This window comes from Sphingopyxis sp. CR5 (genome assembly GCF_059693785.1).
Window position 1 is genome coordinate 223166 of sequence record NZ_JCATIE010000004.1, and the last position, 53411, is coordinate 276576.

The window sequence follows — 53411 nt, forward strand, 5'->3', positions numbered from 1 at the left end:
GCCACGTCGGCGGGCACGCGCAGCGACACGCGCCGCTCGCCGACCTCGGGATAGACCGCGATACCGCGCGCGACGAGCAAGGGTTCGGCCACTCCCGGGCGCGTCACCTCGATATCGCCATAGACCGACCGGTTGCCGCTGCGCGACAGGTCGAATTCGAACGCCGGTCCGTCGCGGGTGTCGGCGACGCGGGCCTCGCCGATCGTCGCCTCCGCACCCAGATCGCCGATACGCACGATCACCGGAATGGTGATGCCATAGATCGGGGTCAGCGCAATCGAGACGCCGGTGCCCCCGCCTTGCTTCGGCGCAGTCGCTGGCACGGCGTCGGGCACGGCGCGGAACAGCATGTGCGCGCGATACTCGCCCGGCGGCGTCCCCTCCGGGACGCGCACCCCGACGCGGATCACCTGCGGCTGGTTGGGCGGCAGCGTGACGCGGCGCGGGCTGAACGCGATCATGCCAAGCGCCGCCTTTTCCTGCGGCGTCGCGTCGGCCTCGTCGACTTCGACCAGCCCGCCCTCGGCGGTCATCCGCTTGATCTCCAGGCTGATGCGATAGGTCGCCGGCTCGGCGCCGATATTGTTGAGCACCACCTCGGTCCCGCGCGACCCGTCGAGGACGAGACGCGTCGGCGCGACGAGGAGGTCGCCGCCGGCAGCCGCCGCCGGTGCCGCCGAAAGGACTGTAAAGACAAGTGAAATCAGGCCCGCGGCCTTGAGCATGCGCAACATCGAACGATCCCCACAATCGTTGCCGGCCGGACGCCCCCGCCCGTTCGGCATAATATCGGAGCGACTGGTCCGCTCCGTTGGTCGTCCGCCGGACTGCCCGAAGATGGTTGATATTTTGCTAACCATGCAGGCCCCGGGACGCCGCGCACACGAAAAAGGGCCGCCGGCTCCGCGCCGACGGCCCTTTTCAATCGGCGGGCGCTGCGGCCCGCCGCCCCTCGCCCGTCTTACTGGTAGTTGGCGGTGACGTTGAACGTCCCCGAATAGTCGCCGGCCGCCTGGTTGGCGCCCACGCTCAGCGTGCCGCCGACCTGAAAGCTGCCGCCCGTCGCGCCAAGCGTGACGGTCGAGGCCGAATAGGTCAGCGACGAAGCCATCGTGCCGCCGAGCGAGCCGGTCAGCGTGACGCTCGAATCGCCGCTCACATCGACGACGGCGCCATCGGTGCCCGCGATGTTGAAGTTGGCGGCGGTCGTCGTGCCGGTGCAGGTCAGCCCCGACCCACAGGTCACCGCACCCGCGGTCGAAACCTGGACGGTCGACGCGGTCGCGCCGCTGATGACGGTCGCATATTGCAGGTCGCTGGTGTTGGTCAGCGTGATCTGGCGCAGGATCTTGGCCTTGGCCGTGCCCGTCGCCGTCGCCGCCTGAGCCGCCGAAGCGTTCATGGCGAGGGCAGCAATCGCGGCGCCCACGAGGGCGCGCTTCATTCCAATGGTGCGCATATGATTTGGTCCCTTGATCAATCGAAAGTCGAATGGAAATCCCACCCCATTCGCCGGACCGTTTAGCGCGCCACCCGTTCAACCTTTGCCAGCAATCATGGTTAATGGCGCGTTAGGGAAATCGGGCCGCCTCGATAAATAATCGTTTATTTTCAGAGACTTATGTCATTTTTTCGCACGATAGTTTCCGGACGCCCGCGCCCGATCGCCCCGGCGTGACACAGATTTTCCGTCGCGAATCGGCGATTCGCGTGCCGCGTCAGATCCCTTCGCCCGACAGTCGCTGGCAGATCATGTCGAGCTGGTCGAGCGATGCGAACTTCAGGGTCAGCGCTCCCTTGCCGCCCCCGCCATAGTGAATCGCGACGGCGATCCCGAGCAGTTCGGACAGATACCGCTCGACCGCCATGATATCGGGGTCGCGCGCGCCGTCCATGCTCTTATACTCGAGCGGCGCCTTGCGCCCGCCGCCCTTTTCGGCGCGCACCAGCGCTTCGACCGCGCGCACCGACAGCCCGTCCTTGACCACCTTGCGCGCGATCGCCTCGGCGTCCTCGGCCCCGATCAGCGCGCGCGCATGCCCCATCGCGAGACTGCCGTCGCCGACGAGCTCCTGCACCTCGCGCGGCAGGTCGAGCAGCCGCATCAGGTTCGCGACATGACTGCGCGATTTGCCCACCAGCTTTGCCAGCGCGTCCTGGCTGTGTCCGAAATCCTCGATCAGCTTGCGATAGGCGCTCGCCTCCTCGATCGCGTTCAAGTCCTGACGCTGGATATTCTCGACGAGCGCGATCTCGTAGGTCGCGGCGTCGTCGAGGTCGCGGACCAGTGCCGGGATCTGGTGCAGCCCCGCGCGCTGCGCCGCGCGCCAGCGCCGTTCGCCCGCGACGAGCTGGTAGCCGTCGCCGCCGGGCGCGCGGCGGACGATGATCGGCTGGAGCAGGCCGCGCGCGCCGATCGATTCGGCGAGTTCGGCGATCGCATCCTCGTCGAAATGCCGCCGCGGCTGACCGGGAAGCGGACGGATCGTCCCGACCGCGATGTGCTGCACCGAATCGCCGACTGCCGCGGGGGCGGCCGGCCGCGCCGCGCCGGGGCTCGCCAGCACCGGCGATTCGACCGCCGCATCGCCGAACAGCGCATTGAGCCCGCGCCCCAGTCCCGAAGGCCGCTTGCGCGCCGGGGATTGTGTCGTTTCCTCTTTCTTTTCCGCCATTTAAGCCGCCTTGCTGATAGTGGGCAGGCGATCGATCAGCTCGCGCGCCAGCGCGATATAGGCCGCCGATCCGGGACAGCGATGGTCATAGATCAACGCCGGCAGCCCGTGGCTTGGCGCCTCCGACAGCCGCACATTGCGCGGGATGACCGTTTCGAACACCACCGGCCCCAGGCATTCGCGTACATCGTCCGACACCTGATCGGTCAGCCGGTTGCGCCGGTCGAACATCGTCAGCGCGACGCCAAGGATGAAGAGCTGGGGATTGAAACGCCCGCGCACCCGCTCGACCGTGGTGAGCAGCTGGCTCAGCCCCTCGAGCGCAAAAAATTCGCACTGCAACGGCACGATCAGCGATTCGGCGGCGATCAGCGCGTTGAGCGTCAGCATCCCGAGCGACGGCGGGCAGTCGATCAGGCAGATATCCCACTGCCCGGCCTCGGCGCTCGCCAGCGCCTTTTGCAAGCGGTGGAGCCGATCCTCATATTCGACCAGCTCGATCTCGGCGCCCGACAGGTCGACCGTCGCGGGCACGATGTCGAGCCGCGGCACCGCAGTGGCGATCGCGCATTCGGCGAGCGTAGCGTCGGCGCGCAACAGGTCGTAGCTCGAAAATTCGCGCTGCGCCTGGCTGATGCCGAGCCCGGTCGACGCATTGCCCTGCGGATCGAGATCGATGATCAGCGTGCGCCAGCCCGTCGCCGCGAGCGCCGTCGCCAGGTTGATCGCGGTCGTCGTCTTGCCAACCCCGCCCTTCTGGTTCGCCACGGCGATACGGATCATGCTTTTCCTCGCTTTTTCGGCACAATGCGCCCTTGCCCGACCAATATGCGGCTGTCGGCATCGGTTCGGCTATGTTCCACGTGGAACAGACTCTGCCACGCTCGCGGGAGCAATGCCAGTTCCTTAACCGCATTTCGTCCCTTTGGCAGCAGCCAGCGCGTCGATTCGGTGGAAAAACGCGCAGATAAGTCGATCAGCCGGTCGAGCGGCGCAAAGGCGCGCGCGCTGAGGGTGCCGGCCGGCCGCGTATCGACGGCTTCGAGCCGGGCCTCGGCCACCGCGACATGGCGCAGGTTCAGCTCGGCCGCGACGTCGCGCAGAAAGTCGCACCGGCGCTTGCGCGATTCGACGAGCAGTATCGGCCGCTCCGACAGAATCGCCACGACCAGACCGGGCAGCCCGGGCCCGCTCCCCAGATCGACCCAAAGCCCCGCGCCGTCACGGTCGAGGTCCAACAATTGCACGCTATCGGCGATATGCCGCACCCACAGGCTCGGCACCGTCGACGCCGCGATCAAATTCTGCCGATCATTCTCGGCCACCAGCATCGCCGCAAACCGCTCGAGCCGCGTCCATTGCTCGGCCGTCGGCGCGAACGCATCGGCAATCCAGGCCCGCACCTCCGCCTCGCTCGCCAGAATCCCATTGTCGTGCGAACCCGCCAAGCCGTCCATCCTTCTGTTTCATCCCGCCCGCGAAGCCGAAACTTGCGCGCTCATCGCGCCTTTGCGCCTTTGCGGCGGATTTTGAAAGCCTTGCGCAAAGGCAAAGGCCCTTTGGGTCCGGATTCCGGCGCGAACCCGTCCAGCAGAGACAGGCGAAAGCGTGGCCCTCCCGATTCCCAACGGCACGAACCGGCTGAAAACGACCGACTGCGACATTCAATCCTCCCTGTGGCGCAGCCATGGGGAGGTGGCAGCGCGAAGCGCTGACAGAGGGGCTAATGGCGCGAGGTCGCGGCCCCTACTACACCGCTCGCTGCGCGAGCGCCCCCCCCCCCATCGCTACGCGACAGGAGCATTGGCGCGATGCGACCGGAGGCCGCTCTAATGATCCTCGTCACCCCGGGCTTGATCCGGGGTCCATAAGTCACCCCGGGCTTGATCCGGGGTCCATAACTTCGGCGCTGCTATGGATCCCGGATCAAGCCTGTCCTGAGCTTGTCGAAGGGTCCGGGATGACGAATATCAGTGAACGGGCATTAGCGTTCTTAAGCCCCTCCTCTCCAGAGGACGGGTTTGGGGTGGTTGGGCACCGTTGAAGGCGCACCCGCCCCGCTGCCGCTAGCGAGCTTGGGAGCCCTCACTTCGACTCGCCCAGCCAACATCGCGCGGCTACCCGCCTATCCGACCGCTGCGTTACGCCGATCAGCAATTCTCGGCACCGACCTCAGCCGAGCGGCATCACCGTAGGAAGCGGCGAGGCACGCCGGCCCTTGAATCGACTACGCCGATACTGGCTTTGATACTCGCGCCGCTGCTTCGTCACTTCGTACAGCACAATCCCCGAACTCGTGCCAAGATTCAGGCTCTCGATCATGCCGAACATCGGTATCGCGATGCACATCTCGCTTCTCGCGACCGCCAGATCGCTAATACCCCGCTTTTCGTTCCCGAACCAAACCGCAAGCTTCGTGTGCTGCTTGTAATCGCCTTCGTGCAAATAGACACTCGCCTTGCCCTTGACATGAGGCGAGGTCACGATCGACACGAACCCTTGCTTTTCGAGATGGTCGAGACATGCGTCGCTACTGTCAAACCGCTTGACGAACGTCCATTTCACCGCCGACACCGATGTCTGGGAAAGCGATTTGCGCGAGCGCATGTCCTGCCAGTCCTCCGGCAGATCCCCACGGGGATCGACGATATACACCTTTTCGACTCCGAGCGCGTTCGCATTGCGTATGACCGTCCCGATATTGCGGATGTCGGATGGGCTTTCGATAACAGCAATCAGATTCTTACAGCGGAAAGACCGAATAGCATCGGCCCGATCGCGAACCGAGGATTTCGACTTCACGTTTTCGTCCGGCTTGTCTGTTTCGCTCGTCGGCATGCCACATATCTAGCAGTAACGCGACTCGAAGCAACTGGGGCTATCTTTGGCCTTCAAGCCGCGCGCCGCCGGCTGTGCACCATGATCGCGGTCAGCGCCGCCGGGGTCACGCCGTCGATACGCGCCGCCTGCCCCAGCGTTTCGGGGCGCGCCTTCGACAGCCGTTCGACCATCTCGCGCGACAGGCCGCCGATCGCCGCATAATCGAGCGCGGGGTCGAGCGCGATCGCCTCGTTCGCCGCGAGCGCGCGGAGTTCGGCGTCCTGGCGCGCGATATAGGGGGCGTAATGCGCATCCTCGGCGAGTTCGGCGAGGATCGCGGGGTCGATCGCCGCCAGTTCGGGTGCGAGCGCCCCCAGCGTCGCCATCGTCACCCCGGCGTAGCGGAGCAGGTCGACGCGCCGACGCGCCACTCCATCGCCGGGGAGCGCCAGCCCGATCGCAGCATAATCGCCGCTCGCCACCGGCGCATCGAGCAGCGCGGCCGCCCGCGCGCGCTCGGCCATCCGCGCCTCGAACCGCGCCGCGGTCGCCTGGCGAACGAGCCCGATGGCAATGCCGCGCGGGGTCAGCCGCGTCGCGGCATTGTCGGCGCGCAGTCGCAGCCGGTATTCGGCGCGCGCGGTCAGCATCCGGTACGGCTCGCTGACCCCCTGCAGCACCAGGTCGTCGACCATCACCCCGATGTAGGATTCGGATCGATCGAGGATCAGCGGGTCGCGCCCCTGCACCGACAGCGCGGCGTTCGCCCCCGCGACCAGCCCCTGCGCCGCCGCCTCTTCATAGCCGGTGGTGCCATTGATCTGGCCCGCGCACCATAGCCCGGCCATGCTGCGCACCTGCAACGTCCGGTGGAGCGCGCGCGGGTCGATATGGTCATATTCAACCGCATAGCCCGGCACGACCATCTCGACCGCCTCCAGCCCCTCCATCGTGCGCAGCATCGCGAGCTGGACGTCGGCGGGAAGCGAGGTCGAAATGCCGTTCGGATAGACGAGGGTGCTGTCGAGCCCCTCGGGTTCGAGGAACACCTGGTGCCCGTCGCGGTCGGCGAAGCGGTGGATCTTGTCCTCGATTGAGGGACAATAGCGCGGGCCCACCGCGCCGATCGCGCCGGTGAACAAGGGCGAGCGGTCGAGATTCGCGGCGATGATCGCGTGGCTCTCGGCGTTGGTGCGGGTGATCGCACAGAAAATCTGCGGGACCGCGCGGGCGCTGTTCCACGTGGAACAGGTCCAGCTCGCCCCCTCGGCGCTGTCCGACGGTTGCTCGGCGAGCCGCGCCCAGTCGATCGTCCGCGCGTCGAGCCGCGGCGGCGTGCCCGTCTTGAGCCGCGCCATCGGCAGCTTTGCCGCGCGCAGCTGCTCGGCGAGCCGATGTGCCCCCGCCTCGCCGATGCGGCCGCCCGCCATCCGCTCCTCGCCGCGGAACAGCCGGCCGCCAAGGAAGGTGCCCGTCGCGAGCACCACCGCGCGTGCTTCGAGGCGCCGACCATCGCCGAGTTCGAGCCCTTCGATACAGGCGCCATCGTCCGACAGGATCAGCGCCGCCGCTTCGCCCGCGACGACGTCTATCCCCTCCTCCGCCGCGAGCAGCGACTGGATCGCCTCGCGATAGAGTTTGCGGTCGGCCTGGATGCGCGGCCCCTGCACCGCCGCCCCTTTCGACGCGTTGAGCATCCGGTAATGGATCGCGGCGGCATCGGCCGCGCGCGCCATCCACCCGTCGAGCGCGTCGACCTCGCGCATCAGATGCCCTTTGCCGAGTCCCCCGATCGCGGGGTTGCACGACATCGTCCCGATCAGCGCCGGGTCGAAACTGACCAGCGCGACGCGCGCGCCGAGACGTGCCGCGGCAGCGGCGGCCTCGGTCCCGGCGTGTCCCCCGCCGACGACGAGGACATCGAAAGATGCGCAATTCTGCATGATGGCGGCGCCCTTAGCTCAAAGCCGAGTGCGAATCCACCGCTCTGCCACGGGTACCGCGTTTCACGTGGAACATCATTTCCCAATGCAGAAGCGGCCAAACAGCGCGTCGAGCATCTCCTCGACCCCGGCACGCCCGGCGATCCGGTCGAGCGCGCTCGCGGCGAGCCGCAATCGCTCGGCCAGCAGGATCAGGTCGCCCGCCTCGCGCGAGCCTGCCTCGACAGCGAGCCAGGCTTTCGCATCGGCGAGTGCGGCGCGCTGGCGCTGGCGTAGCACCGCCTCGCCCTCGCGCGGGAGCACGGTGCGCGCCGCGGCGACGATCGCGCGGTGGAGCGCGTCCATCCCCTCCCCGCTCGCCGCCGAGAGGGTCAGATCGCTCCGCGCCGCGTCGGCCTCGGCTTGCCGATCGCCGCGCCAGCGGTCGGCCTGCGCCGCGATGCGCAGGCAGCGGGGATGCGCGGGCGCTTCGTCGGGCGGGCCGAGCCACAGCACGATGTCGGCCGCGGCGACCGCCGCCTTGGCCCGGTCGATCCCGATCGCCTCGATCGCATCGGCACTTTCACCGCGCATCCCGGCGGTGTCCGAAAAGCGCATCGCGATGCCGTCGAGCGCGAGCGGCGTCTCGATCACGTCGCGCGTCGTCCCCGCTACCGGCGACACGATCGCCAGTTCTCTTTTAGCTAAAGCATTGATAAGTGTCGATTTTCCTGCGTTCGGCGGGCCCGCGATCACCACCGACAGTCCCTCGGCGATCACCTCCGCCGCCGGCCGCGCCAACCAGTCTCCGAGCTCGCCCGCCAGCGCCCCCATCCCGCCGGCAACGCGATATGCGCAATCATCGGCAAGTTCGACATCCTCCTCGTCGGAAAAATTGAGCTCCGCCTCCACCTGCGCCATCAACGAGAGCAGCCGCTCCTGCCACGCCGCGACCGCCCGCGAAACATGCCCGCTCGCCATGCCCAGCGCCTGCACCCGCTGGCTCTCGGTCTCCGCCGCCAGCAAGTCGGCAAGGCCCTCGGCCTCGGCAAGGTCGATCCGCCCGTTCAGAAAGGCGCGCCGCGTGAACTCCCCCGCTTCGGCGCGGCGCAGGCCCGGCATCGCGGCGAGCGCCGCCTCGACCGCTGCCACCACCGCGCGACTGCCATGCAGGTGAAGCTCGGCCAGATCCTCCCCGGTCGCCGTCGTGGGCCCCGGAAACCACAACATCAGCGCGCGATCGAGGGGTGCTCCGCCGGCGTCCTTCAGGTCGGCGAGCGACGCGCGGCGCGGCGCGGGCATCCGCCCGGCAAGCGCCAGCAACGCGTCGGCCGCATGCGCGCCGCTGATCCGCACGACGCCGATCGCCGCCGGCGGCATCCCGCTCGACAGCGCGAAGATCGTGTCGCGCGCGCCGTCGCTCGTCAGCTCTTGCGCCCCCGCGTCGGCTTTGCGTCATCGGTGCTGCCGCCGCTCGCCCCTCCCATCATCCCGCCACCGAACTGGCCGAGCAGCGACTGGATCAACCCGAGCCCCGATTCGCCCATCGGCACCCAGCTCTTGACCATCGTCTGCACCATGTCGGGGGTGATGCCCTTGGCCATCAGCTCCTTGACGCGGCTCAGATAGATATCGTGCAACGGCTCGAGGTCGGGCAGGCCGACGAGCCGCCGCGCCTCTTCGGGCGTGCAATCGATCTCGATATTGAATTTCATCGCCCAGTCTCCTGCCGCACCGCCGGCCTTCGCGCTTGAGCCCCATGCTCCGGCCCGCTAACTTCGCCCTTTAAGTATCAATTATCAAGAGCGAGGAGAGCCCCTTCATGTCCGCGACCCCGACCAATACGACCATTCCCGCGCTCGACGGCGAAGGCGACATTCCGGCCTATGTCGCGCGCCCCGATGCCGACAGCACGCGGGCGATCGTCGTCATTCCCGAAATCTTCGGGATCAACGCCGGTATCCGCAAGAAATGCGACGATTGGGCCGCTCTGGGCTATCTGGCCATCGCACCCGACATTTTCTGGCGCTTCGCTCCCGGCATCGAACTCAGCCCCGATGTCGAAGCCGAAATGAACGAGGCACTTGGCTATTTCGGCCAGGTCGACCCCGACAAGGGCGTCAAGGATGTCGAGGCGGCGATCCGCTGGCTGCGCAGTGCGGGGGCGGACAAGATCGGATGCGTCGGATTCTGCCTCGGCGGCCGCCTGGCTTACATGGCGGCGGCGCGGACCGACGTCGATGCGTCGGTCGGCTATTATGGGGTGATGATCGACACGATGCTGAACGAAGCGCACGCGATCTCGAACCCGCTGATGCTCCATATCCCGACGGAAGATCATTTCGTCGACCATGCGGCGCAGAAAAAGGTGCACGAGGCCCTCGATACCCATCCCAAGGTGACGCTGCACGACTATCCGGGTCTCGATCACGGATTCGCGTCGACGAGCGGTAATCGCCGCGACGAGGACGGCGCGCGACTTGCCGATGGGCGCACGCGCGATTTCTTCGCAGAGCATCTCGCATGAGCACCGGCAGCCCCGCCCGGCGGGGCCTTGCCGCCTGGCATGCCTATATGTCTGGGGGCGGCGATCCGCAGGCGCTGAAGGCGCTGCTTGCCGAGGATGCCGTGTTTCATTCGCCTGTGGTCCATACCCCGCAAGAGGGGCGCGACAAGGTGTTCGCCTATCTGCACGCCGCAAGCCACGTTCTCGGCGGCGACGATTTCCGCTATCTGCGCGAAATCGTCGACGGCGATCAGGCCTGCCTGGAATTCGCCACCGAACTCGACGGAATCCATATCAACGGCGTCGATATCATTCGCTGGAATGATGACGGAAAGATTATAGATTTCAAGGTCATGGTTCGACCGCTCAAGGCGATCAACAAGGTGTGGGAGAAAATGGCGGCAATGCTTGCAGCGCAGGCCGGTTGAATCGTCCATGCGCCGCTGGCTCGTCTTTCCCCTTCTCGTCTTGCTCGCTGCCCTTGGCTGGTGGTGGGCTCCTGCCCGCTGGACGCTGCTGTTCTGGCTGCCGTTGCTGGCGGTCGCGATCTACGATGCCGTGCAGCGGCGGCACACGCTCTGGCGCAATTATCCCCTGATCGCGCGCATTCGCTGGCTGTTCGAGGCGCTACGGCCCTTTCTTTATGCCTATGTCGTGGAAAGCCCGCTCGATGGCCGCCCCTACGCCCGCAACGAACGCGCGCTTGTCTATGCCCGCGCCAAGGGCCAGCTCGACGCGCATCCCTTCGGCACCGAGCTCGACGTTTATTCCGACGAATATGAATGGATGAGCCACAGCATCGCGCCGGTCGAAAAGCACGACAGGACGCAGCGCGCCCGGGTCGGCACGGCGCAATGCACGCGCCCCTATGACGCCGCGCTCCTGAATATTTCCGCAATGAGTTTCGGCTCGCTCGGCGCGCGGGCGATCGAGGCGCTCAATCTGGGCGCCAAGTCGGGCGGCTTCTATCACGACACCGGCGAGGGCGGGTACAGCCCCTATCATCGCACGCACGGCGGCGACATCGTCTGGGAACTCGGTAGCGGCTATTTCGGCTGCCGGGACGAAGCGGGCCGGTTCGACCCCGTGCGCTTCGGCGACGCCGCGCAGGCGGACCAGGTCAAGATGGTCGAGATCAAGTTGAGCCAGGGGGCAAAGCCCGGCCACGGCGGCGTCCTCCCGGGGCCGAAGGTCAGCGCCGAAATCGCGGCGACGCGCGGGGTTCCCGAAGGCGAAGACTGCATCTCGCCCGCCGCGCATTCAGCCTTTTCCACGCCTATCGAGATGGTCGAGTGGGCCGCAAAACTGCGCGATCTGTCGGGAGGCAAGCCGGTCGGCATCAAGCTCTGCGTCGGCCAGCCACACGAAGTCTATGCCGTGATGAAAGCGATGCTCGAGACGGAAATCCGTCTCGATTACATCGTGGTCGACGGAGCCGAGGGCGGGACCGGCGCCGCGCCGGTGGAATTTTCCAACCGCGTCGGCATGCCGCTTCGCGAAGGCTTGATCTTCGTTCGCAACGCGCTCGTCGGTTGCGGGCTCAAGGACGAGATCCGCCTTGCCGCATCGGGGAAAGTGCATTCGGGCGCCGGGCTGGCGGTCAATTGCGCACTCGGCGCCGACTGGTCGAACGCCGCGCGGGCCTTCATGTTCAGCCTCGGCTGCGTCCAGTCGCTGCGTTGTCACACCGACGAATGCCCGACCGGAGTAGCAACCCAGGACCCGACACGCCAACGCGGTCTCGTCGTCGAAGACAAGGCAGAGCGCGTGCACCGCTTCCAAGCGGCCACCGTCTCGGCGCTATGGGACATCACGAGTGCGATGGGGCTCAAGAGCCCGTGGGATATTCGCCCCCATCACCTGCACGAGCGCCAGAATGCCGCACGCTCGGACTCGATCGACCGTATCTACAGCTTCTATCGTCGCGGGGTTCTGCTCGACGACCCAGATTCGGTCGCCAGCGCGCGCTATTGGGCGATGGCCCGCGCCGACAGCTTCCGCGCGGCGGTCGAAGGCACGCCAGGCTGAACCGCCAAGGTCAGGGCTGTAGGGTCCTGACCCTAGATCAGGCTGAGTTCGGCCAGCTCGCGGTACAGGTGCGGCGGCAGCGTTGCGATGCCACTTTCGTCATCGAGACCGTCGGGCGCGTCGGCCTCTGCCAGATAGCGCCAACCCTGGTGCGCCCGCTTCGGTTGCGGGTGAACACGCTCGAGTTTCGAGCGGCAAACGATATCGATCCGGCCATCTTCGCGATCCTCGAACCGCAGGATTTCGACGCGCGCAATCAAGCTATGCTTGACGATGAAATGCAGCTTGCCGCCGATCAGTTCGTCGGCGCGCTTGGGACGAAACCGCGTCGTAAGGCGCACCTCGCCCTGCTCGCTACGCCCGGCAATGCGGGCGGCCAATGCGGGATAATCGGGACACCCGACCGCGACCCGGGTCATGTGAAGCTTTGCCATGACCACAAAATGGGGGCGATGCCGGGAAAAGGAAGCCCGCGTCGCCCGGCATCAGCCGAAAAGCGTCCCCAATCCCACGCTCGGGTCGACCCAGCCTTCGTAGATCATCTTGACCGCCACATACAGGATCACCGCCAGGCCGACATAGGCGATCCAGCGATAGCGCTCGATATATTTGGCGATGATATTCGCCGCGATTCCCATCAGCGCGACCGCAAAGATCAAGCCGACGATCAGGATTCCCGGATGCTCGCGCGCGGCGCCGGCGACCGCCAGGACATTGTCGAGGCTCATGCTGACGTCGGCGACCGCAACAGCCCAGGCGGCCGCGGCAAAACTCTTGGCGGGGCGCAGACCCGAATGCTCGTCGCCGTGGATTTCCTCGGACCCCGGCGATTCGCCGGCGTGACGCAGTTCGCGCCACATTTTCCATGCGACCCAGATCAAGAGCAGGCCGCCCACGAAGATAAGCCCGACGATCTGCATCAGCTGGGTCACGACAAGCGCGAAGGCGATACGCAGCACCAGCGCGGCCATCACGCCGATCAGGATAACCTTCTTGCGCTGATCGGCGGGAAGCCCCGCCGCGAGCGCCCCGACGACGATCGCATTGTCCCCCGCGAGGACGATATCGATCATCAGCACCTGAACGAAAGCGGCGAGAGCGGCGGGTTCGGTAATATTCGAAAAATCCGCGACGATGTGCGACCAGATTTCGCCGATACCACCCGGCCCCTGCGTCGCAGCGGCAGCCTGTGCCAGAAATTCGAGCATCAAAGCCTGTCTCCGAAATAAGCGACCTCGGGCATCGGGTCATAAAAGCGATGCAGCAACGCTCGCCACGCCTGATAGCGATCGGACTGCCGAAAGCCGTCGCGATGGTCGGCCACCGACTCCCACCTTGCCAACAGCAGATAGGGAGCTCCGGTTCCGACCGGACGGCGAATTTCGATTCCCAGGAAGCCGGGCGACGCCTCGATCAGCGGCCGAGCCTCCGCAAAAGCCGCTTCGAATTCGCACTCCAGACCCGGCCGGACCGGCAGCAACGCATGCTCGATCACGGCCATTGGACAGGCTTACTGGTTCATCGATTCGAAGAAATCCTCGTTGGTCTTCGAATCCTTGATCTTGTCGAGCAGGAATTCCATCGCGTCGACGGTACCCATCTGCATGAGGATGCGGCGCAGCACCCACATTTTCGACAGCTTGTCCTTTTCGACCAGCAACTCTTCCTTGCGAGTGCCCGACTTGCCGACGTCGAGCGCGGGGAAGATGCGTTTGTCGGCGACCTTGCGGTCGAGCACGATTTCCGAGTTGCCCGTGCCCTTGAATTCCTCGAAGATCACCTCGTCCATCCGGCTGCCGGTATCGATCAGCGCGGTCGCGATGATCGATAGCGAACCGCCCTCCTCGATGTTGCGCGCCGCGCCGAAGAAGCGCTTGGGCCGCTGGAGCGCATTGGCGTCGACGCCGCCCGTCAACACCTTGCCCGAGCTGGGAACCACGGTGTTATAGGCGCGGCCAAGACGCGTGATCGAGTCGAGCAGGATCACGACGTCCTTCTTGTGCTCGACGAGGCGCTTCGCCTTTTCGATGACCATTTCGGCGACCTGGACGTGGCGCGTAGCGGGCTCGTCGAACGTAGAGGACACCACCTCGCCGTTGACGCTGCGCTGCATGTCGGTGACTTCCTCGGGGCGCTCGTCGATCAACAGGACGATCAGATACACCTCGGGGTGATTGTCGGTGATCGCCTTGGCGATATTCTGCAGAAGAACGGTCTTGCCGGTCCGCGGCGGTGCGACGATCAGCGCGCGCTGCCCCTTGCCCTGCGGGCTGACGAGGTCGATCACGCGCGATGATTTGTCCTTCACCGTCGGGTCGAGCGCATCGAGCGACAGCTTCTGATCGGGATAGAGCGGGGTCAGATTGTCGAAATTGACGCGGTGGCGAACGACCTCGGGGTCGTCGAAATTGACGCTGACCAACTTGGTCAGCGCAAAATAACGCTCGCCATCCTTGGGCGCGCGAATCTCGCCCTCGACCGTGTCGCCGGTACGCAGGCCATATTTGCGGACCTGGTTGGGCGAGACATAGATATCGTCGGGACCGGCGAGGTAATTCGCCTCGGGGCTGCGCAGGAAGCCGAAACTGTCGGGCAGAACCTCTATCGTCCCCGACCCGATGATTTCCTCGCCCTCTTCGGCGAGTTCCTTGAGGATCGAGAACATCAAATCCTGCTTGCGCAACGTCGAAGCGCCTTCGACGCCCAGCTCCTCGGCCATTTCGACGAGCTGCGCGGGGGATTTGGTCTTGAGTTCTTTCAGATGCATGGATGGAGTCCAGATTACAAAATATGGGAAAACAGTTGGATGCAGCACACCGGACGGTGGCTGTCCGGCCGGGGGACGGCCGCTACGATTCCATCGGCGCGTTCGCCGCGCCGCCCGCGTGGAACGGGCTTGCTCGGCCCCTATAACCGGCGCGAAGCCAAGTCAATCGGGGCTGCGACGGGGATAGGATCGATCAGGGCCGGACGACGACCAGGATGACGATCAGCGCCGCAGCGACGCCGGGAACTTCGTTGAGCAGGCGCAGCGCCTTTTCGCTCAGCCGCCGTTCGCCCTTCGCCAGCTTCTTTGCGTAACCTATCAGCCATCCGTGATAGCCCGACAGCAGCAGGACAAGCAGCAATTTTCCGTGAAACCAGCCTTCCCGCCAGACATCGGCGTTGAATGCGAGCATCAGCCCGAGCACCCAGACAAGGATGATCGACGGGTTGAGAATGATCTTGCGCAAGCGATCCTCGCGCTCGATCCACTTCCTGTCTTCCTCGGATCCGACCGGACATTGGTGATGATAAACGAAGAAGCGGGGCATCATGAACAGGCCCGCCATGAAGAAGATGACGAAAATCACATGCGCCGCTTTGACCCACAGCATCGTCGCCCCCAAAAAGCCGGTCAGATCCATTCTCGCTCGCCTGTCTGCTGCCTATCCGCCACGGACGCGGCGGACCAGATGTTCGACATGGGCTATCGGCGTGTCGGGCACGATGCCATGGCCGAGGTTGAAGATATGGGGCCGCGAGGCGAAAGCTGCAAGGATGCGATCGACCGCGCTGTCGAGCGCCGCGCCGCCCGCAACGAGCGCCAGCGGGTCGAGGTTTCCCTGCACGGGCAAATCGTCCGGCAAGGCCCCGTCGGCCCAGACCGGATCGACCGTTTCGTCCAGTCCGATCGCGTCGACCCCGGTTTCGCGCGCATAAGCGGCAAGCTTGCCGCCCGCCCCCTTTGGAAAGCCGATCACCGGCGTATCGGGATGCAGCGTCTTCAGGCGGCGGACGATTTCGGCATTGGGCGCGATCACCCACCGCTCGAACTGCGCCGGTGACAGGCTGCCGGCCCAACTGTCGAAGAGCTGGACCGCCTCAACCCCGTTTTCGATCTGCCCCGACAGATATGTTACCGTAACATCGACGATCGCCTCGACGATCGCCTGAAACGCCTGGGGATCGCCGAATGCCATGCGCCGCGCCGCCGCCTGATCCTTCGACCCCTGGCCGGCGATCATATAGGTCGCGACGGTCCACGGACTACCTGCAAAGCCAAGAAAGGTGGTATCAGCGGGCAGAACGCCGGCGACGCGCGCGACCGTTGCATAGACGGGGTTCAGACGCATCGGAGCCGCTTGCAGCGCCGACAGCGCATGATCGACCAGCGGGGGCGCGAGCCGGGGGCCTTCGCCCGTCTCGAACCACAGATCCTGACCCAGCGCGTGCGGAATGACGAGGATATCCGAAAAGAGGATGGCGCCATCGAAGCCGAAACGCCGGATCGGCTGCAAGGTGACTTCGGCCGCCGCCTCGGGATCGTAGCAAAGTTCGAGGAACCCGCCCTTGGTTTCCCTCAGTGCGCGATATTCCGGAAGGTAGCGACCGGCCTGACGCATCAACCACATTGGCGCCCGGTCCTGCCGCGCCCCGCGCAGCGTCGCCAGCAAGCTCTTCGGTGACCCTGTCACGCGACCCCCTCTTTCTCTCTTCATAAATAGATATAGATGATTGTGGTGGTTTGTTGGCCGGCGAACAGCGGGGCTTTAGGCGCAGGTGGCGCTTTTGCCAACAGCTTGACTCTGCCGCCGCCGACCCGATCGCCGGAGTCGTGCCCGCCGTCCCCGAAATTCACAGCCTGCGGATAAAACAGGGGCGCTGTGGATAAGGCGTGGAGCGGAATCGGCACGTCGGGGGATGGAATTTTCCTCCGCCGCCTATCCTCGCCTTTTACCAGATTTTATCCACAGGTGGCCTTTCGGCCGCGCTGTTCCGATCCGGGATTGCCTTTTTCGGCGGTGCGACGCCATGATGTATCGATGAGCCGTCTGCACCTCCATCTTATATCCGATTCCACCGGCGAAACGCTCGAGAATATCGCCAAGGCGGCGATCGCGCAGTTCGATGATGTCGAAGTCGTGCGTCACTTCTGGCCGATGGTGCGCTCGGAATCGCATCTCGACCGGATCATGGCCGAAGTGCAAGCGAGCCCCGGGATGATCCTGTTTACGCTGGTCAATGGGGAATTGCGCGCGAGCCTGGAAAAGCGGGCCGGCGCGCTCAACCTGCCGACGATCCCCGCGCTGGACGCCGTAACCGATGCGCTGTCGCGAATGCTGGGACAGGAGGCCAAGGGACGGCCGGGCCGGCAACATGCGCTCGACGCCGCCTATTTCGCGCGGGTCGAGGCGATCCAGTTCACCGTCGCACACGACGACGGCATCGGCTGGGACAATTGGGAACAGGCCGACATCGTCCTTGCGGGCGTGTCACGGACCTCGAAGACGCCGACCAGCATCTATCTGGCCAATCGCGGCTATAAAACCGCGAACATTCCCATTGTTCCCGAATCGCCGCCGCCGGACATTCTCTATCGTCTGAAGCGTCCGCTCGTTGTCGGGCTGACGACGAGCATCGACCGGCTCGTTCAGGTTCGCCGCAACCGCCTGCTTTCGCTGAACCAGGCGCCCGAAACCGCCTATGTCGACGAAGAGCGGGTCAAGGGCGAAATCGCCTTCGCGCGCCGCATCTTCGCCGACAACGGCTGGCCGGTGATCGACGTAACACGCCGCTCGATCGAGGAGACCGCGGCGGCGGTGATCAAGCTGGTCGAGGATCGCGAGGCGCCATGACCGGACTGCTTCTCGCATCGCAGAGCAGCGGCCGCGCGGCAATGTTGCGCGCCGCCGGGCTCGCGTTCGAAACCGCCGCGGCGCATGTCGACGAAGATGCGCTCACCGCCGCGCTGCGGGCGGAGGGACAAGGCGCCCGCAATATCGCCGACGCCCTCGCGGAGGCAAAGGCGATCAAGATTTCTTCGCGTCTGCCGGGGGTTGTCGTGATCGGCGCCGACTCGACGCTCGCGCTCGACGACGGGACGATGCTGACAAAGCCCGAAAGCCCGGGCGAAGCCGCCGATCATTTGCGGCGCATGGCCGGCGCGCGGCATCGGTTGTTCAGCGCCGCCGTTGCGGCGCGCGACGGGGCCGCTATATGGCGCGCGGTCGGCGAGGCAAGGCTGTGGATGCGTGGCTTGTCCGACGGCTTTATCGCCGACTATGTGGCGCGCCATTGGGACAGCATCCGCTGGACCGTGGGCTGTTACGAGATCGAGGGAGCGGGCGTGCAACTATTCGACCGGGTCGAAGGAGACCCCTGGACCATCGTCGGCATGCCGATGCTGCCCTTGCTCGCCTGGCTGCGCGCGAACGGGCTGGCACCGGCATGAGCGGGATCCCCTTTGCCGAGGTGATCGGCGATCCGATCGCCCAATCGAAGTCGCCGCTGATCCACGGATTCTGGCTCGACGCGCTCGGCCGTGCGGGGCGCTACGACCGGTTCCACGTCAAGCCGGAGGAGCTGTCCGCCTATATCGCCACGCGGCGCGAGGACCGGGATTGGCGCGGCTGCAACGTAACGATGCCGCACAAGGCGGCGATTATGGACCTCGTCGACGATCCCGGCGACATCCGCGCGACGATCGGCGCGATGAACACCGTTGTGCGGCAACCCGACGGGGCGCTTGTCGGCACCAACACCGATGCCGCGGGCTTCTATGCCCCCCTCGCCGAGACTGATCTCGAAGGTGCGCCGGTCGTCGTGGTCGGCGCGGGCGGGGCGGCGCGCGCCGTGCTCTTCGCCCTTGCGCGGGCGGGTGCGGGGCATGTCACGATCCTCAACCGGTCGCCGCTGAAAGCGATGGGCCTGCTTGCGACTTTCGGCCTCAAGGGCGAGGTGCTCGCGCTCGACGCCGCCCTTCCGCCGGCGGCGCTCGTCGTGAACAGCAGCAGCCTCGGCATGTCCGGCCAGCCGCCGCTGGACCTCGACCTGTCAGAATTGCCCGATGACGCGATCGTCTATGATCTCGTCTATTCCCCCCTGAAGACAGGGCTTCTCGCCGCCGCCGAGGCGCGCGGACTAAGCACGGTCGACGGGCTCGACATGCTGATCGGACAGGCGGCGCTGGCCTTCGAGTTGTTCTTCGGCGTCGCACCGCCCGAAGGACGCGATGACGATCTTCGCGCCCTGCTGATCGCATGACGCACTACAAGCGTCCGGCTTCGCGGCTTCGCAGGCCCTTCATTCTCGGGCTCACCGGGTCGATCGGCATGGGCAAATCGACGGCGGCCGACATGTTCGAACTGGAAGGTGTGCCGGTATTCGACGCCGATGCCGAAGTGCATCGCTTGCAAGGTCCGGGCGGCGCGCTCGTCGCGGCGATCGAAGCGCGCTTTCCGGGGACCACCGGCCCGGCCGGGGTCGACCGGCAGATGTTGGGCCAACGGGTGCTCGGCAACCGGCACGAGCTCGCTGCGCTCGAGGCCATAGTCCATCCCGCGGTCGGACGCGCGCAAAAACGCTTTTTGTCGCGTCACCGGTCGCGCGCATTTGTCGTCCTCGACATCCCGCTTCTGTTCGAAAAAGGGGGGTGGCATCGTGTCGGAGCGATCGCGGTCGTGTCCGCTCCGCTCTGGATCCAGCGCAAGCGGGTCATGCGGCGGCCCGGCATGACCCAGGCAAAGTTCAATTCGATCCGCGCGCTTCAGGTGCCCGACCGGGTAAAGCGGGCGCGCGCCGATTTCGTCATCGAAACGGGCCGTCCGAAAAGCGAGACGCACCGGCAGATTCGTGCCATCGCCTCTTGTTTCCAGACCCGTTAAGGTCCAGATTGAACGCTCGATGCGAGAGATAATTTTCGATACCGAAACCACGGGTCTCGACCCCCGAAACGGGGACCGCCTTGTCGAGATCGGGTGCATCGAGTTGGTCGACCGGCGCGAGACCGGTCGCAACTTCCACGCCTATTTCAACCCCGAACGCGACATGCCGATGGAAGCCGAAGCGGTGCATGGGCTGTCGATTCAATTCCTGTCGGACAAGCCGCTTTTCGCAAGCCGCGTCGACGAGCTTCTGGACTTCCTCGGCGATGCGCCGATGGTCGCGCATAATGCCGCGTTCGACTTCGGTTTCCTGAATGCCGAGCTGGCGCGTTCGGGCCGTCCGGCGCTCGACATGGCGCGCATGTGCTGCACGGTGCAGATGGCGCGCAAACTCCATCCCGGTGCGAAACACAGCCTCGATGCGCTCTGCACCCGCTATGGCATCGACCGCAGCCACCGCGTCAAGCATGGCGCGCTGCTCGACGCCGAATTGCTCGCGCATCTCTATATCGAGATGACCGGCGGTCGGCAGATCGGATTGGGGCTCGCGGCCGATCCCGCGCCGGGCGTGTCGCAGGTCGCGATGCCGGCGGCCGCGCCGGTCCCCGCACGCCCCTATCGCGAACCGCGCCCGCACGCCGCAACCCCGGCCGAGCTCGCGCGTCATACCGAATTCGTCGCCGCACTCAACCAGCCGCTGTGGCACGATAGTCCGTGACGGCCGGCGCGCGTCGCCGGCGTCGAGGCCTTTGAAGGAGAAGAAAAATGGAAATCCGCGTCTCTGGGCACCAGATCGAAACCGGCGAAGCGCTGCAGGCGCATGTGTCGGACCGGATGAACGCGATTGCCGACAAATATTTCTCGCGCGCGATCGGGGCGCACGCGACCTTCGGAAAGGGTCCCCACGACAGTTTCCAGTGTGATATCGTCGCGCATGTGATGCAGGGGCTTGTGCTCAAGGGGCACGGACAGGCGCAGGACGCGCACGTGGCGTTCGAGGGCGCAGCGGAGCGTATCGAAAAACAGCTGAGGCGTTACATGCGGCGGCTCAAGGATCATAATAACGGCGCGCAGCCGTCGCCGACGATCGATGAAATCCAGGATAATGCGAGCTACGTCGTCTTCGACAGCGGCAGCGACGAGGATGATGCTGGCGACGCTCCCGCGATCATTGCTGAAACCCGCGTCGACATTCCGCAAAGCAGCGTGTCCGATGCGGTGATGATGCTCGATCTGCGCGACACCAACGCCCTGCTCTTCGTCAACAGCAAGACCGGGGCGCATAACATGGTCTATCGCCGCCGCGATGGCACGATCGGGTGGGTCGAACCGCAATAGGGGCTGGATTTTTCCCGCCATCCGGACTAAGGGCCCCGCCCAATGATACCCGACCCGGGGTGGCGGGGACTGCCACGATTATCTCCAGACCCACTGCCCCGGCCTGTGCAGGGAGGCAGGCTCTGGCGTTTTGACAGAATTTGATCCGATCCATGAACCTATCCTCTCTCCTCTATCCCGCGACCGTGCGCGCGCATGTGCAGGTCGATTCGAAGAAGGCGCTCTTCCCCTACATCGGCGATCTGGCCGCCCGATCGCTCGGGCTCGATTCGGGAGAGGTTGCCGAGGCTCTGCTCGAGCGCGAGCGGCTCGGCTCGACCGGGTTCGGGCGCGGCATCGCCTTGCCACATGCAAAGATGCCCGACCTTGGCGGGGTGCGGGGTCTGTTTCTCCAGCTCGCGCGTCCGATCGAGTTTCAGGCGGTCGACGGACTGTCGGTCGATCTTCTGTTCGTCCTCCTCTCGCCGCTCGATGCCGGCGCCGATCATCTGAAGGCGCTGGCGGGGGTTTCGCGGATGCTGCGCAACGAAAGCATGGCCGAACGGCTGCGCGGCGCGAAGAACGACGAGGCGCTTTACGCGCTGCTCGTCGACAATGAAGCGCGTGACGCGGCTTGATCGCAGCCGCCGCCTGTCATGGCGCGGCTGACCAGCCGATTTCTCGTTGATCTCCTGATTCGCCGCGCCAATGCTGCCGGCGGGTTTGCGGCGGTGCTGGTTCATGGCGACGAACAGGCGGGGGCGATTCTTGTCCAATGCCGCGATCGCGGCCTCGTCGGACCGCTACTCGAACGGCGCTTCCTGTCCGCAGGGCATTATCTTTGGGAAGCCGTCGGTCCCGATTCGGAACAGGACCCGACAGACCGCGATGCTTATGTGGAACGGCGCAAAAGCGCCGATCCGGACCTGTGGGTGATCGAATTGGACATCGCAAATGCACCACAGCTCGTCGCCGAGTGGGGTTTATTGGCTTGACATTGATGCGGCGCACAATATGTGGCCCGGCACATTGAAAACGCGCAGGTCGCTTCGGGAGTTCCCCGCCAATTCGGGAACTCGCGATCCGAAGCGGACACGCAGTCGGATGATGACCGCAGGCGTAACAGGGCTATAGCCCCCCGCCTGTCATGAGGTTTCGGTTCATCAGCCGCCCTTTTGACGGACACAATGAGTCGTATTCTGAACGCTGCCAGCGTGGCGGCCGTGGCCTTGACTGTCGCGCCCATGCTGTTTCTTGCCGAGCCGGGTTTCGCGTCCGACCTCGGTGCCGATGCAAATGTCCCCGCCATCACGCTCCCGAGTGCCGATGCGCCGGTCGAGGCGCAGGACGCGGACCTGTCGACAGGTTCGACGACTGCCGTCCCCCTTCCCGAAATGGCGCAGCAGCCCGATCCTCCGGTCGAACCCGAAACGGTTCCCGCCGCGACGCTTGCCGCGCTTGTCGATGCGACCCCGCGTCCTCCAGCGATCGAGTCCGAACTGCGCTGCCTGGCCGGCGCGATCTATTTCGAATCGCGCGGCGAATCGCTCGCAGGCCAGCTCGCGGTTGCTCATGTCATCATCAATCGCGCCGAATCACCGCGATTTCCTTCGAGCTATTGCGGCGTCGTCTATCAGCGCAGCCAGTTCAGCTTCCTGCGTCATGGCAAGATGCCGCGCATCCGCGAATCGAGCCCGCAGTGGACCCGTGCGCTCGCGGTGGCCCAGATCGCGCGCGACGGAAGCTGGAAGAACAAGGCGCCCGGCGCGCTGTTCTTCCACGCGCGATATGTGCGCCCCGCCTGGCGCAAGACGCGCGTCGCACAGATCGACAATCACATCTTCTATCGCTGAGCGATAGCGGCGGCGTTGGCGCCCTGCCGATCCGGGCGCGTGACCGGCAACGCCGTTCATTGCCAAGCCAGCTTCGAAGGCGCATCATGGTTTCCATGATGCGCTCCCTCTCGCTCGCCCTCCTCGGCACAGCCGCGCTCGCGCTTTCCGCATGCGCCACGCCGGTACCGCCGGTCGAAGTCACCCGATTCCACGGCGGCGCGGTCGCCGGCTGGACGCAAGGGACGCGCTTCGTGATCGACGACGTGCCCCTTGCCGACACCATGGGCATGGCCAGCGGTATCCGGCCCTCGCTCGAGTGGGACAGCTATCGCGTCGCGGTCGAGCGCCAGCTCGGCCTGCAAGGGTTCGTCCTGGCCGAGGGGCCTGCGGCCGACACCGCGCCGCTCAAGGTGCGTATCGGTCTCGAGCGCAGCGACCGGGCCGGCCCGGGCAAACGATCGCCGGTATCCGTCGGCGTGGGCGGTTCGACGGGCAGCTATGGGTCGGGGGTCGGCCTCGGCGTCGGGATCAATCTCGGTGGCGGACCAAAACCGATGCAGGATATCCGGCTCAGCGTCCGCATCGACGACAGGGCGACGGGGCAAGCGCTATGGGAAGGCCGTGCGGTCGCGGCGATCCCGTTGAAGGCGCCGGCGTCGCAACCCTCGCTCGCGGCGGCGAAATTGTCCGAAGCGCTATTCAGGGACTTTCCCGGGGAATCGGGACGCACTATCAGCGTTCCATGACTATCAGCATCAACGCCGCCTTCGACAGCGGCAATATCGTCGTGGGGTCGATCGCCGGCACCTCTGCCCGCCTGTCCATCCGCAAGGATCGCGATTCGGACTTCTATCAATGGTTTCACTTCAGGGTCGCTTGTGCCGCGGGCGATTCGCTCGACCTTGCGATCGAGGGATTGGCGAACTCCGCCTATCCCGACGGCTGGCCCGGCTATGCCGCCTGCGCCAGCTATGACCGCGAGCATTGGTTCCGGCTCGACACCAGCTATGACGCCGGAACGCTGACGATCCGCCATACCGCCGAAGGCCCGGTGCTCTGGATCGCCTATTTCGCGCCCTATTCCATGGAGCGGCATCACGATCTCGTGGCATCGGTCGCGGAATGCGAGGGCGTCTCCTACCGCTGTCTCGGTACCAGCCTTGAAGGACAGCCGATCGACTGTCTCGAGATGGGAAGCGGCGACACGCACATATGGCTCTATGCGCGCCAGCACCCGGGTGAGAGCATGGCGGAATGGTGGATGGAGGGTGCGCTCGAAAAGCTCACCGATCCGGCCGATCCGCACGCACGGTCGCTGCGGCGGAAGTGCCGCTTCCACATCGTGCCGAACATGAACCCCGACGGCTCGCGGCGCGGCCATCTCAGGACCAATTTCGCGGGCGTGAACCTCAACCGCGAATGGGACAACCCCACCGCCGAACGCAGCCCCGAAGTGCTTTGCGTGCGGAGCGCCATGGATGAAAGCGGCGTCGACTGGGCGATGGACGTGCATGGCGACGAAGCGATCCCCGCGGTTTTCCTTGCCGGGTTCGAAGGCATTCCGTCGCTGAAGGACGAGCAGATGGCCGGCTTCCTCGCCTTCCAGAAAGCACTTGCTGCGAACACGCCCGATTTCCAGACCGAGCTTGGCTATGAAAGTTCGGCGCCGGGCAAGGCGAATCTGTCGATGTCGACCACGCAGCTCGCCGAACGCTTCGGTGCGGTCTCGATGACGCTCGAAATGCCGTTCAAGGACAATCGCGACCTTCCCGACCCCGCCCAGGGCTGGTCGCCGGAACGTTGCAAGCTGCTCGCCCACGCGTGCCTCGCAACGCTGGATCAGATGCTGTGACGCCTGCCTGGCAGGTCGTCGAGGACGATCTGTCGGGCGCGCCGATCCGCGCGCTTCTCGAACGGCATTTTGCGGGAATGCTCGCGAACTCGCCTGCGGGAAGCTGTCATTTCCTGGATTTCGAGGGCCTCAAGGCCCCCGGGGTCACCTTCTGGTCGATCCACCGCGGGGGCGAACTTGCCGGTTGCGGCGCGCTCAGGATGCACGATGCGCGGCATGGCGAGATCAAGTCGATGCGGACCGCCGACGCCTTTCTGCGGCAGGGTGTCGCGGCGTACATGCTGGAGCATATCATCGCCGAAGCAAAGGCGCGCGGTGCCCAGCGGCTCAGCCTCGAAACCGGGTCGGGCCCGGCCTTCGAACCCGCGCACCAGCTCTATCGACGATACGGGTTCGAGGACTGCGGGCCGTTTGCCGATTATCGGCCCGATCCGTTCAGCCGTTTCATGACGCGTATGCTCTAGACGCAGAAACGGGGCCCGGGACGGACCCGGACCCCGTTGCTTCGACTCGTCGGAAGGGCCGGACCGTGGTTCAGGCCGCCTGTTTGCTATCGTCGACCAGCGTCGGCTTGCCGCCGCCGATCGCGATCTTGTGCGGCTTCATCGCGTCGGGCACTTCGCGCACCAGGTCGATCGTGAGCAGCCCGTCGGCGAGGTCGGCCTTGTCGACGCGCACGAAGTCGGCGAGCTGGAAGCGGCGCTCGAAGGCGCGCGTTGCGATGCCGCTGTAAAGCAGCCGGCGTTCTTCGCCTTCCTTCGCGGGCGCCTTGCGGCCGCTGACGGTCAGCATGTTCTGCTGGGCGGTAATGTCGATCTCGTCGCCCTTGAATCCGGCCACCGCGACGGTGATGCGGAAATGATCGTCGGCGATTTTCTCGATATCGAAGGGCGGGTAATTGTCCGCCGAACCGCTGTTCTCGAGGAAATCGAACAACCGGTCGAAGCCGACGGTCGAGCGGCGATAGGGGGTCCAGTCGAAACTGTTACGCATGATGCATTCCTTCCTTGTGCAAAGCGAAGTCATGGGGCGGCGGGAGCCGCGGCCTCGCCCGGTCCCGTTTCGGCGACCGGGCACGATAAAAATGGTAACGGGCGAAACCGTTTCAAGAGGGCCGGTGGCCCTCCCCGCCCGCCCGCGCTATGGGGCGGCGAATCGCGCGTTCGGGCGCCCCCTTCAGGAAGGAAGACAATGCCGCAGCTCATCCTCATCCGCCACGGCCAGTCGCAGTGGAATCTCGAAAACCGCTTCACCGGCTGGTGGGACGTCGACGTCACCGAAAAGGGCGCGGCCGAGGCGTGGGCGGCCGGCGAGTTGATGAAGGAAAAGGGGATCGCGCCCGACACCAGCTTCACTTCGGTTCAAACGCGCGCGATCAAGACGCTCAACCTCGCGCTCGAGGCGATGGGGCGCCTGTGGCTTCCGGTCACCAAGGACTGGCGGCTCAACGAGCGCCACTACGGCGGACTGACCGGACTCGACAAGGCAGAGACGGCGGCAAAACACGGCGACGAACAGGTCAAGATCTGGCGGCGCAGTTTCGACACCCCGCCGCCGCCGCTCGAGGCGGGCTCGCCCTATGACCTGTCGGGCGATCCGCGCTACGCCGGGATCGCCATCCCCGCGACCGAGAGCCTGAAAGACACGATCGCGCGCGTGCTCCCCTATTACGAAAGCGCGATCGCGCCGGAACTCAAGGCGGGAAAGACCGTCCTCATCTCGGCGCACGGCAACAGCCTGCGCGCGCTCGTCAAGCATCTGTCGGGCATTTCCGACGCCGACATCACCGGCCTCGAAATCCCGACCGGCCAGCCGATCGTCTATGATCTCGCTGACGATCTGACGGCGCGCGAGCGTTATTATCTCAGCGAGCGGTAAATCCTGTCGCCCCCGCGAAGGCGGGGGCCGTCATCGGCCTTGCGCAAGATTGCCTGTGGCCCTGCCTTCCGGGGGGTAACGATGCGATCAATCGCGCAGCAGCTCGTTGATCCCGGTCTTCGCGCGGGTCTGCGCATCGACGCGCTTGACGATCACCGCGCAATAGAGCGACGGGCCCGGCGTCCCATCGGGTAGCGGCTTGCCCGGCAGCGAGCCGGGAACGACGACTGCATAGGCCGGGACTTCGCCGACAAAGACCTCGCCCGTGGCGCGGTCGACGATCTTGGTCGACGCGCCGAGGTAGACCCCCATCGACAGCACCGCGCCCTCGCGCACGATCACACCCTCGGCGACCTCGGCGCGCGCGCCAATGAAGGCGCCGTCCTCGATCACCACGGGTCCGGCTTGCAGCGGCTCGAGCACGCCGCCGATCCCCGCGCCGCCCGACAGGTGGACGTTCGCGCCGATCTGCGCGCAGCTACCCACCGTGGCCCACGCGTCGACCATCGATCCTTCGCCGACATGGGCGCCGATATTGACGAAGCTCGGCATCAGAACCGCGCCCTTGCTGATATGGGCGCCCCGGCGGACGATCGATCCGGGGACGGCGCGAAAGCCCGCCTCGCGGAAACGGTTCTCGCCCCAGCCGGCGAATTTCGACGGCACCTTGTCCCACCAGGTCGCGCCGCCGGCGCCTCCGTCGATGATGGCCATGTCGTTCAGGCGAAAAGAGAGCAGCACGGCTTTCTTCAGCCACTGGTTGACCTGCCAATTGCCCGACGCGTCGCGCGCGGCGACACGAAGGCTGCCGTCGTCGAGGCCGGCAATCGCCGTCTCGACCGCTTCGCGCACCGGCCCTTGCGTCGTCACGCTCAGCGTTTCGCGGGCGTCCCATGCGGCGTCGATGGTGGTCTGCAGGTCGGTGCTCATGAAAGTCCCCAGGGTTTCGGTAAAGAATCGAGCCAGTCGCCGATGTCGTTCACGTGGAAATCGACATGGTCCGGCAGGTGGTCGCGATGGCCGCTTTCGCTGCCATTGTCCAGCCACACGGTCGTCATTCCCAGTGCTTTGGCCGGGGTCAGGTTACGCGCCATATCCTCGACGAACAGGCTCTTCGCCGGATCGACCCCCAGATGGCCGATCATGCTGTGATAGGCCGCCGCCTCGGGCTTGGGCGTATAGGCGGTGATGCGGATATCGCAGACCGCGTCGAACAGGTCGGCGATCCCGCGCGCTTCGAGCACGCGGCCGGCATAGTCGGCATCGGCGTTGGTGAAGATCAGCCGCCGCCCGGGCAGGCGTTCGAGGCCGGCGCGCAGCCGCGCGTCGGGCGACAGCCGGTCGAGCGCGATATCGTGGACGTCGCGAAGGAAATCCTCGGGGTCGACGCCGTGGTGGCGCATCAACCCGGCCATCGTCGTGCCATGATCGTGGAAATAGAGCTTCTGGATGCGCCGCGCCTCGATGGCATCGACATCGAGCAGGCGCATGATGAACCCGCCCATGCGTTCGTCGATCAGGTCGAACAGCTTTGCCGACGGGGGATAGAGGGTGTTGTCGAGATCGAAGATCCAGCTGTCGATATGGTCGATGCGCGGGGCCATGCCGCGGCGCTTAGGCGGTCGGCCTGCCGGGGGCAAGGGCGCGGCGCAGCCCCATCCATCTTTCATGCTTCGCCTCGAACCCGATGGTATTCGCGGCGCTGCTCGACGGCAGGTCGACCAGGGTGACTGCGCCGGGTTCGGGCAGTTGCCGCCGCCCTATCGCCGCCGCCTTTCCGCCGTTGAACGCGATCATCCGCAGGTCGGGCAGGCGCGCGACCAGGTCGGCCAGGTCATGCGCCTCGGCCTCGCGGATGTCGCCGTCGCTGCTCGTTCGTCGCTCGGCGCTGCGGATGACATCCCACAGGCCGACGCGCGCCCTGGCGAGCGCGGCAAGGCGGTCCTCATAGTCGAGCATCGCGAGCGGCCGGTCGATCGCCGCGCCGACCAGACGCCAGAACTGGTTGGTCGGATGGGCATAATAGCGCCGCTCGGCAAGCGAACGGGCGCCGGGAAGGCTGCCCAGGATCAGCAGCCTTGCGTCGGCGCCGACATGGGGGGCGAAGCTGGCGTGGCGCGGCGGGACCATTGCGTGTCGCTACCCGCCGCATATCCGCGCCGCAAGCGGCATATCGCTTGACCGAACGGGGAATCGGGGCTAGGGGCGCCCCCGTTCGAAAGCGGCGGACTTCCGTCGGTTCGAATCACAACAGCGCTTGAACATTGCTGGCGCGGATGGAGCCTCCGGAAGATCAGGACGATCGGCCGGGGTCTTTTGCTGTTACAAGGTCGACCGGTTTCACCCTTTGCGGGGCGTTTTCGGCCGGAGCTTCATCCACCGCGGTACAGTAACCGTTCGCTCCGATGGGCGGACATTTGAAGGTGAAGCATTCATGCCCACGATCAACCAGCTGGTCCGCAAGGGCCGGACGCCGCAAAAAGCGAAGTCCAAGGTCCCGGCGATGGAAGCGAACCCGCAGAAGCGCGGCGTTTGCACCCGTGTCTATACGACGACCCCGAAAAAGCCGAACTCGGCGCTCCGCAAGGTGGCCAAGGTTCGCCTGACCAACCAGCGCGAAGTCATTTCCTACATCCCCGGCGAAGGCCACAACCTCCAGGAACACAGCGTCGTGCTGATCCGCGGCGGCCGCGTGCGCGACCTTCCCGGCGTGCGGTACCACGTCCTGCGCGGCGTGCTCGACACCCAGGGTGTGAAGGACCGCAAGCAGAGCCGTTCGAAGTACGGCGCGAAGCGTCCGAAGTGACGTTCACGGGGTGAACGTCATTCCGGACAACCGCTTCGAGCGGTCTATCCGGGATCCATTCACTCCTTCGGCTATTTGATCATCCCGCGAGCGCTTTGCGCCGGGGTGCTGTTGTAAAGGAATATCCCATGGCTCGTCGTCGTCGTCCCGAACGTCGCGAAATTCTGCCCGATCCCCGTTTTGGGGATGTCGTGCTGTCCAAGTTCATGAACAGCGTCATGCTCGACGGCAAGAAGTCCGTCGCCGAAAGCATCGTCTATGGCGCTCTCGAAGCGGTCGAAGCCCGCGCCAAGAAGGAACCGATCGGCGTGTTCCACGAAGCGCTCGCGAACATCCGCCCGAGCATCGAAGTCCGCAGCCGCCGCGTCGGCGGCGCGACCTACCAGGTTCCGGTCGAAGTCCGTCCGGACCGTGCGCAGGCGCTCGCGATCCGCTGGCTGATCACCGCGGCGCGCAACCGCAGCGAGACGACGATGGCCGCGCGCCTGTCGGGCGAGCTGCTCGATGCGTCGAACAACCGCGGCAACGCCGTGAAGAAGCGCGAAGACACGCACCGCATGGCGGAAGCGAACCGCGCCTTCTCGCACTACCGCTGGTAATTGCGGCGGCGCATCGCGCGTCTCGCAATCGCAACAAATCTTCCTATATCGGGGGCGGCCCTTCTGGCTTTCCCCAAAACCCAAGGAAAAGATCATGGCACGCAGCCATCCGCTCGAACGCTATCGCAATTTCGGTATCATGGCGCACATCGACGCCGGCAAGACCACCACGACCGAGCGCATCCTCTATTACACCGGCAAGTCCTACAAGATCGGCGAAGTCCATGACGGCGCCGCAACGATGGACTGGATGGAGCAGGAGCAGGAGCGCGGGATCACCATCACCTCCGCGGCGACCACCTGTCTGTGGAAGGCCGAAGAGGGCCAGGGCCCCGAGCATCGCCTGAACATCATCGACACCCCGGGACACGTCGACTTCACCATCGAGGTCGAGCGTTCGCTTCGCGTCCTCGACGGCGCGGTCGCGGCGTTTGACGGCGTGGCGGGCGTCGAGCCGCAGTCGGAAACCGTGTGGCGCCAGGCCGAGAAGTACAAGGTTCCGCGGATGTGCTTCGTCAACAAGCTCGACCGCACCGGCGCCGATTTCTATTATTGCGTCCAGACGATCATCGATCGCCTCGGCGCGGTGCCGGCGGTGCTTTACCTGCCGATCGGTGCAGAGGGCGACTTCAAGGGCCTCGTCGACCTGGTCAACGAGCGCGCGATCATCTGGAAGGACGAGAGCCTGGGCGCCGAATTCTTCTATGAAGACATTCCCGCCGACCTCGCCGACAAGGCTGCCGAATATCGCGAAAAGCTCGTCGAGCTCGCCGTCGAACAGGACGACGCCGCGATGGAAGCCTATCTCGAAGGTGAAATGCCCGACGTCGCGACGCTGAAGGCGCTGATCCGCAAGGGCACGCTGAACCAGGCGTTCGTGCCGGTGCTGTGCGGCTCGGCGTTCAAGAACAAGGGCGTTCAGCCCCTGCTCGACGCGGTCGTCGACTATCTGCCTTCGCCGCTCGACATCCCCGATGTCCAGGGCATCAACCCCGACAGCGAAGAGCCCGATTCGCGTCCGACTTCGGATGCAGCGCCGCTCTCGATGCTCGCGTTCAAGATCATGAACGACCCGTTCGTCGGTTCGCTCACCTTCGCGCGCATCTATTCGGGTACGCTCTCGAAGGGTACGTATCTGAACTCGGTGAAGGACAAGAAGGAAAAGATCGGCCGTATGCTCCTCATGCACGCCAACTCGCGTGAGGACATCGAGGAAGCCTATGCGGGCGACATCGTTGCGCTCGCCGGCCTCAAGGAAACCACGACGGGCGACACGATCTGCGCGTCGAGCGCGCCGATCATCCTCGAGCGCATGGAATTCCCCGAGCCGGTCATCGAGCTGTCGGTCGAACCCAAGACCAAGGCCGACCAGGAAAAGATGGGCGTCGCGCTCAATCGCCTGGCCGCCGAGGACCCCAGCTTCCGCGTTTCGACCGACCATGAATCGGGCCAGACGATCATCAAGGGCATGGGCGAGCTTCACCTCGACATCCTCGTCGATCGCATGAAGCGCGAATTCAAGGTCGAAGCGAACGTCGGTGCGCCGCAGGTGGCGTATCGCGAGAGCCTCGCGAAGCCGGTCGAGGTCGACTACACCCACAAGAAGCAGTCGGGCGGCTCGGGCCAGTTCGGCCGCGTCAAGGTGCAGGTCACCCCGGGCGAGCGCGGCAGCGGCGTCACCTTCACCGACGAGATCAAGGGCGGCAACATCCCGCGCGAATATATCCCGGCGGTGGAAAAGGGCTTCCGCGAGTCGGCCGAGAACGGTCACATGATCGGCTTCCCGATCATCGACTTCGACATCAAGCTCGTCGACGGCGCCTATCACGACGTCGACTCGTCGGCGCTGGCGTTCGAAATCGCCGGCCGTGCGGCGATGCGCGAAGTCGCGGCAAAGGCGGGCATCAAGCTGCTCGAGCCGGTGATGAAGGTCGAAGTCGTCACCCCCGAGGAGTTCATGGGCGACGTCATCGGCGATCTCAACAGCCGCCGTGGCCAGATCCAGGGCACCGACAGCCGCGGCAACGCGCAGGTGGTCGATGCGATCGTGCCGCTCGCCAACATGTTCGGCTACGTCAACCAGCTGCGCTCGTTCACCCAGGGCCGCGCGCAATATTCGATGCAGTTCTCGCACTATGAAGAAGTGCCGAGCAACGTCGCCGAAGAAGTGAAGGCGAAGATGGCCTGACCGGGTTTCGCCGTGCGGGGGATGCTCCGCACGGCACGACCTGCTCCAAGCGCGGACTTGCGCCGCGCGGAAAGACCGATTAAGGGCGGCGCCTGATTCAGCGGGCTCGTCCAGGACTGATCAACTCAACACGCGAACAAGAAGGTTCAAAATATCATGGCCAAGGCTAAATTTGAGCGGACGAAGCCGCACTGCAACATCGGCACCATCGGTCACGTCGACCATGGCAAGACCTCGCTGACCGCAGCGATCTCGAAGGTTCTGGCGGAAGCCGGCGGCGGCGCTGCCGTGGACTTCGCGAACATCGACAAGGCTCCCGAAGAGCGCGAGCGCGGCATCACCATCTCGACCGCGCACATCGAATATGAAACCGATGCGCGCCACTATGCGCACGTCGACTGCCCGGGCCACGCCGACTATGTGAAGAACATGATCACCGGCGCCGCTCAGATGGACGGCGCGATCCTCGTCGTTTCGGCCGCCGACGGCCCGATGCCGCAGACCAAGGAGCACATCCTGCTCGCGAAGCAGGTCGGCGTTCCGACCATGGTCGTCTTCCTGAACAAGGTCGACCAGGTCGACGATCCCGAGCTGCTCGAGCTCGTCGAACTCGAAATCCGCGAAGAGCTTTCGAAGCGCGACTTCGACGGCGACAATATTCCGATCATCGCGGGTTCGGCGCTCGCCGCCCTCGAAGGCCGCGACGACAACATCGGCAAGGAAGCGATCCTGAAGCTGATGGCTGCCGTCGACGACTGGATCCCGCAGCCCGAGCGTCCGCTCGACAAGCCCTTCCTGATGCCGATCGAGGACGTGTTCTCGATCTCGGGTCGCGGCACCGTCGTCACCGGCCGTGTCGAAACCGGCATCGTCAAGGTTGGCGAAGAAGTCGAAATCGTCGGCATCAAGGACACCAAGAAGACGACCGTCACCGGCGTCGAAATGTTCCGCAAGCTGCTCGACCAGGGCCAGGCCGGCGACAACATCGGTGCGCTGATCCGCGGCGTCGGCCGTGAAGAGGTGGAGCGCGGCCAGGTCCTCGCGAAGCCGGGTTCGATCACTCCGCACACCGAGTTCACCTCGGAAGTGTACGTCCTTTCGAAGGACGAGGGCGGCCGTCACACGCCGTTCTTTGCGAACTATCGTCCGCAGTTCTACTTCCGCACCACCGACGTCACCGGCGAGGTCATCCTCCCCGAGGGCACCGAGATGGTGATGCCGGGCGACAACGTCCAGCTGTCGGTCAAGCTGATTGCCCCGATCGCCATGGACCAGGGCCTGCGCTTCGCGATCCGCGAAGGCGGTCGTACGGTCGGCGCAGGGGTTGTGGCGACGATCACAAAGTAATATAGGGCCGCGAGCCGCGCGATTCGGAATCGATTCGCGCGGCTCGTAGCTTAAAGATTTTGATGGCCGATCCGGCTTCCCGAGCGGGAGCCGGTGCAGGCCATTTCGGCTCTTTCGCATCGTCAGACGGGATTCGACTGGAACAGTCATGGAAACGCAGAATATTCGCATTCGCCTGAAGGCTTTTGATCACCGCGTGCTCGATCAGGCCACCACCGACATCGCCGACACGGCGCGTCGCACCGGAGCGCTTATTCGCGGCCCCATCCCGCTGCCGACGCGTATCGAGAAGTTCACCGTGAACCGCGGCCCGCACATCGACAAGAAGTCGCGCGAGCAGTTCGAGGTGCGCACCCACAAGCGGCTGCTCGACATTGTGCAGCCCACCCCGCAGACGGTCGACGCGCTGATGAAGCTTGACCTCGCCGCGGGCGTGAACGTCGAGATCAAGTTGGCCTAAACGCCAGCGCCGCCCCGGACCCTCGGTCCGGGGTCTCTATCGGCAGGCCGGTTCGCCGCCTGCGCAGACGATAGGGTGGATACCGCCGGTCGCTTCCATCGGAAGCACGAACGACCGGGCTGCGTCCCCCGTCTCGCCGCAAATTCCTTCGGGACATGCGGCACCTCAGCCCGGACGGGGCGATGCATCGAAATCATGGGCTGGGAGGGTAGCCGCCGGGTTTTGCCGGTGGCTTCCCGCAAGCCGTGCGGAATGGTCCGCCCGGCCTCTGTTGAGGAGTTAAGATCATGCGCACTGGCGTGATCGCGAAGAAAATGGGGATGACCCGCCTGTTTCAGGACGACGGCCGCCATGTGCCCGTCACCGTCCTGAGCCTCGAAGGCTGCCAGGTCGTCTCCGTGCGCGATAAGGAACGCGACGGCTATGTAGCGGTCGCACTGGGTGCCGGTTCGGCGAAGGCGAAGAACGTCGCCAAGCCGCAGCGTGGCGCTTATGGCAAGGCCGAGGTCGAACCGAAGGCGAAGGTTGCGGAATTCCGCGTCGCCGACGATGCGGGCCTCGACGTCGGCGCCGAGCTTTCGGCCGACCATTTCGTCGCCGGCCAGATGGTCGACATCCAGGGCGTCACCCAGGGTAAGGGTTTCGCCGGTGCGATGAAGCGCTGGGGCTTCGGCGGTATGCGCGCCAGCCACGGTGTGTCGATCAGCCACCGTGCGCATGGTTCGACGGGTAACCGCCAGGATCCGGGCCGCGTCTTCAAGAACAAGAAGATGGCCGGCCACATGGGCGCGCGCAACCGCACCCAGCAGAATCTCGAGATCGTCCGCACCGACGTCGAGCGCGGCCTCATCTTCGTCAAGGGCTCGGTCCCTGGCTCGAAGGGCGGCTGGCTGATGGTCCGCGATGCGGTCAAGCTGCCGCGCCACCCCGAAGCCCCCTATCCGGCGGGCCTGAAGAGCGCGGCGAACAGCAACCAGGAAGCCCCGGCTGACGCGCCGGTCGAAACGCCGGCCGAAGACGCCGTCGTCGACACCGCGGCCACCGACGGCGCACAGGAGTCCTGATCATGAAGGTCAAGGTTCAGACCATCGACGGCAAGGCCGGTGCCGACATCGATCTCAATGATGCGGTCTTCGGCGTCGATCCGCGTGCCGACATCCTGCACCGCGTCGTCGCCTGGCAGCTCGAAAAGCGCCGCGCTCCCGCGCGGGCCGCTCGCGAGCGCAGCGACGTTGCCCGCACCGGCAAGAAGTTCGGTCGCCAGAAGGGCGGCGGTACGGCCCGTCACGGCGATCGCAAGGCTCCGATCTTCATCGGCGGCGGCAAGGCGCACGGCCCCCGGGCCCGCACCTTCGGCCACTCGCTGAACAAGAAGATCCGCGCGCTCGGCCTGAAGATGGCACTCAGCGACAAGGCGAAGGGCGGCAAGCTCGTCGTTCTCGACACGCTCGAGCTCAAGGACGCGAAGACGAAGGCGCTCGCCGGCAAGCTCGGCAAGCTCGACCTCGGCAACCGCGCGCTCTTCATCGACGGTGATGCCGTGCACGAAAGCTTCGCGATGGCATCGGCCAATCTGATCGGTGTCGACGCGCTGCCCGCGATCGGTGCCAACGTCTATGACATCATGCGCGCCGACACGCTGGTCCTGACCCGCGCGGCGGTCGAAAAGCTGGAGGCACGCTGCAATGGCTAAGGCAAAAACCATCGAAGCGCGTCACTATGACGTGATCCTGTCGCCGGTGATCACCGAAAAGTCGACGCTGCTGAGCGAGAATGACGCGGTCGTGTTCCGCGTCGCGAACGACGCGACGAAGCCGGCCATCAAGGCGGCGGTCGAGGCGCTGTTCGACGTCAAGGTCGTCAGCGTCAACACGCTCGTCACCAAGGGCAAGACCAAGCGCTGGAAGGGCAAGCCCTACACGCGCAGCGACGTGAAGAAGGCGATCGTTCGCCTGGCCGAAGGCCAGTCGATCGACGTCACCACGGGCGTCTGAGCGCGCACGGGAAGGCAAAGAAAATGGCACTCAAATCCTATAATCCGACCAGCCCCGCGCAGCGCGGCCTGATCCTGATCGACCGGTCGAGCCTGTGGAAGGGCAAGCCCGTCAAGGCGCTGACCGAAGGCAAGAGCAAGACCGGCGGCCGCAACAACAAGGGCCATGTCACGTCGCGCGGTATTGGCGGCGGTCACAAGCAGCGTTATCGCGTCGTCGATTTCAAGCGCCGCAAGTGGGGCATGCCCGCGACCGTCGAACGGCTCGAATATGACCCCAACCGCACGGCCTTCATCGCGTTGATCAAATATGAGGACGGCACGCTTGCCTATATCCTCGCACCGCAGCGTCTGGCGGTCGGCGACACGGTGGTTGCCGACAAGAAGACCGACGTGAAGCCGGGCAATGCGATGGAATTGTCGCAGATGCCGGTCGGCACGATCGTCCACAACATCGAGATGAAGCCGGGCAAGGGCGGCCAGATCGCCCGGTCTGCCGGCACCTATGCGCAGGTCGTCGGTCGTGACCGCGGTCTCGTCATCGTGCGTCTCGGCTCGGGCGAGCAGCGCTATATTCGCGGCGAGTGCATGGGCACGGTCGGTGCGGTGTCGAACCCCGACAACACCAACCAGACGCTGGCGAAGGCCGGTCGTCGCCGCTGGATGGGCAAGCGCCCGCTGACCCGCGGCGTCGCCAAGAACCCGGTCGATCACCCGCACGGCGGTGGTGAAGGCCGCACCTCGGGCGGTCGCCATCCGGTTACCCCGTGGGGCAAGCCGACCAAGGGCGCCCGCACGCGCAACAACAAGCAGACCGACAAGATGATCATCCGGTCGCGTCACGCGAAGAAGAAGAGGTAAGTCATGGCTCGCTCGGTCTGGAAGGGTCCGTTCGTGGACCTTCATCTTCTCAAGAAAGCCGAAGCGGCTCAGGACGGCGGCAGCTCTGCCCCGATCAAGACCTGGTCGCGTCGCTCCACCATCCTGCCGCAGTTCGTCGGCCTGACCTTCAACGTCTATAACGGCCGCAAGTTCGTGCCGGTGTCGGTGAACGAGGACATGGTCGGCATGAAGCTGGGTGAATTTGCGCCGACGCGCTTCTTCCCCGGCCACGCGGCCGACAAGAAGGGCAAACGCTAATGGGCAAGGAAAAGTCCCCCCGCCGCGTTGCGGATAACGAGGCTTTGTCGGTGGGCACGCAGATCCGCGGCTCGGCGCAGAAGCTGAACCTCGTCGCCGCGCTGATCCGCGGCCGCAAGGTCGAAGACGCGATGAACATCCTCGCTTTCTCGAAGCGGGCGATGGCGGTCGACGTGCGCAAGGTTCTCGCCAGCGCGGTCGCCAACGCGGAAAACAACCACAACCTCGACGTCGACGCGCTCGTCGTCAAGGAAGCGAGCGTCGGCAAGGCGTTCACGATGAAACGCTGGCACGCACGCGGCCGCGGCAAATCGACCCGCATCGAAAAGCCGTTCAGCCGCATCCGCATCGTCGTGCGCGAACAGGAAGAAGAGGCGTAAGATGGGCCAGAAGAGCAATCCGATCGGCCTGCGCCTGCAGGTCAACCGCACCTGGGACAGCCGCTGGTTCGCCGAAGGGCAGGACTATGGCCGTATGCTGGTCGAGGATCTGAAGATCCGCAAGTCGATTTTCAAGAGCCTGCCGCAGGCCGCGATCTCGAAGGTCGTGATCGAGCGCCCCGCGAAGCTGTGCCGCGTGTCGATCTATGCCGCCCGCCCGGGCGTCATCATCGGCAAGAAGGGCGCCGACATCGAAAAGCTGCGCAAGAAGCTCGGCGAGATGACGGGCAGCGACGTGTCGCTGAACATCGTCGAGATCCGCAAGCCCGAAGTCGACGCCAAGCTCGTCGCGCAGGGCATTGCCGACCAGCTTGAGCGCCGCGTGGCGTTCCGCCGTGCGATGAAGCGCGCGGTGCAGTCGGCGATGCGCCTCGGCGCCGAGGGCATCCGGATCAACTGCGCGGGCCGTCTTGGCGGCGCGGAAATCGCGCGCACCGAATGGTACCGCGAAGGCCGCGTGCCGCTGCACACGCTGCGCGCCAATGTCGACTATGCCGAGGCCGAAGCCCACACCGCCTATGGCGTGTGCGGGATCAAGGTCTGGATCTTCAAGGGCGAGATTCTCGGCCATGACCCGATGGCGACCGACCGGCTGATGCTCGACGCGCAGACGTCGGGCGTGCGCCCGGCGCGCGATGACCGCCGCTAAGGAACGCTGACATGCTGCAACCGAAGAAAACCAAGTTCCGCAAGGCCTTCAAGGGCCGCATCCACGGCAATGCCAAGGGCGGCACCAGCCTGAACTTCGGCTCCTATGGGCTGAAGGCGATGGAACCCGAGCGCATCACCGCGCGCCAGATCGAAGCGGCCCGCCGCGCGATCAGCCGTGCGATCAAGCGCCAGGGCCGCCTGTGGATCCGCGTGTTCCCCGACGTCCCCGTGTCGTCGAAGCCCGCCGAAGTCCGCATGGGCAAGGGCAAGGGTGCCCCCGAATATTGGGCGGCGCGCGTCAAGCCCGGCCGCATCCTGTTCGAACTCGACGGCGTCCCCGGCCCGGTGGCCGCGCTGGCGTTCGAGCGTGCGGCGATGAAGCTGCCGATCAAGACGAAGGTCGTCGCCCGCCTCGGCGACACCTCGCACCTGGAGGGTTGAGGGCCATGGCCAAGACCGAAGACATGACCAAGAAGACCGACGACCAGCTCGCCGAACAGCTTGGCGAACTGAAGCGCGAGGCGTTCAACCTCCGCTTCCAGGCCGCCACCGGCCAGCTCGAAAAGGCGTCGCGGGTCAAGGACGTGCGGCGTTCGATCGCCCGCATCAAGACCGAGCAGACCGCGCGTGTTCGCGCGGCTGCCGCGAAGTAAGGAGACTGTCATGCCGAAGCGCATTCTGACCGGCACGGTGGTGTCCGACAAGGGCGACAAGACCGTCGTGGTGAAAGTGGAGCGGAAGGTGAAGCACCCGCTCTACGGCAAGATCATCCGTCGCTCGAAAAAATATCACGCGCACGATGAGGACAACGCCATCAAGGCTGGCGAAACCGTCCGCATCGAGGAAACGAAGCCGTTTTCGAAGCTGAAGACCTGGAAGGTGCTCGACAAGGTCGAAACCTCCACCAAGCCGAAAGCCGCGGCGGCTCCGAGCGAAGCCGAAGCGTAAGAGTTTCACGGAACCGCCGGGACGGCCCGGTAGGCCAAGGAAGAAGGAAATGCATCGATGATCCAGATGCAGTCACAATTGGAAGTCGCCGACAACAGCGGTGCGAAGCGCGTCCAGTGCATCAAGGTGCTGGGCGGGTCGAAGCGCCGCGTCGCCGGCGTCGGCGACGTCATCGTCGTTTCGATCAAGGAAGCGCAGCCGCGCGGCAAGGTGAAGAAGGGTGACGTGCATCGCGCCGTCATCGTCCGCACCGCCAAGGACGTGCGCCGCGCCGACGGGTCGGTGATCCGTTTCGACAGCAACGCCGCCGTGCTCGTCAACAAGAATGAAGAGCCGATCGGTACCCGTATCTTCGGCCCCGTCGTCCGCGAACTGCGCGGCAAGGGCTGTATGAAGATCATCAGCCTGGCGCCGGAGGTGCTCTGACCATGTCGATGGCCAAGATCAAGAAGGGTGACACCGTCGTCGTCCTGTCCGGCAAGGACAAGGGCAAGACGGGCGAAGTGACCCAGAGCCTGCCCAAGGACGGCAAGGTCGTCGTCGCGGGTGTCAACATCATCACGCGCCACAAGAAGCCGAGCCAGCAGGACCCGCAGGGCGGCCTCGAGCGCAAGGAAGCGCCGCTGCACGTCAGCAAGGTCGCGGTCGCCGACCCCAAGACGGGCAAGCCGACGCGCGTCCGTTTCGAAACCAAGGACGGCAAGAAGGTCCGCGTGGCCGTGAAGTCCGGGGAGACCATCAATGGCTGACAAATACACCCCGCGCATGAAGTCGCGCTATGACGACATGATCGTCAAGGCGATGACCGAGAAGTTCGGTTACAAGAATGCGATGGAAGTTCCGAGGATCGAAAAGATCACGCTCAACATGGGCGTGGGCGACGCGGTCCAGGACAAGAAGAAGGTCGAGACCGCCGCTTCGGAAATGGAGCTGATCTCGGGTCAGAAGCCCGTCATCACCAAGGCGAAGAAGTCGATCGCCGGCTTCAAGCTGCGCGAAGGCATGCCGATCGGTTGCAAGGTCACCCTGCGCCGCGAACGCATGTACGAGTTCCTCGATCGCCTGATCACGATCGCCATGCCGCGCATCCGCGACTTCCGCGGCGTGTCGGCGAAGAGCTTCGACGGCCGTGGCAACTACGCCCTTGGCCTCAAGGAACAGATCATCTTCCCCGAGATCAACTATGACCGCATCGACACGGTGCGGGGCATGGATGTGATCGTCACCACCACCGCTCGCACGGACGAAGAGGCCCGCGAACTGCTCAGGCTGTTCGGCTTCCCCTTCCCGATCGAAGCGCAGGAAAAGGAAGCCGCCTGATCCCGCAGGGACAAGGCAGGCTCTCTTAACAAAGGAAAGAGAACTTAAGTCATGGCGAAACTGAGTTCGGTGAACAAGAACGAGCGTCGCAAGAAGCTGGTGAAGAAATATGCCGGCCGCTACGCGAAGCTGAAGGCCATTGCGGCCGACACCTCGCTCGACGATGGCGAGCGCCTGATCGCGCGCCTCAAGATGGCGGAAATCCCGCGCAACGGCAATCCGACCCGCATCCGCAACCGGTGCGAGCTGACGGGCCGCCCGCGCGCCTATTATCGCAAGTTCCGGCTGTGCCGTGTGCAGCTCCGCGATCTGGCCAACAAGGGCCTGATTCCCGGCGTTGTGAAGTCGAGCTGGTAAGGAAGACGCAAGATGGCAATGACCGATCCTTTGGGTGATATGCTCACCCGCATCCGCAACGGCCAGCAGGCGAAGAAGGACAGCGTCCTGACGCCGGCTTCGACGCTGCGCGTCCGCGTTCTCGACGTGCTCCAGCGCGAAGGCTATATCCGCGGCTACAGCGAAGAAGTGCTGGGCGCCAAGGGCCAGCACAAGGGCATCCGCATCGAGCTGAAATATTTCGAGGGCCAGCCGGCGATCCGCCACGTGGCCCGCGTGTCGAAGCCGGGCCGCCGCGTCTATTCGGGCTCGAAAGAGCTGCCGATCGTGCGCAACGGCCTGGGCATCACCATCGTGTCGACCCCGCGCGGCGTCCTTTCGGATGCCGAGGCTCGCGAGCATAATGTCGGCGGCGAAGTGCTGGCGGAGGTGTTCTGATGTCGCGCATCGGTAAAAAGGCAGTCGCGATCCCCGGCGGTGTCACCGCCGCGATCGACGGCGGCGAGCTGTCGGTGAAGGGCCCGAAGGGCACTTTGGCGATGCCGCTGTCCGACCTGATCAAATATGAAGTCGGCGAGGGCGCCATTTCGGTGCAGCCCGCGAACGACAGCCGCGAAGCGCGTGCCTTCTGGGGCATGCAGCGCACGCTGGTACAGAACCTCGTCACGGGCGTGACCGAGGGCTTTACCAAGGTGCTGGAAATCAGCGGCGTCGGCTATCGTGCCAACTCGCAGGGCAAGACGCTGAAGCTGCAGCTCGGCTACAGCCACGATGTCGATTTCGCGGTGCCCGAAGGCATCGAGATCAAGACGCCGGACAACACGACGATCGAGATCAGCGGCATCGACAAGCAGCAGGTCGGCCAGGTTGCGGCGGAAATCCGCCGTTGGCGCAAGCCCGAACCCTATAAGGGCAAGGGCATCAAATATCGCGGCGAGTACATCTTCCGCAAAGAAGGCAAGAAGAAGTAAGCCATGGCACATCTTACCCCTTTCGAAAAACGCCGCCAGCGCGTGCGTACCGCGCTCCGCAAGCGTGCCGCCGGTCGTCCGCGCCTTTCGGTGCACCGTTCGGGCCGCCACATCTATGCGCAGCTCATCGATGACGCCGCCGGCAAGACGCTGGCTGCGGCCTCGACGCTCGACAAGGATGTCCGTGGCAAGGCTTCGGGAGCGACCGCTGCGGCGGCCGCCGATGTCGGCAAGCGCCTCGCCGCCGCCGCAAAGAAGGCTGGCGTGACTGCGGTCGTGTTCGACCGCGGCGGCTTCCTGTTCCACGGGCGCATCAAGGCGCTGGCCGACGCGGCCCGTGAAGGCGGATTGGAGTTTTAATGATGGCAGACGAAAACAGCACCGGTCAGGGCAACCAGCCCGAAGCGACCCTGGCGCCCGAAACGACCAACGCCGAAGTCACGAACCAGGCCCCGCGCCGTGGCCGTGGTGGCCGCGATGGCGGGCGGGGCGGCCGTGACGGTGGCCGTGGCCGCCGCGACGATCGTCGTCCGCGCGACGAGGATGGCGGCGAAGAGCTGATCGAAAAGCTCGTCCACATCAACCGCGTTTCGAAGACGGTGAAGGGCGGCAAGCGCTTCGGTTTCGCCGCGCTGGTCGTCGTCGGCGACGGCAAGGGCCGCGCAGGCTTCGGCCACGGCAAGGCCCGCGAGGTTCCCGAGGCGATTTCGAAGGCGACCGCTGCGGCGAAGAAGGCGATGATCCGCGTTCCGCTGCGCGATGGCCGCACGCTGCACCACGATGGCCGCGGCCACTTCGGTGCGGGCAAGGTGACGCTGCGGTCGGCGCCTGCGGGTACCGGCATCATCGCCGGCGGTCCGATGCGCGCCGTGTTCGAATCGCTGGGCGTTGCCGATGTGGTGACCAAGTCGGTCGGCACGTCGAACCCCTATAACATGATCCGCGCGACCTTCGAGGCGCTGGGCGAACAGACCAGCCCGAAATCGGTGGCGCAGCGTCGCGGCAAGAAGGTGTCGGACCTCATCAAGCGCGGCGGTGCGTCCGATCGCGTGGCCGAGGCCGAAGCCGCCGCGGTGACGGAGTAAGACCATGGCCGACAAAAAGATCAAGATTCGCCAGATCGGTTCGCCGATCCGCCGGCCGAAGGACCAGCGTGCCATCCTGACCGGGCTCGGGCTCGGCAAGATGCACCGCGAGGTCGAGCTGGTCGACACGCCCGAAGTGCGCGGCATGATCCGCAAGCTGCCGCACATGGTGGAAATCGTCGAGGGTTAAGCCGCGATGAAGCTCTATCGCCTGTTGACCGGTCCCGACGACAGCGCCTTTTGCGCGCGCGTCGAGGGACTGCTCAACCGGGGGTGGCAGCTTCATGGAAGCCCCGCGATCACCAGCGTCGATGGCCGCGCCCATGTCGCGCAGGCCATCGTGATGGAAAAGGCCGGACCTTATCCCGGCTTTCAGCCATCGAGCGAAATCGAACCGGACTGACCCTCGTCGGTCCATAGCGCGAACACAGCGAAAGCGAGTGCAACATGACTATCAAGATCAACGAACTTCGTGACAACAACGGCGCCCGCAAGGGCCGCATGCGCGTCGGACGCGGCATCGGCTCGGGCAAGGGCAAGACCGGCGGCCGCGGCCAGAAGGGCCAGAAGGCGCGCAGCGGCGTTGCGATCAACGGCTTCGAGGGCGGCCAGATGCCGCTCCACATGCGCATCCCGAAGCGCGGCTTCAACAATATCTTCGCCAAGGATTATGCGATCGTGAATCTGGGCCAGGTCCAGAAGCTGGTCGATGCGAAGAAGCTCGATGCGAAGAAGACGGTCGACCACGACGCGCTCAAGGCGGCGGGCGTTGCCCGCGGCGGCAAGGATGGCGTCCGCCTGCTCGCCAAGGGCGAATTGACCGCGAAGCTGAATTTCGCCGTGGCCGGCGCGTCGAAGGGCGCGATCGAGGCGGTCGAGAAGGCCGGCGGCAAGGTCGAACTGCCGGCGGCCGAAGACGCGAAGGCGGAATAATCCAATATCCCCTCCTCTTCAGAGGAGGGGCAGCGGAACTTGCGAGCTTGCTCGCTAGTGAAGCGGGGTGGTGCCCTCGGGCCTGGCGCTAGGTCGCACTCACCACCCCAAACCCCTCCTCTGAAGAGGAGGGGCTTAAATGGAAGGCCATTCCCCTTGCGCTTCGTGTCCCGCGAACGCACATAGGCGCCGGGTCGCGGGGGGCGCGGTCCGAAACCTGAGGAAAATACCCATGGCCTCTCGCGCCGACCAGCTTGCTTCCAACCTGAACTTTTCGAAGTTCGGCCAGGCGACCGAACTCAAGAACCGCATCTGGTTCACGATCGGCGCGCTGATCGTCTTCCGCTTCCTGTCGTTCGTGCCGCTCCCCGGGGTCGACCCCGTTGCGCTGTCGCGGCTTTATACGCAGGCGGCTTCGGGCGGCGTCCTCGACATCTTCAACACCTTTTCGGGCGGCAGCCTGGAGCGCATGAGCATCATCGCGCTCGGCGTCATGCCCTATATCACGGCGTCGATCGTCGTTCAGCTCGCCGCGGCGCTGTCCCCCAGCCTCGCGGCCCTCAAGAAAGAGGGCGAAAGCGGGCGCAAGAAGCTCAACCAATATACGCGCTACGGCACCGTCGCGCTGACCGCGATCCAGGGCTATTTCATCGCCGTCGGCCTTGAAACCCTCGGGCAGAGCCAGGGCATCGGCGCGGTCGTCGATCCGGGCATGCTGTTCCGCATCGGCGCGGTGATCAGCATCGTCGGCGGCACACTCTTCCTGATGTGGCTCGGCGAGCAGATCACGAGCCGCGGGATCGGCAACGGCGTGTCGCTGATCATCATGGCGGGTATCCTCGCGCAGCTGCCGCGCAGCTTTGCCCAGATGTTCACCCAGGTGCGCGAAGGCTCGATGGGCGGTGGCACGATCGTCGCGGTCATCGGCGGTGCGATCGTCATCATCGCCTTCATCAGCTTCATGGAGCGCGCACAGCGCCGCGTGCTCGTCCAATATCCGAAGCGCGCGACCCAGCGCGGGGTGATGCAGGCCGATCGCAGCCACCTGCCGCTCAAGGTCAATACCGCGGGCGTGATCCCGCCGATCTTCGCCTCGTCGCTGCTGCTGATGCCGCTCACCGTCACCCAGATGCTCGGCAACCGCGTGTCGGGCGAATCGGCGTGGGGCGACTTCCTGATCACGCTCAACCAGTATCTCGCGCACGGTCAGCCGCTCTATATGGCGCTCTATGCCGGCGGCATCATCTTCTTCTGTTTCTTCTATGTCGCGGTGGTCTTCAATCCCGAAGAAACCGCCGACAATCTGAAGCGGCAGAACGGCTTCATCCCCGGCATCCGCCCGGGCAAGAACACCGCCGCCTACCTCGACTTCGTGCTGACGCGCATCACCGTGATCGGGGCGATCTATCTGGCGCTGATCTGCCTCGTCCCCGAATATTTCATCGCGGGTACCGGCCTGCCTTTCCGCCTCGGCGGCACCAGCCTGCTCATCATCGTCAATGTGACGATCGACACGATCACCCAGATCCAGAGCCACATGCTCGCCCATCAATATGGCGACCTCATCAAGAAGTCGAAATTGAAGGGCGGCGTTGCACGTCGCTGATCGGTGCGTTACGGCCGGCGCGATTGTGTAGGGAGACAGGGGCTTTCATGACGCTGAACATCATCCTGCTTGGCCCGCCGGGGGCGGGAAAGGGCACGCAGGCTTCGCGCCTCGAAACCGAACATGGCATGGTCCAGCTTTCGACCGGCGACATGCTGCGCGCCGCGGTGAAGGCGGGGACGCCAACGGGGCTGCAAGCCAAGGCGGTGATGGATGCGGGCGAACTGGTCTCCGATGCGATCGTTTCGGGCCTGATCGGCGAACGGCTCGACGAACTCGGTCCCGACGTGTCGGTGATCTTCGATGGCTATCCGCGCACCGCCGCACAGGCCGAGGCGCTCGACACGATTCTCTCGACCCGCGGACGCAAGCTCGATCATGTCATCGAACTGGTGGTCGAGGAGGACGCGCTCGTCGATCGTATCACCGGTCGCTTTTCCTGCGCGAAATGCGGCGCGGGCTATCACGACCGCTACAAGCTGCCCAAGGTCGCCGACACCTGCGACAAATGCGGCAGCCATGAATTCAAGCGCCGGCCCGACGACAATGAGGAAACGGTGCGGACGCGGATGGCCGAATATCGCGCCAAGACCGCGCCGATCCTGCCGATCTACGAGGAGCGCGGCATCGTGGCGCATGTCGACGGCATGGCGCCGATCGACGAGGTGAACGACGCGATCGAAACGATCCTCGCGACCGCGACGGCCTAGCCAGCGCCTCGGCCTCCGGCTAAACGGAGGAAAAGGGGGGCAGGGCGATGCAGTATCGAATTGCGATCATGCTGGTATCGGCGGCGCTCGTCGGCGCGCCGGCACAGGCGAAGGTCATCGACGAAGGCGACATCGGCTTTACCGTCGCCCATACGGCGCAGGTCGCCGCATCCCCCGACGCGGTGTGGACGATGCTTCGGGCGCCCGACAAATGGTGGTCCGCCGAGCATAGCTGGTCGGGCGACGCCGCGAACTTCTGGCTCGACGCGCAGGCGGGGGGCTGTTTCTGCGAAAAACTTCCGGGCGCCGACGGCGCGATGGGCAGCGTCCAGCACGCCCGGATCATCTTCGCCCAGCCCGGGCGAATGATGCGTCTGTCGGGCGCGTTCGGGCCGCTGCAGGGCGAAGCGGTCACGGGCACGCTGACCGTCCAGATCAAGCCGACCGAGGCGGGCTCCGCGATCCGCTTCGATTATGTCGTCGGCGGTTATATGCGCTTCAAGGTCGGCGAGGTCGCACCCGCTGTCGACAAGGTGATCGGCGAACAGCTCGTCATGCTCGCCCAGGCGCTCGGCGGTGCGCTGCCGGTGCGGGGCGACAAAGCCGATGCGCCGGCCGACGAGGCGAAACCCGGGTCCGACGCGCCCGCGAAAGAGGAACCGAGCCTCGACGAGGCGATGGCCGATCTGCTGACGGGCGACGCCGCGACCGGCGGCGCGGGTGACGATTAACGCTCCGGTTTGTCGCGCAGCTTGGCGAGTGCGGCGAACGGTCCCGCCTGTTCTTCGCTGAGCACGCCCTTTTCGGCAAGGATCCGGTCGGCGTCGGGGTGGCGCGGGAAGGGATCGAGCGCGAGCGACAACGTCTGCACCGCCGCTTCGCCAAGGTCGGCCCGGTCGCCTTCGAGCGGCAGTATGTCGCAATCGGCGCTGCCTATCTCCACCTCTTCCTCGTCCGCTGCGTCGGGCATGGCTTCGCGCAGAAAGCGCAGGTCAAAGGATTCGCGAATCGTCGCCGGGACGGGCAGGTCGGTCGCGGCACACGCCTGCACGACGTCGGCCTCGACCGAGCCGGTCGCCGCGATCCCGCCCGCGACCGCGCGCAGTTCGGCCTCGACCGCAAAGCGATCGAGCGCGACGATCCCGAGCCGGGCCGCGATCGCCGCCCTCGCGTCGGCGTCGGCTTCGAGCGCGACGTGCCGCCCTTGCGTCGCCTCGGCGAGCGTGACGATGTGCGGGAATTCCCCGTCGCTCATGCGCCGGGTCCGGGCAAGCGTTCGGCCTTGATCAGCGTGGCGACGGGCATCGCGGCCAGCGCGCCGCGCAGCGCCGCGACCTCGGCGGCGACATGGTCGAGCCCCGCCTCCGCCGGTGCCGTTCCGCGCCACAGGTTGCGCACCAGCGCCTGCCGCAACGCGTCGGACCCGTCGGCGGCGCGATAGGCACCCAGCCGGCCGCCGAGCGCGCCGACCATCCGCCCGATCTGCTTGCCGACCACCATGTCGCCGAAGCCGATCTGGCGGATCTGGCCGTCCATGTCGTCGACGAACAATTCGGTCAGCTGAACCCCGGCCGCGGCCCGCGCCGGATCGTCGTCGATGCGATGAAGCACGAGCGACAGCACCAGGCAGATCATGTCGAACCGCCCGTCGAGCGTGTCGGGTACGCCGCCGTCGCGATACCAATGCGGCGCGCGCGCGACATCGACGACCGCCGACCATAGCGGCCGCAGCGCCTCGCGCGGGTCGGGGGTGGACCGAAAGAGTTTGCGCAGCGAAATCATCCCGACCGCTTAGGCGCATTCGGCGGCGCCGAAAAGGGGGCGTGCGAGTCAGCTTCCAGCAAGCTTCGGCCCGCCACAAGCGGCTTGTGTGCGTCGCCCGCTTGCGGTTAAGAGGCGCGAGACAATGCGCAGCCGATCGCTGCCGGCCGCCGGGGCGGGCGGTCGGGTGAGGCCGGGGCTGCGCGACGGAGACTGTTGATGCCGAATGCCAAGCCTGCCTATGTCGCCCCTCGCCTGCGCCTGATCGCGGCGGGGCTGATCGTTGCGTTGACGGCGAGCGGCTGCGCGCAACTTCGCGGGCGCCAGGGCTATGTCGTCGATCCGACGCTGACCCAGGCGATCACGCCGGGCGTCGATAATCGCGAATCGGTCGAAAAGACCCTTGGCCATCCGACGTTCGTCAGCCAGTTCAGCGACAAGGAATATTATTATCTGTCGCGCGAAACCCGCCAGCTCGCTTTCGCCCGGCCGCGCCCGGTGACGCAGGACGTGATGCGCGTCCGCTTCGATGCGCAAGGCAATGTCGTGGCGGTCGACCACACCGGTCTCGACCTCGTCAGCCGGATCAGCCCCGAAGGCGACAAGACCCCGACGCTCGGTCGCGACCGCAGCTTCTTCGAGGATATCTTCGGCAATATCGGCGCAGTGGGCGCCGCCGGCATGGGCCCGTCGGGCGGCAACACCGGACCTTAGTTTGGCGCCGCCCCCGCCTTCGCGGGGGCGACGTCTCACTCTGCGCAGGACAAATCTTATCCCGTGATCCCGCCCGCGGCGAGCACCGCCAGGGTGACGAGGTCCGAGGCGGGCGAGGCCATCGTCGCGACCTGCACCGGCTTTTCCATCCCGACGAGCACCGGGCCGATCACCGCGCCGCTGCCCAGCTCGCGCAGCAGCTTGGCCGACAGGTTCGCCGATTGCAGCCCCGGCATGACCAGCACGTTCGCGGGCCCGGACAGGCGGCAGAAGGGATAGTTTTTCATCAGCCGCTCGTTCAGCGCGACGTCGGGCGCCATTTCGCCTTCATATTCGAACTCGGGCTGGCGATCGTCGAGGATGTGGACCGCCTCGCGGATATTGTCGAGCCACGATCCCGGCGGGTTGCCGAAGGTCGAATAGGAGAGGAAGGCGACGCGCGGTTCGTGCCCCATGCGGCGCGCGACCTGTGCGGTGCGCTCGGCGATGTCGGCGAGCATTTCGGCCGACGGGCGCTCGTTCACCGTGGTGTCGGCGATGAAGATCGTGTGCTGCTGCCCGACCCAGATGTGCATGCCGAACGGGGTCTTGCCCTCGGCATGGTCGATCACGCGGCGCACCTCGCGCATCGTCTGCGCATAGGTGCGCGTGACGCCGGTGATCATCGCGTCGCCGAGCCCCAGCTTGAGCAGCAGCGAACCAAAGATGTTGCGGTCGCGATTGACCATGCGCTCGCAGTCGCGGCGCAGATAGCCGCGGCGCTGGAGCCGCTTGTAGAGCATGTCGACCATTTCGGGCACGTGCGGCGAATTGACGCTGTTGTGCACCTCATAGCTTTCGGGATCGGCGACCCCCAGCTCGCGCAGCTTGTCGTGCAGCCCCTCGCGCCCGACGAGCACGGGGATGCCGTATCCGCCCTCGCGGAACTGGATCGCCGCGCGCATCACCACTTCCTCCTCGCCCTCGGCAAAGACGACGCGCTTCGGATTCTTGCGCGCCGCTTCATAGGCGAGGGTCAGCACCGACGTCGTCGGGTTGAGCCGCGCGCGCAGGCTGGTGCGATAGGCGTCGAGGTCGGCGATCGGCTTTTGCGCCACCCCCGATTCGCTCGCCGCCTTGGCGACCGCTGCGGGGACGATCTCCATCAGCCGCGGGTCGAAGGGGGAGGGGATGATATAGTCGGGGCCAAAGCTCGACGCGCGCCCGCCATAGGCCGCGGCAACCTCCTCGGGCACCTGCTGGCGTGCGAGCTCGGCGATCGCATGCGCCGCGGCGATCTTCATCTCCTCGTTGATCGCGGTCGCGCGCACGTCGAGCGCGCCGCGAAAGATGAAGGGGAAGCACAGCACATTGTTGACCTGGTTCGGATAGTCCGAACGGCCGGTGGCGATGATCGCGTCGGGCCGCGCCGCGCGCGCATCGGGCGGCGAGATTTCGGGATCGGGGTTCGCCATCGCAAAGATGATCGGCGCGGGCGCCATGTCCTTGACCATCTCGGGCTTGAGCGCGCCGGCGGCCGAGAGGCCCAGGAACACATCGGCGCCGACCAGCGCCTGCGTCAGGTCGCGCGCCTCGGTCGGTACCGCATGCGCCGACTTCCACTGGTCCATGCCCTCGGTGCGGCCCTGATAGATGGTGCCCTTGCGGTCGCACATGATGACATGGTCGTGCGGGACACCCATCGCCTTGATCAGCTCGGTGCAGGCGATCGCCGCCGCCCCCGCGCCGTTGACCACGACCTTGATATCCTTCAGCTCGCGCCCGGTCAGGTGACACGCGTTGATCAGCCCGGCGGCGGTGATGATCGCGGTGCCGTGCTGGTCGTCGTGGAACACCGGGATGTTCATTTTCTCTTTCAGCGCCGCTTCGATGATGAAGCAGTTGGGCGCTGCGATATCCTCGAGATTGATGCCGCCGAAGCTGGGTTCGAGCAGCTCGACCGCGTCGATGAATGCTTGCGGGTCCTCGGTCTTCAGCTCGAGGTCGATCGAATCGACGTCGGCAAAGCGCTTGAACAGCACCGCCTTGCCTTCCATCACCGGCTTCGAGGCGAGCGCGCCGAGATTGCCGAGCCCCAGGATCGCGGTGCCGTTCGAGATCACCGCGACGAGGTTGCCCTTGGCCGTATAGTCATAGGCCTTCGCTGGATCATCGGCGATCGCGTTCACCGGGACGGCGACGCCGGGCGAATAGGCGAGGCTGAGGTCGCGCTGCGTCGCCATCGGCTTCGACGCGACGATCTCGATTTTCCCGGGGCGGCCATAGCTGTGGTAAAGCAGCGCCTCGCGGTCGGAAAATTGCACCTTGCTGCCGCTGTCCATAATCTATCCTCTCGAAATCAAAACAAGATGCGCGCCCGAGCCTTTCCCCTAGCGCCGCCTCGTCAAAATGAAACCGTGAATGTGGGCGCGGCGATGAAGCCGGGACGGATTTCGGGCTGAAGTTCCTCCCCATCGCTGCGCGGCAGGGAGGAGCTTATCCTGTTCCGTCACCCCGGACTTGATCCGGGGTCCACTGGCGCGGCGCTGAAAGAATGGATCCCGGATCAAGTCCGGGATGACGAAGGAGAGGAAATGGCGCCGACTGCCTCCCGGAAGCCGTCTTCGAACGCGATCTGACGACCACCGACGATGGTTGCCGACGTAGGGCCGCTGTGCGATGTAAATTTCATGGGGGAAATTCTTCGACGGATCGCCGGGGTGGCATTGTTATCGGTTTGCTTCTGCGCCGTTACCGCATGTGCGGAAGGATGGAAGGCGAGCGAGGCTGAGAGCCGCAATTGGCTTCCCGGCGCATATCCTCATCTCCGGCGCGTAATCGTGCTCTTGCGAATGTGCCAGCCAACCCGTTCAAGTGGATATCAGACCATTTGGGTCGATGGCTCGAATGATGACGTGAAGCCTCGCTGCTCGTTAGGGGACGATGGTCAGATTGCGGAGATTCGCAATGAGTTACGGGCGGCGCACCTTCTAGGTGTGAATTATTTGCCGAGCGGTGATTCTCGCGTCCCGGTGAGTTGGGCCGAGTTCATCCTGTTCAGAGAGGGCATTGTGACGTCCGGCTCGATGACGTCCGTGAAATACGAAGCCAAGCCTCAGCCCTGCGAAGCGACATCCGACGGAGACGAAAGCTTCCGCGTCCTGTATCGGCCGATCACGTCTGCACCTTGTCGATGGTTTTGGGTGCGTTCAGAGGGCTGAAAACTGACGTCGCTGCCTATCCCAAAACCCCGATAACTGCACCGCCACCTTGCCATGCCGCCCCCAATCCCTATGCAGGGGGCGATGCCCGCCACCGCTCGAAAACCCGCGAACAGCAACGCCGCTCCCGCCGCCGCGACGCCGATGATGGCGCAATATTGGGCGCTCAAGGAAAAAGCGGGCGATTGCCTGCTTTTCTATCGCATGGGCGACTTTTTCGAGCTGTTCTTCGACGATGCGAAGGCGGCGGCCTCGACGCTCGACATCGCGCTCACCGCGCGCGGCGAGCATGGCGGCGCGCCGGTGCCGATGTGCGGCGTGCCCGTCCATGCGGCCGAATCCTACCTCGCGCGGCTCATCAAGGCGGGGCACCGCGTCGCGATCGCCGAACAGGTTGAAACCCCTGCGGAGGCCAAGGCGCGCGGCGGGTCGAAGGCGCTCGTCGCGCGCGACATCGTGCGCTTCGTCACCGCCGGCACGCTGACCGAAGAGGCGCTGCTCGAAGGGCGCAGCGCGAACCGTCTCGCCGCGCTCGCCGAAGTCGGGAGCGAAGGCAGCGTCGCGATCGCCGCCGCCGACATTTCGACCGGCCGGTTCGAGGTCGTCGCGGTCGCCCCCGCGCAGGTCGAGGCCGAGCTCGCGCGGCTCGCGCCGTCCGAGCTGCTGGTGAGCGAGGCGGCGGCGGAGCTGCCCGCCTGGGGCGCGCGCCAGCTCGTGCGGCGCCCGGCGCCGGATTTTGCGAGCGAAGCCGGGCGGAAACGGCTCGAAGCGCTGTTCGGGGTGCAGACGCTCGACGGCTTCGGCCAGTTCGGCCGCGGCGAATGCGCGGCGATGGGCGCGCTCGCCGCCTATCTCGACCATGTCGCGACCGGCCAGCCGATCTTCCTCCAGCCGCCGGTGCGCCTGTCGGCGTCGGACCGCATGGCGATCGACGCGGCAACGCGCGAAAGCCTCGAGCTTGTCCGCACGATGGAGGGGACGCGCGAGGGCAGCCTGCTCGGCACCATCGACCGCACGGTGACCGCGGCGGGCGCGCGGCTGCTCGCCGACGATCTGGCGAGCCCGCTCACCGACCGGGCTGCGATCCTCGACCGGCTCGATTTCGTCGATGCGCTCGCGCGCGACGCCTTGTGGCGCGCCGAGCTGCGCGCCGACCTGCGCGCGCTGCCCGACGCCGGGCGCGCGCTCGGCCGGCTCGTCGCGGGGCGCGGCGGCCCGCGCGATCTGGCGCAGCTTCGCGATGCGCTCGGCGGCGCGCGGCTGCTGCGCGAACGGCTCGCGCGGCGCGGCGATCTGCCGCCCTTACTGGCGCGGCTGCTGCCGGGACTCGACGGGCATGGCGTGCTCGTCGACGAACTGACGCGCGCGCTGATCGAAACGCCGCCGGTCGATGCGGCGCAGGGCGGCTATGTCGCCGAGGGCTATGACGCCGCGCTCGACGCGCTGCGCGAAACCGCGCGCGACGGACGCAAGGCGATCGCTGCGCTCGAGGCGCAATATCGCGAACGCACCGGCATCGCCTCCTTGAAGATCCGCCACAATGGCGTGCTCGGCTATCATGTCGAGGTACCCGCGAAGCATGCCGACGCGCTGATGGCGCCCACGTCGGGCTTTACCCATCGCCAGACGCTCGCGGGCGTCGTGCGCTTCAACTCGGCCGATCTGCACGAGGCCGCGAGCCGGGTGACGCAGGCGGGCGTCCACGCGCTCGCGGCCGAGGCCGC

Annotated in this window: 69 protein-coding genes (2 of these 69 running past the window's edge); 47 read left to right on the forward strand and 22 right to left on the reverse strand. The window is 65.6% G+C overall.

Annotated features, from left to right (window positions below; all coding sequences use genetic code 11):
- The 9 genes from AC58D2_RS07880 to AC58D2_RS07920 all read right to left on the reverse strand — a co-directional run.
- A protein-coding gene (locus AC58D2_RS07880; protein WP_497389008.1) for a fimbrial biogenesis chaperone crosses the window boundary here: on the reverse strand, positions 1–734 show its 5' portion. It extends 94 nt beyond the left edge of the window; only the first 734 of its 828 coding nucleotides appear in the window; it begins with the start codon at positions 732–734; its stop codon lies beyond the left edge, outside the window.
- 227 nt (positions 735–961) lie between these two features.
- Positions 962–1444: a DUF4402 domain-containing protein gene (locus tag AC58D2_RS07885; protein ID WP_497389010.1), complete on the reverse strand. Its 483-nt coding sequence runs from the start codon at positions 1442–1444 to the stop codon at positions 962–964.
- A gap of 274 nt (positions 1445–1718) precedes the next feature.
- Entirely contained in the window at positions 1719–2675 is a 957-nt protein-coding gene (locus tag AC58D2_RS07890; protein ID WP_497389012.1) for a ParB/RepB/Spo0J family partition protein, read from the reverse strand.
- Complete coding sequence (locus AC58D2_RS07895) at positions 2676–3458, reverse strand: ParA family protein (RefSeq protein ID WP_497389014.1); 783 nt, start codon at positions 3456–3458, stop codon at positions 2676–2678.
- A complete protein-coding gene (gene rsmG / locus AC58D2_RS07900; RefSeq protein ID WP_497389016.1) occupies positions 3455–4123 on the reverse strand; it encodes a 16S rRNA (guanine(527)-N(7))-methyltransferase RsmG in 669 nt (222 codons plus the stop codon). Before rsmG ends, AC58D2_RS07895 begins: the two co-directional genes overlap by 4 nt.
- A gap of 724 nt (positions 4124–4847) precedes the next feature.
- Complete coding sequence (locus AC58D2_RS07905; RefSeq protein ID WP_497389018.1) at positions 4848–5513, reverse strand: TrmH family RNA methyltransferase; 666 nt, start codon at positions 5511–5513, stop codon at positions 4848–4850.
- Between the two features lie 53 nt (positions 5514–5566).
- The gene (gene mnmG, locus AC58D2_RS07910) at positions 5567–7438 is read right to left on the reverse strand and encodes a tRNA uridine-5-carboxymethylaminomethyl(34) synthesis enzyme MnmG (RefSeq protein WP_497389020.1); all 1872 of its coding nucleotides are present in this window, start codon (positions 7436–7438) and stop codon (positions 5567–5569) included.
- A gap of 75 nt (positions 7439–7513) precedes the next feature.
- Positions 7514–8818 (reverse strand): tRNA uridine-5-carboxymethylaminomethyl(34) synthesis GTPase MnmE, encoded by a 1305-nt coding sequence (gene mnmE, locus AC58D2_RS07915; protein ID WP_497389319.1) that lies wholly within the window; start codon positions 8816–8818, stop codon positions 7514–7516.
- A gap of 23 nt (positions 8819–8841) precedes the next feature.
- A complete protein-coding gene (locus AC58D2_RS07920) occupies positions 8842–9132 on the reverse strand; it encodes a DUF6489 family protein (protein ID WP_497389022.1) in 291 nt (96 codons plus the stop codon).
- Between the two features lie 107 nt (positions 9133–9239).
- On the opposite strand from AC58D2_RS07920, the gene AC58D2_RS07925 reads away from it, so the two are divergent.
- Genes AC58D2_RS07925 through AC58D2_RS07935 form a run of 3 tightly spaced genes read left to right on the forward strand, consistent with a single transcriptional unit; the run spans position 9240 to position 11951 of the window.
- Positions 9240–9944 (forward strand): dienelactone hydrolase family protein, encoded by a 705-nt coding sequence (locus AC58D2_RS07925; RefSeq protein WP_497389024.1) that lies wholly within the window; start codon positions 9240–9242, stop codon positions 9942–9944.
- The gene (locus AC58D2_RS07930) at positions 9941–10351 is read left to right on the forward strand and encodes a nuclear transport factor 2 family protein (RefSeq protein WP_497389026.1); all 411 of its coding nucleotides are present in this window, start codon (positions 9941–9943) and stop codon (positions 10349–10351) included. Before AC58D2_RS07925 ends, AC58D2_RS07930 begins: the two co-directional genes overlap by 4 nt.
- Before the next feature lie 7 nt (positions 10352–10358).
- Positions 10359–11951 carry an FMN-binding glutamate synthase family protein gene (locus AC58D2_RS07935; RefSeq protein WP_497389028.1) on the forward strand — a complete coding sequence of 531 codons (1593 nt, stop codon included), beginning with the start codon at positions 10359–10361 and terminating at the stop codon, positions 11949–11951.
- Positions 11952–11983: 32 nt separating this feature from the next.
- On the opposite strand, the gene AC58D2_RS07940 is transcribed toward AC58D2_RS07935, so the two are convergent.
- The 6 genes from AC58D2_RS07940 to hemE all read right to left on the reverse strand — a co-directional run bounded on the left by AC58D2_RS07940 (position 11984) and on the right by hemE (position 16408).
- A complete protein-coding gene (locus AC58D2_RS07940; protein WP_497389030.1) occupies positions 11984–12385 on the reverse strand; it encodes a DUF1489 family protein in 402 nt (133 codons plus the stop codon).
- A 51-nt stretch (positions 12386–12436) separates the two neighbouring features.
- Complete coding sequence (locus AC58D2_RS07945) at positions 12437–13159, reverse strand: TerC family protein (protein ID WP_497389033.1); 723 nt, start codon at positions 13157–13159, stop codon at positions 12437–12439.
- Positions 13159–13452, reverse strand: a complete 294-nt coding sequence (locus tag AC58D2_RS07950) for an antibiotic biosynthesis monooxygenase family protein (protein WP_497389035.1) — start codon at positions 13450–13452, stop codon at positions 13159–13161. Before AC58D2_RS07950 ends, AC58D2_RS07945 begins: the two co-directional genes overlap by 1 nt.
- A 9-nt stretch (positions 13453–13461) precedes the next feature.
- Positions 13462–14718 carry a transcription termination factor Rho gene (rho, locus tag AC58D2_RS07955; protein ID WP_497389037.1) on the reverse strand — a complete coding sequence of 419 codons (1257 nt, stop codon included), beginning with the start codon at positions 14716–14718 and terminating at the stop codon, positions 13462–13464.
- A gap of 193 nt (positions 14719–14911) precedes the next feature.
- Entirely contained in the window at positions 14912–15358 is a 447-nt protein-coding gene (locus AC58D2_RS07960) for a CopD family protein (protein ID WP_497389039.1), read from the reverse strand.
- Positions 15359–15379: 21 nt separating this feature from the next.
- The gene (gene hemE, locus AC58D2_RS07965; protein WP_497389041.1) at positions 15380–16408 is read right to left on the reverse strand and encodes a uroporphyrinogen decarboxylase; all 1029 of its coding nucleotides are present in this window, start codon (positions 16406–16408) and stop codon (positions 15380–15382) included.
- A 348-nt stretch (positions 16409–16756) separates the two neighbouring features.
- Between hemE and AC58D2_RS07970 the strand changes: the two genes are divergently transcribed.
- The 12 genes from AC58D2_RS07970 to AC58D2_RS08025 all read left to right on the forward strand — a co-directional run bounded on the left by AC58D2_RS07970 (position 16757) and on the right by AC58D2_RS08025 (position 25065).
- The gene (locus tag AC58D2_RS07970) at positions 16757–17569 is read left to right on the forward strand and encodes a pyruvate, water dikinase regulatory protein (protein WP_497389043.1); all 813 of its coding nucleotides are present in this window, start codon (positions 16757–16759) and stop codon (positions 17567–17569) included.
- Positions 17566–18165: a Maf family protein gene (locus tag AC58D2_RS07975; protein WP_497389045.1), complete on the forward strand. Its 600-nt coding sequence runs from the start codon at positions 17566–17568 to the stop codon at positions 18163–18165. Before AC58D2_RS07970 ends, AC58D2_RS07975 begins: the two co-directional genes overlap by 4 nt.
- Positions 18162–18977 carry a shikimate dehydrogenase gene (gene aroE, locus AC58D2_RS07980; RefSeq protein ID WP_497389047.1) on the forward strand — a complete coding sequence of 272 codons (816 nt, stop codon included), beginning with the start codon at positions 18162–18164 and terminating at the stop codon, positions 18975–18977. The genes AC58D2_RS07975 and aroE overlap by 4 nt, the downstream gene beginning before the upstream one ends.
- A complete protein-coding gene (coaE, locus tag AC58D2_RS07985; protein ID WP_497389049.1) occupies positions 18974–19597 on the forward strand; it encodes a dephospho-CoA kinase in 624 nt (207 codons plus the stop codon). The genes aroE and coaE overlap by 4 nt, the downstream gene beginning before the upstream one ends.
- A gap of 19 nt (positions 19598–19616) precedes the next feature.
- Positions 19617–20315, forward strand: a complete 699-nt coding sequence (gene dnaQ / locus AC58D2_RS07990; RefSeq protein ID WP_497389051.1) for a DNA polymerase III subunit epsilon — start codon at positions 19617–19619, stop codon at positions 20313–20315.
- A gap of 47 nt (positions 20316–20362) precedes the next feature.
- On the forward strand, positions 20363–20935 hold the full coding sequence (gene hpf, locus AC58D2_RS07995; protein ID WP_497389053.1) for a ribosome hibernation-promoting factor, HPF/YfiA family: 573 nt from the start codon (positions 20363–20365) through the stop codon (positions 20933–20935).
- Positions 20936–21087: 152 nt separating this feature from the next.
- Positions 21088–21552, forward strand: coding sequence for a PTS sugar transporter subunit IIA (locus tag AC58D2_RS08000; protein WP_497389055.1), 465 nt, complete (start codon positions 21088–21090; stop codon positions 21550–21552).
- A gap of 18 nt (positions 21553–21570) precedes the next feature.
- The gene (locus AC58D2_RS08005; protein ID WP_497389057.1) at positions 21571–21909 is read left to right on the forward strand and encodes a DUF1491 family protein; all 339 of its coding nucleotides are present in this window, start codon (positions 21571–21573) and stop codon (positions 21907–21909) included.
- Between the two features lie 192 nt (positions 21910–22101).
- On the forward strand, positions 22102–22767 hold the full coding sequence (locus AC58D2_RS08010; RefSeq protein ID WP_497389059.1) for a cell wall hydrolase: 666 nt from the start codon (positions 22102–22104) through the stop codon (positions 22765–22767).
- Between the two features lie 95 nt (positions 22768–22862).
- Complete coding sequence (locus AC58D2_RS08015; protein WP_497389061.1) at positions 22863–23495, forward strand: DUF4136 domain-containing protein; 633 nt, start codon at positions 22863–22865, stop codon at positions 23493–23495.
- Positions 23492–24601: a M14 family metallopeptidase gene (locus AC58D2_RS08020; RefSeq protein ID WP_497389063.1), complete on the forward strand. Its 1110-nt coding sequence runs from the start codon at positions 23492–23494 to the stop codon at positions 24599–24601. Before AC58D2_RS08015 ends, AC58D2_RS08020 begins: the two co-directional genes overlap by 4 nt.
- Positions 24598–25065 carry a GNAT family N-acetyltransferase gene (locus AC58D2_RS08025; RefSeq protein WP_497389065.1) on the forward strand — a complete coding sequence of 156 codons (468 nt, stop codon included), beginning with the start codon at positions 24598–24600 and terminating at the stop codon, positions 25063–25065. The genes AC58D2_RS08020 and AC58D2_RS08025 overlap by 4 nt, the downstream gene beginning before the upstream one ends.
- Positions 25066–25135: 70 nt before the next feature.
- On the opposite strand, the gene AC58D2_RS08030 is transcribed toward AC58D2_RS08025, so the two are convergent.
- A complete protein-coding gene (locus tag AC58D2_RS08030; RefSeq protein ID WP_497389067.1) occupies positions 25136–25594 on the reverse strand; it encodes an Hsp20 family protein in 459 nt (152 codons plus the stop codon).
- 198 nt (positions 25595–25792) lie between these two features.
- On the opposite strand from AC58D2_RS08030, the gene gpmA reads away from it, so the two are divergent.
- Positions 25793–26479, forward strand: a complete 687-nt coding sequence (gene gpmA / locus AC58D2_RS08035) for a 2,3-diphosphoglycerate-dependent phosphoglycerate mutase (protein ID WP_497389069.1) — start codon at positions 25793–25795, stop codon at positions 26477–26479.
- 87 nt (positions 26480–26566) lie between these two features.
- On the opposite strand, the gene dapD is transcribed toward gpmA, so the two are convergent.
- Genes dapD through AC58D2_RS08050 form a run of 3 tightly spaced genes read right to left on the reverse strand, consistent with a single transcriptional unit; the run spans position 26567 to position 28609 of the window.
- Positions 26567–27409 carry a 2,3,4,5-tetrahydropyridine-2,6-dicarboxylate N-succinyltransferase gene (gene dapD / locus AC58D2_RS08040; RefSeq protein WP_497389071.1) on the reverse strand — a complete coding sequence of 281 codons (843 nt, stop codon included), beginning with the start codon at positions 27407–27409 and terminating at the stop codon, positions 26567–26569.
- Entirely contained in the window at positions 27406–28083 is a 678-nt protein-coding gene (locus tag AC58D2_RS08045) for a pyrimidine 5'-nucleotidase (RefSeq protein WP_497389073.1), read from the reverse strand. Before AC58D2_RS08045 ends, dapD begins: the two co-directional genes overlap by 4 nt.
- Positions 28084–28093: 10 nt before the next feature.
- Complete coding sequence (locus tag AC58D2_RS08050; protein ID WP_497389075.1) at positions 28094–28609, reverse strand: DNA-deoxyinosine glycosylase; 516 nt, start codon at positions 28607–28609, stop codon at positions 28094–28096.
- Between the two features lie 304 nt (positions 28610–28913).
- On the opposite strand from AC58D2_RS08050, the gene rpsL reads away from it, so the two are divergent.
- The 29 genes from rpsL to AC58D2_RS08195 all read left to right on the forward strand — a co-directional run bounded on the left by rpsL (position 28914) and on the right by AC58D2_RS08195 (position 46743).
- Positions 28914–29285 (forward strand): 30S ribosomal protein S12, encoded by a 372-nt coding sequence (rpsL, locus tag AC58D2_RS08055; RefSeq protein WP_067108793.1) that lies wholly within the window; start codon positions 28914–28916, stop codon positions 29283–29285.
- 128 nt (positions 29286–29413) lie between these two features.
- A complete protein-coding gene (gene rpsG / locus AC58D2_RS08060) occupies positions 29414–29884 on the forward strand; it encodes a 30S ribosomal protein S7 (RefSeq protein WP_497389078.1) in 471 nt (156 codons plus the stop codon).
- 94 nt (positions 29885–29978) lie between these two features.
- Positions 29979–32072, forward strand: a complete 2094-nt coding sequence (gene fusA / locus AC58D2_RS08065; protein ID WP_497389080.1) for an elongation factor G — start codon at positions 29979–29981, stop codon at positions 32070–32072.
- A 156-nt stretch (positions 32073–32228) separates the two neighbouring features.
- Positions 32229–33419: an elongation factor Tu gene (gene tuf, locus AC58D2_RS08070; protein WP_497389082.1), complete on the forward strand. Its 1191-nt coding sequence runs from the start codon at positions 32229–32231 to the stop codon at positions 33417–33419.
- 148 nt (positions 33420–33567) lie between these two features.
- Positions 33568–33879 carry a 30S ribosomal protein S10 gene (gene rpsJ / locus AC58D2_RS08075; protein WP_011543089.1) on the forward strand — a complete coding sequence of 104 codons (312 nt, stop codon included), beginning with the start codon at positions 33568–33570 and terminating at the stop codon, positions 33877–33879.
- A 287-nt stretch (positions 33880–34166) separates the two neighbouring features.
- Positions 34167–34943, forward strand: a complete 777-nt coding sequence (gene rplC, locus AC58D2_RS08080) for a 50S ribosomal protein L3 (protein ID WP_497389085.1) — start codon at positions 34167–34169, stop codon at positions 34941–34943.
- Between the two features lie 2 nt (positions 34944–34945).
- Positions 34946–35572, forward strand: coding sequence for a 50S ribosomal protein L4 (gene rplD, locus AC58D2_RS08085; protein ID WP_497389087.1), 627 nt, complete (start codon positions 34946–34948; stop codon positions 35570–35572).
- Complete coding sequence (locus tag AC58D2_RS08090) at positions 35565–35873, forward strand: 50S ribosomal protein L23 (protein WP_089216044.1); 309 nt, start codon at positions 35565–35567, stop codon at positions 35871–35873. The genes rplD and AC58D2_RS08090 overlap by 8 nt, the downstream gene beginning before the upstream one ends.
- 23 nt (positions 35874–35896) lie before the next feature.
- Positions 35897–36733 carry a 50S ribosomal protein L2 gene (gene rplB / locus AC58D2_RS08095; RefSeq protein WP_497389090.1) on the forward strand — a complete coding sequence of 279 codons (837 nt, stop codon included), beginning with the start codon at positions 35897–35899 and terminating at the stop codon, positions 36731–36733.
- Positions 36734–36736: 3 nt separating this feature from the next.
- Positions 36737–37012 (forward strand): 30S ribosomal protein S19, encoded by a 276-nt coding sequence (rpsS, locus tag AC58D2_RS08100; RefSeq protein WP_003042215.1) that lies wholly within the window; start codon positions 36737–36739, stop codon positions 37010–37012.
- Positions 37012–37392: a 50S ribosomal protein L22 gene (gene rplV / locus AC58D2_RS08105; RefSeq protein WP_089216042.1), complete on the forward strand. Its 381-nt coding sequence runs from the start codon at positions 37012–37014 to the stop codon at positions 37390–37392. The genes rpsS and rplV overlap by 1 nt, the downstream gene beginning before the upstream one ends.
- Before the next feature lies 1 nt (position 37393).
- Positions 37394–38101, forward strand: a complete 708-nt coding sequence (rpsC, locus tag AC58D2_RS08110) for a 30S ribosomal protein S3 (RefSeq protein ID WP_497389093.1) — start codon at positions 37394–37396, stop codon at positions 38099–38101.
- A gap of 11 nt (positions 38102–38112) precedes the next feature.
- The gene (rplP, locus tag AC58D2_RS08115) at positions 38113–38544 is read left to right on the forward strand and encodes a 50S ribosomal protein L16 (RefSeq protein ID WP_497389095.1); all 432 of its coding nucleotides are present in this window, start codon (positions 38113–38115) and stop codon (positions 38542–38544) included.
- A gap of 5 nt (positions 38545–38549) precedes the next feature.
- Positions 38550–38756 (forward strand): 50S ribosomal protein L29, encoded by a 207-nt coding sequence (gene rpmC, locus AC58D2_RS08120; protein WP_497389097.1) that lies wholly within the window; start codon positions 38550–38552, stop codon positions 38754–38756.
- A 10-nt stretch (positions 38757–38766) separates the two neighbouring features.
- A complete protein-coding gene (gene rpsQ / locus AC58D2_RS08125; protein WP_497389099.1) occupies positions 38767–39051 on the forward strand; it encodes a 30S ribosomal protein S17 in 285 nt (94 codons plus the stop codon).
- 57 nt (positions 39052–39108) lie between these two features.
- Entirely contained in the window at positions 39109–39477 is a 369-nt protein-coding gene (gene rplN, locus AC58D2_RS08130; RefSeq protein ID WP_497389101.1) for a 50S ribosomal protein L14, read from the forward strand.
- A gap of 2 nt (positions 39478–39479) precedes the next feature.
- Entirely contained in the window at positions 39480–39800 is a 321-nt protein-coding gene (gene rplX, locus AC58D2_RS08135) for a 50S ribosomal protein L24 (RefSeq protein WP_497389103.1), read from the forward strand.
- Positions 39793–40371: a 50S ribosomal protein L5 gene (rplE, locus tag AC58D2_RS08140; protein ID WP_497389105.1), complete on the forward strand. Its 579-nt coding sequence runs from the start codon at positions 39793–39795 to the stop codon at positions 40369–40371. Before rplX ends, rplE begins: the two co-directional genes overlap by 8 nt.
- Positions 40372–40422: 51 nt before the next feature.
- Entirely contained in the window at positions 40423–40728 is a 306-nt protein-coding gene (gene rpsN / locus AC58D2_RS08145) for a 30S ribosomal protein S14 (protein WP_058454356.1), read from the forward strand.
- A gap of 12 nt (positions 40729–40740) precedes the next feature.
- Entirely contained in the window at positions 40741–41145 is a 405-nt protein-coding gene (gene rpsH, locus AC58D2_RS08150; protein ID WP_497389108.1) for a 30S ribosomal protein S8, read from the forward strand.
- Positions 41145–41678 carry a 50S ribosomal protein L6 gene (rplF, locus tag AC58D2_RS08155; protein WP_497389110.1) on the forward strand — a complete coding sequence of 178 codons (534 nt, stop codon included), beginning with the start codon at positions 41145–41147 and terminating at the stop codon, positions 41676–41678. The genes rpsH and rplF overlap by 1 nt, the downstream gene beginning before the upstream one ends.
- Positions 41679–41681: 3 nt before the next feature.
- On the forward strand, positions 41682–42038 hold the full coding sequence (gene rplR, locus AC58D2_RS08160) for a 50S ribosomal protein L18 (RefSeq protein ID WP_497389112.1): 357 nt from the start codon (positions 41682–41684) through the stop codon (positions 42036–42038).
- A 2-nt stretch (positions 42039–42040) separates the two neighbouring features.
- Entirely contained in the window at positions 42041–42763 is a 723-nt protein-coding gene (gene rpsE / locus AC58D2_RS08165) for a 30S ribosomal protein S5 (RefSeq protein ID WP_497389114.1), read from the forward strand.
- Positions 42764–42767: 4 nt separating this feature from the next.
- Positions 42768–42953: a 50S ribosomal protein L30 gene (rpmD, locus tag AC58D2_RS08170; RefSeq protein ID WP_497389116.1), complete on the forward strand. Its 186-nt coding sequence runs from the start codon at positions 42768–42770 to the stop codon at positions 42951–42953.
- 6 nt (positions 42954–42959) lie between these two features.
- Positions 42960–43166 (forward strand): DUF1737 domain-containing protein, encoded by a 207-nt coding sequence (locus AC58D2_RS08175; protein ID WP_497389118.1) that lies wholly within the window; start codon positions 42960–42962, stop codon positions 43164–43166.
- 44 nt (positions 43167–43210) lie between these two features.
- Entirely contained in the window at positions 43211–43696 is a 486-nt protein-coding gene (rplO, locus tag AC58D2_RS08180; RefSeq protein WP_497389120.1) for a 50S ribosomal protein L15, read from the forward strand.
- 232 nt (positions 43697–43928) lie between these two features.
- Entirely contained in the window at positions 43929–45302 is a 1374-nt protein-coding gene (secY, locus tag AC58D2_RS08185) for a preprotein translocase subunit SecY (protein WP_497389122.1), read from the forward strand.
- Between the two features lie 53 nt (positions 45303–45355).
- Positions 45356–46012: an adenylate kinase gene (locus AC58D2_RS08190; protein WP_497389321.1), complete on the forward strand. Its 657-nt coding sequence runs from the start codon at positions 45356–45358 to the stop codon at positions 46010–46012.
- A gap of 47 nt (positions 46013–46059) precedes the next feature.
- Positions 46060–46743, forward strand: a complete 684-nt coding sequence (locus AC58D2_RS08195; protein WP_497389124.1) for an SRPBCC family protein — start codon at positions 46060–46062, stop codon at positions 46741–46743.
- Here the strand turns inward: AC58D2_RS08195 and AC58D2_RS08200 are convergent.
- Together AC58D2_RS08200 and AC58D2_RS08205 are read right to left on the reverse strand one after the other, a co-directional pair.
- Positions 46740–47267, reverse strand: a complete 528-nt coding sequence (locus AC58D2_RS08200) for a YceD family protein (protein ID WP_497389125.1) — start codon at positions 47265–47267, stop codon at positions 46740–46742. The genes AC58D2_RS08195 and AC58D2_RS08200 overlap by 4 nt on opposite strands.
- Positions 47264–47794, reverse strand: coding sequence for a ubiquinol-cytochrome C chaperone family protein (locus tag AC58D2_RS08205; protein WP_497389126.1), 531 nt, complete (start codon positions 47792–47794; stop codon positions 47264–47266). The genes AC58D2_RS08200 and AC58D2_RS08205 overlap by 4 nt, the downstream gene beginning before the upstream one ends.
- Before the next feature lie 198 nt (positions 47795–47992).
- Here AC58D2_RS08205 and AC58D2_RS08210 point away from each other — a divergent pair, with 198 nt between their 5' ends.
- Entirely contained in the window at positions 47993–48487 is a 495-nt protein-coding gene (locus AC58D2_RS08210) for an outer membrane protein assembly factor BamE (protein ID WP_497389127.1), read from the forward strand.
- Between the two features lie 56 nt (positions 48488–48543).
- Here the strand turns inward: AC58D2_RS08210 and AC58D2_RS08215 are convergent, their stop codons facing one another.
- The gene (locus AC58D2_RS08215; protein ID WP_497389128.1) at positions 48544–50808 is read right to left on the reverse strand and encodes an NADP-dependent malic enzyme; all 2265 of its coding nucleotides are present in this window, start codon (positions 50806–50808) and stop codon (positions 48544–48546) included.
- Between the two features lie 963 nt (positions 50809–51771).
- Between AC58D2_RS08215 and mutS the strand changes: the two genes are divergently transcribed.
- A protein-coding gene (gene mutS, locus AC58D2_RS08220; RefSeq protein ID WP_497389129.1) for a DNA mismatch repair protein MutS crosses the window boundary here: on the forward strand, positions 51772–53411 show its 5' portion. 1024 nt of this gene lie beyond the right edge of the window; 1640 of the gene's 2664 nt are visible here — the first part of the coding sequence; the start codon lies at positions 51772–51774; the stop codon falls past the right edge of the window.

Bases quoted from the DNA above. Each gene is read 5' to 3' on its own strand.
- AC58D2_RS07885 (WP_497389010.1), bottom strand. From the start codon at position 1,444: ATGAAGCGCGCCCTCGTGGGCGCCGCGATTGCTGCCCTCGCCATGAAC.
- AC58D2_RS07890 (WP_497389012.1), bottom strand. From the start codon at position 2,675: ATGGCGGAAAAGAAAGAGGAAACGACACAATCCCCGGCGCGCAAGCGG.
- AC58D2_RS07895 (WP_497389014.1), bottom strand. From the start codon at position 3,458: ATGATCCGTATCGCCGTGGCGAACCAGAAGGGCGGGGTTGGCAAGACG.
- AC58D2_RS07905 (WP_497389018.1), bottom strand. From the start codon at position 5,513: ATGCCGACGAGCGAAACAGACAAGCCGGACGAAAACGTGAAGTCGAAA.
- mnmG (WP_497389020.1), bottom strand. From the start codon at position 7,438: ATGCAGAATTGCGCATCTTTCGATGTCCTCGTCGTCGGCGGGGGACAC.
- AC58D2_RS07920 (WP_497389022.1), bottom strand. From the start codon at position 9,132: ATGAAATTCAATATCGAGATCGATTGCACGCCCGAAGAGGCGCGGCGG.
- AC58D2_RS07925 (WP_497389024.1), top strand. From the start codon at position 9,240: ATGTCCGCGACCCCGACCAATACGACCATTCCCGCGCTCGACGGCGAA.
- AC58D2_RS07930 (WP_497389026.1), top strand. From the start codon at position 9,941: ATGAGCACCGGCAGCCCCGCCCGGCGGGGCCTTGCCGCCTGGCATGCC.
- AC58D2_RS07935 (WP_497389028.1), top strand. From the start codon at position 10,359: ATGCGCCGCTGGCTCGTCTTTCCCCTTCTCGTCTTGCTCGCTGCCCTT.
- AC58D2_RS07940 (WP_497389030.1), bottom strand. From the start codon at position 12,385: ATGGCAAAGCTTCACATGACCCGGGTCGCGGTCGGGTGTCCCGATTAT.
- AC58D2_RS07945 (WP_497389033.1), bottom strand. From the start codon at position 13,159: ATGCTCGAATTTCTGGCACAGGCTGCCGCTGCGACGCAGGGGCCGGGT.
- AC58D2_RS07950 (WP_497389035.1), bottom strand. From the start codon at position 13,452: ATGGCCGTGATCGAGCATGCGTTGCTGCCGGTCCGGCCGGGTCTGGAG.
- rho (WP_497389037.1), bottom strand. From the start codon at position 14,718: ATGCATCTGAAAGAACTCAAGACCAAATCCCCCGCGCAGCTCGTCGAA.
- AC58D2_RS07960 (WP_497389039.1), bottom strand. From the start codon at position 15,358: ATGGATCTGACCGGCTTTTTGGGGGCGACGATGCTGTGGGTCAAAGCG.
- AC58D2_RS07970 (WP_497389043.1), top strand. From the start codon at position 16,757: ATGAGCCGTCTGCACCTCCATCTTATATCCGATTCCACCGGCGAAACG.
- AC58D2_RS07975 (WP_497389045.1), top strand. From the start codon at position 17,566: ATGACCGGACTGCTTCTCGCATCGCAGAGCAGCGGCCGCGCGGCAATG.
- aroE (WP_497389047.1), top strand. From the start codon at position 18,162: ATGAGCGGGATCCCCTTTGCCGAGGTGATCGGCGATCCGATCGCCCAA.
- coaE (WP_497389049.1), top strand. From the start codon at position 18,974: ATGACGCACTACAAGCGTCCGGCTTCGCGGCTTCGCAGGCCCTTCATT.
- dnaQ (WP_497389051.1), top strand. From the start codon at position 19,617: ATGCGAGAGATAATTTTCGATACCGAAACCACGGGTCTCGACCCCCGA.
- hpf (WP_497389053.1), top strand. From the start codon at position 20,363: ATGGAAATCCGCGTCTCTGGGCACCAGATCGAAACCGGCGAAGCGCTG.
- AC58D2_RS08000 (WP_497389055.1), top strand. From the start codon at position 21,088: ATGAACCTATCCTCTCTCCTCTATCCCGCGACCGTGCGCGCGCATGTG.
- AC58D2_RS08005 (WP_497389057.1), top strand. From the start codon at position 21,571: ATGGCGCGGCTGACCAGCCGATTTCTCGTTGATCTCCTGATTCGCCGC.
- AC58D2_RS08010 (WP_497389059.1), top strand. From the start codon at position 22,102: ATGAGTCGTATTCTGAACGCTGCCAGCGTGGCGGCCGTGGCCTTGACT.
- AC58D2_RS08015 (WP_497389061.1), top strand. From the start codon at position 22,863: ATGATGCGCTCCCTCTCGCTCGCCCTCCTCGGCACAGCCGCGCTCGCG.
- AC58D2_RS08020 (WP_497389063.1), top strand. From the start codon at position 23,492: ATGACTATCAGCATCAACGCCGCCTTCGACAGCGGCAATATCGTCGTG.
- AC58D2_RS08030 (WP_497389067.1), bottom strand. From the start codon at position 25,594: ATGCGTAACAGTTTCGACTGGACCCCCTATCGCCGCTCGACCGTCGGC.
- gpmA (WP_497389069.1), top strand. From the start codon at position 25,793: ATGCCGCAGCTCATCCTCATCCGCCACGGCCAGTCGCAGTGGAATCTC.
- dapD (WP_497389071.1), bottom strand. From the start codon at position 27,409: ATGAGCACCGACCTGCAGACCACCATCGACGCCGCATGGGACGCCCGC.
- AC58D2_RS08045 (WP_497389073.1), bottom strand. From the start codon at position 28,083: ATGGCCCCGCGCATCGACCATATCGACAGCTGGATCTTCGATCTCGAC.
- AC58D2_RS08050 (WP_497389075.1), bottom strand. From the start codon at position 28,609: ATGGTCCCGCCGCGCCACGCCAGCTTCGCCCCCCATGTCGGCGCCGAC.
- rpsL (WP_067108793.1), top strand. From the start codon at position 28,914: ATGCCCACGATCAACCAGCTGGTCCGCAAGGGCCGGACGCCGCAAAAA.
- rpsG (WP_497389078.1), top strand. From the start codon at position 29,414: ATGGCTCGTCGTCGTCGTCCCGAACGTCGCGAAATTCTGCCCGATCCC.
- fusA (WP_497389080.1), top strand. From the start codon at position 29,979: ATGGCACGCAGCCATCCGCTCGAACGCTATCGCAATTTCGGTATCATG.
- tuf (WP_497389082.1), top strand. From the start codon at position 32,229: ATGGCCAAGGCTAAATTTGAGCGGACGAAGCCGCACTGCAACATCGGC.
- rpsJ (WP_011543089.1), top strand. From the start codon at position 33,568: ATGGAAACGCAGAATATTCGCATTCGCCTGAAGGCTTTTGATCACCGC.
- rplC (WP_497389085.1), top strand. From the start codon at position 34,167: ATGCGCACTGGCGTGATCGCGAAGAAAATGGGGATGACCCGCCTGTTT.
- rplD (WP_497389087.1), top strand. From the start codon at position 34,946: ATGAAGGTCAAGGTTCAGACCATCGACGGCAAGGCCGGTGCCGACATC.
- AC58D2_RS08090 (WP_089216044.1), top strand. From the start codon at position 35,565: ATGGCTAAGGCAAAAACCATCGAAGCGCGTCACTATGACGTGATCCTG.
- rplB (WP_497389090.1), top strand. From the start codon at position 35,897: ATGGCACTCAAATCCTATAATCCGACCAGCCCCGCGCAGCGCGGCCTG.
- rpsS (WP_003042215.1), top strand. From the start codon at position 36,737: ATGGCTCGCTCGGTCTGGAAGGGTCCGTTCGTGGACCTTCATCTTCTC.
- rplV (WP_089216042.1), top strand. From the start codon at position 37,012: ATGGGCAAGGAAAAGTCCCCCCGCCGCGTTGCGGATAACGAGGCTTTG.
- rpsC (WP_497389093.1), top strand. From the start codon at position 37,394: ATGGGCCAGAAGAGCAATCCGATCGGCCTGCGCCTGCAGGTCAACCGC.
- rplP (WP_497389095.1), top strand. From the start codon at position 38,113: ATGCTGCAACCGAAGAAAACCAAGTTCCGCAAGGCCTTCAAGGGCCGC.
- rpmC (WP_497389097.1), top strand. From the start codon at position 38,550: ATGGCCAAGACCGAAGACATGACCAAGAAGACCGACGACCAGCTCGCC.
- rpsQ (WP_497389099.1), top strand. From the start codon at position 38,767: ATGCCGAAGCGCATTCTGACCGGCACGGTGGTGTCCGACAAGGGCGAC.
- rplN (WP_497389101.1), top strand. From the start codon at position 39,109: ATGATCCAGATGCAGTCACAATTGGAAGTCGCCGACAACAGCGGTGCG.
- rplX (WP_497389103.1), top strand. From the start codon at position 39,480: ATGTCGATGGCCAAGATCAAGAAGGGTGACACCGTCGTCGTCCTGTCC.
- rplE (WP_497389105.1), top strand. From the start codon at position 39,793: ATGGCTGACAAATACACCCCGCGCATGAAGTCGCGCTATGACGACATG.
- rpsN (WP_058454356.1), top strand. From the start codon at position 40,423: ATGGCGAAACTGAGTTCGGTGAACAAGAACGAGCGTCGCAAGAAGCTG.
- rpsH (WP_497389108.1), top strand. From the start codon at position 40,741: ATGGCAATGACCGATCCTTTGGGTGATATGCTCACCCGCATCCGCAAC.
- rplF (WP_497389110.1), top strand. From the start codon at position 41,145: ATGTCGCGCATCGGTAAAAAGGCAGTCGCGATCCCCGGCGGTGTCACC.
- rplR (WP_497389112.1), top strand. From the start codon at position 41,682: ATGGCACATCTTACCCCTTTCGAAAAACGCCGCCAGCGCGTGCGTACC.
- rpsE (WP_497389114.1), top strand. From the start codon at position 42,041: ATGGCAGACGAAAACAGCACCGGTCAGGGCAACCAGCCCGAAGCGACC.
- rpmD (WP_497389116.1), top strand. From the start codon at position 42,768: ATGGCCGACAAAAAGATCAAGATTCGCCAGATCGGTTCGCCGATCCGC.
- AC58D2_RS08175 (WP_497389118.1), top strand. From the start codon at position 42,960: ATGAAGCTCTATCGCCTGTTGACCGGTCCCGACGACAGCGCCTTTTGC.
- rplO (WP_497389120.1), top strand. From the start codon at position 43,211: ATGACTATCAAGATCAACGAACTTCGTGACAACAACGGCGCCCGCAAG.
- secY (WP_497389122.1), top strand. From the start codon at position 43,929: ATGGCCTCTCGCGCCGACCAGCTTGCTTCCAACCTGAACTTTTCGAAG.
- AC58D2_RS08195 (WP_497389124.1), top strand. From the start codon at position 46,060: ATGCAGTATCGAATTGCGATCATGCTGGTATCGGCGGCGCTCGTCGGC.
- AC58D2_RS08200 (WP_497389125.1), bottom strand. From the start codon at position 47,267: ATGAGCGACGGGGAATTCCCGCACATCGTCACGCTCGCCGAGGCGACG.
- AC58D2_RS08205 (WP_497389126.1), bottom strand. From the start codon at position 47,794: ATGATTTCGCTGCGCAAACTCTTTCGGTCCACCCCCGACCCGCGCGAG.
- AC58D2_RS08210 (WP_497389127.1), top strand. From the start codon at position 47,993: ATGCCGAATGCCAAGCCTGCCTATGTCGCCCCTCGCCTGCGCCTGATC.
- AC58D2_RS08215 (WP_497389128.1), bottom strand. From the start codon at position 50,808: ATGGACAGCGGCAGCAAGGTGCAATTTTCCGACCGCGAGGCGCTGCTT.